The sequence below is a fragment of the Pseudomonas sp. CF161 genome (assembly GCF_000416215.1).
Classification (GTDB): Bacteria; Pseudomonadota; Gammaproteobacteria; order Pseudomonadales; family Pseudomonadaceae; genus Aquipseudomonas.
Window position 1 is genome coordinate 1 of the sequence record NZ_ATLP01000096.1, and the last position, 54,433, is coordinate 54,433.

Sequence of the window (54,433 nt, forward strand, 5' to 3'; positions counted from 1 at the left end):
GCGGCGTGCAGGGCGGCGGTCGCGGCCACGAAGCCTGCGGCATAGGCCCAGGGGCTGGACATGTCCGGCAGTTCCAGACCGTGGGCCACGCCGTGGAACAAGGCAAACAGCGCGGTGGCGGCCAGGGCCAGGCTCAGCGGTGGGCGTACCGCCAGGGCCACGGCCAGGCCGAGGGCCAGCACCGAGGCGGCGATCCCGCTTTCCAGGGCCGGCAGGTTCAGGCCTTCAAACCCCAGCAGGCCGCCGATCAGCATGGTGCCGACGAAGGTGCAGGGCAGGGCCCAGCGAGCGGCGCCTTGTTGTTGGGCCGCCCACAAACCGACCGCCAGCATCGCCAGCAAGTGGTCGAGGCCGCCGATGGGGTGGCTGATGCCGGCCATCAGGCCGTTGTCGCCATGCCCCGGGTGGGCGAAGGCCAGGGCCGGGGTCAGCAGCAGGGCCAGGGCCCCGAAAATACGCTTGAGTGTCATAGGGTGGCTTCCTTGTTGAGTCGTTTATCAAGGGGAATCAGGCAGCGCCAAGCAGACCCTGGCGTTCGATGAATTCGATGATCTGGTCCAGACCGAGGCCGGTTTTCTGGTTGCTGAAGACGAACGGTTTGCCCGCGCGCATGCGCTGGGTGTCGCTGTTCATCAGTTCCAGGGAGGCGCCCACCAGCGGCGCCAGGTCGACCTTGTTGATCACCAGCAGGTCGGACTTGCAGATCCCCGGGCCGCCCTTGCGCGGCAGCTTGTCGCCGGCCGACACATCGATCACGTAGATGGTCAGGTCCGACAGCTCCGGGCTGAAGGTCGCCGACAGGTTGTCGCCGCCGGACTCCACCAGGATCAGGTCCAGCCCGGGAAAACGCCGGTTCAGTTGATCCACCGCTTCGAGGTTGATCGACGCATCTTCGCGAATGGCGGTGTGCGGGCAGCCGCCGGTTTCCACGCCGATGATCCGCTCCGGCGCCAGGGCCTGATTGCGCACCAGGAAGTCGGCGTCTTCGCGGGTGTAGATGTCGTTGGTGACCACGGCCAGGTTGTAGCGCTCGCGCAGGGCCAGGCACAGGGCGAGGGTCAGGGCGGTCTTGCCGGAGCCGACCGGGCCACCGATGCCGACGCGCAGGGGTTGTGAGTTCATGTGCTTCTCCACAATAAAAGGCGCCATGTCAGAGGCCCTAGGAACGGAATAGACGGCTGTACTGGCGTTCATGGGCCATGCACGCCAGGGACAGGCCAAACGCGGCGCTGCCGTAATGAATGGGGTCGATGTGGGTGGCGTCATGCTGCGCCTGTTGCAGCAGCGGCAGCAGTTCGCTGGTCAGGCGCTGGGCGGCCTGCTGGCCCAGGGGCAGGGTTTTCATCAGCACCGCCAGTTGGTTTTCCAGCCAGCTCCAGAGCCAGGCGGCCAGGGCGTCCTGGGGGCTGATCTGCCAGGCGCGCGCCGCCAGGGCCCAGCCCAGGGCCAGGTGCGGCTCGCCGCGTTGCTGGAGAAACCCCCGGGCGGTCTGATCCAGTTCAGGCAGGCCGTTGAGCAATTGCTGCAGGGAATAGCCCATCTGCCGGCTTTCCTGATACAGCTCGCGGGTTTCCCGGCTGGCGCGATGCTCGTCGCACAGTTGCAGCAACTGCGCCCAGTCTTCATCCGCTGCGGCCTGGCAATGGGCGAGCAACAGCGGCGCTTCGAACCGCGCCAGGTTCAACAGCAATTGATCGCTGATCCAGCGTCGGGCGCTGGCCGAGTCCATCACGCGTTGCTGCTCCACGGCCATTTCCAGGCCCTGGGAATAGCTGTAGCCGCCAATCGGCAGCTGCGGGCTGGCCAGGCGCAGCAGGGCCCAGGCCGGGTTCATGGGCGCACGCCGAACTGGTGCAGGCGCGGCGGGTAGTTGAAGTCCTCGTCACCGTGCCGCGAGTGATGGTGGCCGCCGCCGTAGGCCCCGTGTTCCGGTTGAAATGGCGCTTCAATGGCTTCGGCCGTGGCTCCCAGTTGTTCGAGCATGGCCTTGAGCACGTAGTCATCGAGCAGGCGCAGCCAGCCGTCACCGACTTGCAGCGCGACGTGGCGGTTGCCCAAGTGATAGGCGGCGCGGGTCAACTCGAAAGCGTTGCGGCAGGTGACGTGCAGCAGCGCTTCGGGGCGAGCGCAAACGCGCACGATGCGCCCGTCTTCGGCCGCCAGGCATTCGCCATCGTGCAGCGGCGGCTGGCCGCGCTCCAGAAACAGACCGACGTCTTCGCCTTCGGCACTAAAACAGCGCAGACGGCTTTTGCTGCGGGCCTCGAAGTTCAGGTGCAGCTCGGCGGACCATTGGGCTTGAGGTTCGATTCGGCGATGAATCACCAGCATGTGAGGGCTTCCGGCTAAGAGCGATGCAGGTGCTAGAGCAAGGGCCTTGCCAATCACCGGGTACGCTCGAAAAACCCGGCGACCTCCCTGGATGCACGCCTGAAAATGGGGCACGCTCGTGTTTTATTTTGTTACAAGTTGGCGAGGTGCACTGATTTATAGCACCGGCTTGGTGCATCGTCGGATTTTTTGCTGCAAGGCGGGGCGCCGCGTCGGGCGCTGAACGTTCGGCTTGATCGGGCCGGAAGGGGGGGCGGTGCTCGGTGGGGCGGGTGCGGGGTTACTCGGTGCTGCCCAGGCCTTGCCAGTGCTTGAGGCCAATGAAGATAAAGCGCAGTTGCTGGGTGATCTTGGCCTGAGGCGTCAGGTGTTCGGGCAGGGCCGCAGCGGGCGGATCGATGATGTCCGGCAGGGTGGCGAACACACTTTTCACGATCAGGTCGGCGATCACGCCGAGGTCCGCTGTCGCCAGGTGCTGCAATTTGGGCATCAGGCTGAGGTCGGTGGCGAGGTCGGTGCTGATGTTTTCCCGCAGGTTGGCGATCGCCTGGCGCACCGGCAGCGAGCCACCGTATTGCTCACGAGCGAGAAACAGGAATTGCGAACGATTGGCCGCCACCACATCCAGAAAGATCCGTACCGATGCGTCGATGATCCCGCCCATGACGAACTCGTTATGGCGGACCAGGCGAATGGTTTCGCGGAAGGTCTGGCCGACTTCGCTGACCAGTACCAGGCCCAGTTGATCCATATCGGCAAAATGCCGGTAGAAACCGGTGGGGACGATACCGGCGGTCTTCGCCACTTCGCGCAGGCTCAGGCTGCCAAACCCTCGGCCACACTCCATCAAGTGACGGGCTGCGTCCATCAGGGCATTGCGGGTTTGTTGCTTCTGTTCGGCACGGGGCAGCATTGGCGGGCTGATTTTCTACTCGGGAAGAGCGGGGCACTCTAGCAAATCAACTTTGTCGGCGTCGAACCCGGGCTGGATTGACGGGGAGGCGTGTTGGAGCGAGGTGGCGGCTTTACAAAGTCAAAGCCCGATCCATGGACCGGGCTTTTTTCTGGGCCAGCATGGGCTCAGCTCACAGCTTGATGACGTTGTTCCAGGCGATCAGCACCGTCTGCGGCGACAGTCTGACCTTGTGGGGTGCGATCGAAGCCATCTTCGGCAACGGTCTGACCTTGTGGAGTGCGATCGAAGCCATCTTCGGCAACGGTCTGACCTTGTGGAGTGCGATCGAAGCCATCTTCGGCAACGGTCTGACCTTGTGGAGTGCGATCGAAGCCATCTTCGGCAACGGTCTGACCTTGTGGAGTGCGATCGAAGCCATCTTCGGCAACGGTCTGACCTTGTGGAGTGCGATCGAAGCCATCTTCGGCAACGGTCTGACCTTGTGGAGTGCGATCGAAGCCATCTTCGGCAACGGTCTGACCTTGTGGAGTGCGATCGAAGCCATCTTCGGCAACGGTCTGACCTTGTGGAGTGCGATCGAAGCCATCTTCGGCAACGGTCTGACCTTGTGGAGTGCGATCGAAGCCATCTTCGGCAACGGTCTGACCTTGTGGAGTGCGATCGAAGCCATCTTCGGCAACGGTCTGACCTTGTGGAGTGCGATCGAAGCCATCTTCGGCAACGGTCTGACCTTGTGGGGTGCGGTCGTAGCCATCTTCGGCAACAGTCTGGCCTTGTGGGGTGCGATCATAGCCGTCTTCGGCAACGCTCTGGCCTTGTGGGGTACGGTCCGAGCCATCGGCAGCGACTTTGTTGCGTTCGATCAGACGGTCCGAACCACCTTCAGCGAGGGTCTGGCTGAACACGGTGTGGCTGGCTTTGACTTGTGGCGTGGCCTGTTCGGCGGCTGGCAGGGCATAAGCGTTGGCGGCCAGGATCGAGAGGGTCAGGCTGAGCAGTAATTGGCGTTTCATGATGGGGGTGCTCCTCGGGAGGGCGATAAAGTGGGTACGGAGCCAATGTTACGCGCGCTAAATCGATAGAAAAGTTCATAAAGACAATGGTAATAATCAACGGAATTGATTGTTCGGCCCCAAGGCTCTATCTCGGGCGTTTGCGGCGAGGTGTTTTGCACCGGAGTGGGTATTTCCGACCCACTTGCGCTTCACATCCGGGCGGGCGCGGTAACGCGAAGTTGGCGGCCTGGTCAGAAAACCCCGGGTTATTTCGTCTAAATCGGCATTCGGGTTAAACCTGCGAGCGCTTTTTCAGTCGTAGTTTTCATGGCCGATCATTTTTGTCCGGCATTTCATCCAAGGCGCCGTCCTACGCGCGCCTCGTCGTATTCAGGAGCCCTGTGCAATGACGCGCACTCGTAAAATTCTCGCCTGGACCATCGCCAGCCTGGTGCTTCTATTGGCCGTGTTGGTGCTGTTGATTGCCTTCTTCGATTGGAACCGGATCAAGCCGCAGATCAACGCCAAGGTGTCCGAGGAGTTGCATCGGCCATTCGCAATCAATGGCGACCTGGCGGTGATCTGGCAGCGCGAGCCCGACGAAGGTGGCTGGCGGGCCTGGGTGCCGTGGCCGCATGTGGTGGCGCAGGACCTGACCCTGGGCAACCCCGACTGGTCCAAGGCCCCGCAGATGGTCACTCTCAAGCGCGTCGAGTTGCGTATTTCGCCCCTGGCACTGCTGGCGCAGCGCGTGCACATCCCGCGGATCGACCTCACCGAACCCAACGCCGCACTGCAACGCCTGGGCGATGGGCGCGCCAACTGGACCTTCAAGTTCGACCCCAAGGACCCCAACGCCGAACCCTCCAATTGGGTGGTGGACATCGGCGCCATCGGCTTCGACAAGGGCCATGTGACCCTCGACGACCAGAGCCTGAAAACCCAGCTCGACCTGCTGATCGACCCGCTGGGCCAGCCGATTCCATTCAGCGATATCGTCGGCGACAAGGCCGCGAAAAAGGTCCAGGAAAAAGGCGCCGAGCCCCAGGCCTACGCCTTCGCGTTGAAGGTCAAGGGTCAATACCATCAGCAGAAACTGACCGGCACCGGCAAGATCGGCGGGCTGCTGGCCCTGCAGGACGCGGCCAAGCCGTTCCCGTTGCAGGCCAATGTCAAGATCGCCGACACCAGCGTCGAGCTGCAGGGCACCCTGACCGACCCGCTGAACCTGGGGGCGCTCGATCTGCGCTTGAAACTGGCCGGCAGCAGCCTGGGTAACCTGTACCCGCTGACCGGCGTCACGCTGCCAGATTCGCCGCCCTATGCCACCGACGGTCACCTGATTGCCAAGCTGCATGACCCGGCCGGCGCGAGCTTCCAGTACCAAGACTTCAACGGCAAGATCGGCGACAGCGACATCCACGGCAACCTGGCCTATGTCGCCAGCCAGCCACGGCCCAAGCTCACCGGGGCGCTGGTGTCCAACCAGCTGCTGTTCGCCGACCTGGCGCCGCTGATCGGTGCCGACTCCAATGCCAAGCAGAAGGCCCGGGGCGGCGAAAGCAAACAGCCGGCGAACAAAGTGCTGCCGGTGGAGGAGTTCCGCACCGAACGCTGGCGCGATATGGACGCCGATGTCGAATTCACCGGCAAGCGCATCGTCCACAGCGCCGACCTGCCGTTCACCGACCTCTATACCCACCTGGTGCTCAATGACGGGCACCTGAGCCTCGAGCCGCTGCGTTTTGGCGTGGCCGGCGGCAAGCTCGATGCGCAGATCCGCCTCAATGGCCAGGCCACGCCCTTGCAGGGCCAGGCCAAGCTGACCGCGCGCAACTTCAAGCTCAAGCAGTTGTTCCCGACCTTTGAACCGATGAAAACCAGTTTCGGCGAGCTCAATGGCGATGCCGATATCTCCGGCACCGGCAATTCGGTGGCCGCCTTGCTGGGGACCGCCAACGGTGACCTGAAGATGCTGATCAACGATGGCGCCATCAGCCGCAGCCTGATGGAAATCGCCGGGCTCAACGTCGGCAACTATGTGGTGGGGAAAATGTTCGGCGACAAGGAAGTGAAGATCAATTGCGCCGCCGCCGACTTCGGGATCAAGAGCGGGCTGGCCACCTCGCGGCTGTTCGTCTTCGACACCGAGAACGCCATCATTTACATCGATGGCACGGCAAACATGACCCGCGAGCAGCTCGACCTGACCATCACCCCGGAATCCAAGGGCCTGCGTCTGTTCTCCCTGCGCTCGCCGCTGTATGTGCAGGGCCCGTTCATCAAGCCGAGCGCCGGGGTCAAGGCCGTGCCGCTGATGCTGCGCGGTGCCGGCATGGTCGCCCTGGGGGTGATTGCCGGGCCGGCGGCGGGCCTGTTGGCGCTGGTGGCGCCGAGCGGGGGTGAGCCGAACCAGTGCGCGCCGCTGCTGGAGCAGATGCGCTCGGGCAAGGCGCCGGTCACGGTCAAACCAACCCGATAACCCGCCCAAACGAAAACAGCCAGCTCCGGGCGGGAGCTGGCTGCGTTATGACGGGGAAAGGGCTTACAGGTCGGCCAGGATATCCGCCATGTCGTCGGCGTGTTCTTCTTCCTGGGCCAGGATGTCTTCAAAGATACGACGCGTGGTCGGGTCCTTGTCACCGATGTACTGGATGATCTCGCGGTAGCTGTCGACGGCGATCCGCTCTGCCACCAGGTCTTCGTAGACCATCTCTTTCAAGGTGTTGCCCGCTACGTACTGGGCATGGGAATTCTTGGACAGCAGGTCGGGGTTGAACTCCGGTTCGCCACCCAGTTGCACGATGCGTTCGGCTAGCTTGTCGGCGTGCTCGGCTTCCTGGTTCGCGTGCTCGAGAAATTCGTCGGCGGCGACACTGGCCTTGATCCCGTTGGCCATGAAGTAGTGCCGTTTGTAGCGCAGGACACAGACCAGTTCAGTGGCCAGCGACTCGTTGAGCAGGCGCAGGATTTCTTCCCGGTCGGCGCTGTAGCCTTCGGTCACGGCGCCGTTTTCCACATGCTGGCGTGCGCGTTCGCGAAGGGTGTTTACATCAGATAAATGCATGTCGCTCATCTCGATCTCCTGGAGGCTAATCCGATTGACGCCAGGCTCTGTCGGCCTGATCGCTACCTTGGGTGTGAGTCGCGGGAGCTGCAAAAAGTTTTATCGGATGTGTCCGGCGGTCAACTGCGCGCCAGTGGAGGATGCCCGGCCAGCAGCGATTCCTGCTGCAGCCATTGGAGAAAGGCGCGCACCGGCGGATGGCGCTCGCGCCCCGGCACACAGAGCGCGCTGTAGCCGGCACCGTCCACCTGGACCTCGGGCCGGTACGGTTGCAGCAGGCCGCCGGCCACGCTCTGCGACACCAGGATGTTGCTGGCCAGGACCAGGCCCTGACCGGCAATCGCCGCTTGCAGGGCGTACTGTTCCTCGTCGTAGGAGCGGATCAGCGGCTGGTGCTCGAACCAGCGTTCCCCGGCCAGGGCGCACCAGGCCTGCCAGCCGTCGGCATAGAGCCGGGAGTTGCGCCAGTGCACGCTGATCAGGGTCGGTTGCTGCTGGTGGGCCTGGGCCACTTGCTGCGGCGCGCCATAGACCGCGAAACGCTCGTCGAACAGGCACAGGCCGTGCAGGTTCAGGTAGCCCTCCTGGCTGTAGCGGATCGCCACATCGATGCTCGCATCCTGTTGCAGGTCGACCACCTCGGATTGGCTATCCAGGCGCACGCTGATGTTGGGATACCGGGCATAGAAACGCCCCAGCCGTGGCACCAGCCACAAGGCGGCAAAGGCCGCAGTGGTGGAGACCGTCAGTTGGCTGTTGCTGGGTTTTGGGCGCAGGGTGTCGACGCTCTGGGTCACCTCCAGCAGGGCGCTATGCAGGCTGTGGAACAAGCGCTGGCCGGGCTCGGTCAGGCGCACCTGGCGCGGCAGCCGTTCGAACAGCGCCACCCCCAGCCAGTGTTCCAGGCTACGGATCTGGTGTGACACCGCAGTGGGCGTCACCGACAGGTCTTCGGCGGCGGCCTTGAAACTCAGCAGGCGCGCGGCGGACTCGAAAGTGCGCAGGGCGGTGAGAGGCAGGTGAGCAAACATCCGAGGCTCCATGGTTGAATAAAATTCATCTGAAGGGATTTCTGCTCATTTGTTGAAGCAGGTTTTGGCTAATAGATTTAGCGCGGAAAGGCCCTGGTTTCAAGGCCGCAATCAGCAACCTGCATAAGGCACATGAGATGAATACAGTTCTTGCGGTTCACGGAAGCCCACGGGGCGAGCGCTCCCATACCCGGCGCTTGGCCGAGGTGTTCCTCCAGGCCTGGCAAGCGGCCAACCCCCAGGGGCATCTCACCCGGCGCGAGGTCGGACGCGGGTATTTGCCCCACGTCAGCGAGGCCTTTATCGCCGCGGCGTTTTATCCACAGCCCGAGGCGCGGCCGCTGTCGATGCAGGCTGACCTGGCGTTGAGCGATGAGCTGGTGGCGGAGCTACTCGGCCACCAGCGCCTGGTGATCGCGGCGCCGATGTACAACTTCAGCGTGCCCAGCGGGATCAAGACCTGGGTCGATCACATCGTGCGCCTGGGGCTGACGTTCAACACCCTGCATGACAACGGCGTGGCTCAGTACCAGCCGTTGGTACAGGGCAAGAAGGTGTTGATCGTCACCAGTCGTGGCGGGGGCGGCTTTGGTCCGGGAGGCGAGCATGAAGCGATGAACCATGCGGATCGCTGGTTGCGTACGGCCCTGGGTTTTATCGGTATCGAGAACGTCACGGTGGTGGCCGCGGAGGGTGAGGAGTCGCAGGGCGAGGGTTTCCAGCGTTCCTGCGCAGAGGCGCAGCAGCGCTTGCTGGCCCTGGCGCAAACCTTCTGAGAGGGCAGTGTTGGCCTGGACGTTGCTGCGGCTGGTGGGGCTGATGGTGGCGGGGGGCAGGCTTACGCGGCCGGGCGGGCGACAGGGCTGTCATCAGCGTGTCGCCAAAGCGTCATGGGGGCTGACGATGTCCCTGGTTATGGTTTAGCTTTCAGCCAGCCCCGCAGCCTTCGCACAAGGAAGTCGCCGCATGTCCCAAGAGCTCGCCACGCGTTACCCCCTGGTCCTGGTGCCCGGCATGCTGGGGTTTGTCCGCCTGCTGTTGTACCCCTATTGGTACGGAATCGTTGCCACCTTGCGCCGGGGGGGCGCGACCGTGATTGCGGTGCAGGTTTCGCCGCTCAACTCCAGCGAGGTGCGCGGCGAGCAGTTGCTGGCGCAGATCGAAGCCATCCGTCAGGAAACCGGAGCGGCCCGGGTCAACCTGATCGGCCACAGCCAAGGCTCGTTGACCGCGCGTTATGCCGCGGCCAAGCGCCCCGACTGGGTGGCGTCGGTGACCTCGGTGGCCGGGCCCAACCACGGTTCGGAGCTGGCTGATTACCTGGAGCAACACTACCCGGCGACCACCACCAAGGGGCGTCTGCTGAGTGTGGCCCTGCGCCTGATTTCAGCGCTGATGAGCCTGCTGGAGACCGGCTATCGCGGGCCACGGCTGCCGGTGGATGTGTCGGCTGCGCACCAATCGTTGACCCGCGAGGGCGTGGCCCTGTTCAACCGCCAGTACCCCCAGGGCTTGCCTGATACCTGGGGCGGCCAGGGGGCGGAAGAGGTCGGCGGCGTGCGTTATTACTCCTGGTCCGGGACCTTGCAGCCCGGCAAGACCGACCGCGGGCGCAACCTGCTGGACGGCACCAACCGCAGTTGCCGGCTGTTCGCCAGGACCTTCGTGCGTGAAGCCGGGCACTGCGATGGCATGGTCGGGCGCTACAGCTCGCACCTGGGCACGGTGATCGGCGACGAATACCCGCTGGATCATTTCGACATCGTCAACCAGTCCCTGGGGCTGGTGGGCAAGGGCGCCGAGCCGGTGCGCCTGTTTGTCGAACATGCCCGGCGTCTCAAGGCCGCGGGCGTCTAGTCTGTGCCTGGGGGGCTGCAGCCGCTCAGGCCGGTTGTGGTGAACGGCCGATGACCGTGGTCCAGCGCTCGCAGACAATCACCCCACCCAGGGTCAGTACCCCGCCCACCAGGTGGTACAGGGCCAATTGTTCGTGCAGCACCACGGCCGCGATCAGCGCGGTGACCAGCGGCAGCAGGTTGAAAAACTGCGTGGTGCGGCTCGGCCCCAGACGCAATACGGCCTGCATCCAGGCCAGGGGCGCCAGCATCGAGGCCAGCAGGCAGGCATAAAGCACCAGGGGAATGTTGCGCAGGGTCGGGCCGACTTTCTCGGACAGCAGAAACAACGGCAGCAGCACCAGCACCGCCACCAGCACCTGCAGGTACAGCAGCACCAGGGGCGGGATGCGCAGCTGCCATTTTTTCAGCAGGGTGCTGTAGATCGCGTAGGCCAGGGTGGCGATCAGCATCATCGCGTCACCCAGGTTCACCCCGTGTTGCAGCAGGGTCTCCAGGCTGCCGGCGGACACCACCACCAGCACCCCGGCAAATGACAGCAAGGCACCGACCAGCGCGCCGGCGGTCAGGCGCTGGCCGAGGCTGATAATGGCCATGGCCAGCGACATCAGCGGCATCAGCGACAGAATGATCCCCATATTGGTGGCCGACGTGCGGCTCGCGGCGAAGTAAGCCAGGCTCTGGTAAACCGCCATGCCCAGCACGCCGAGGATGAAAATCCGCCCCAGGTTCGGGCGGATCAGCGACCAGTGCTGCTTCACCGGCTTGAGCATGAAGGGCGTGAACAGCAGCCCGGCCAGCAGCCAGCGGTAAAAACCGATCTCCGCCGGGAAGATGGCGTCGGCCGCCAGTTTGGTGACCACGGTGTTGCCGGCCCAGATCAGGATCGCCAGCAAGGGATAAGCGTATTGCATGAGAACAGCCATAACGTTGATGAGGAGGGATTATCCGTCTGTCTGGATAAATGCTTATACTTCGAAACAGACAACCCGCCCTTGAATCCGGACAGCATGAGCAAAAAACACATCGAGCTGCTGCCTTTCAGCGGCCTGCCGGCCCCGCTGTACTTTCGCCATGCCCACTTTCATGCCCACAGCCATGCCCTGGAGCACCGGCATCCCTGGGGGTGCCTGGAGTACTCGGCCCATGGCGTGCTGCACATGGAGATCGCCGGCAGCCGCTTCATGTCGCCGCCGCAGTTCGCCATCTGGGTGCCGCCCCACACCGAGCACAGCTTCTACAGCCCGCAGCCGATCACCTACCGTGCCGTGTGCCTGGTGCCCGAGTTGTGCGAGGCGCTGCCGCAGCAGGGCTGTACCCTGGCCATCAGCGATATTCTCAAGGCCATCCTCAAGGACTTCGCCGTGCGCGACGTGCAGATACCCGACGGGGCGGCGGATCAGCGCCTGGCCGAGGTGGTGCTGGATCAACTGCAGCAGGCGCCGGTGCATGACTGCTACCTGCCCTACGCCAGCAGCCCGGCCTTGCTGGGGGTGCTGGAAGCCTTGCAGGCCGCGCCGGGGGACAATCGCCCGCTGGCCGACTGGGCCGGGCAGATCCATGTCAGCGAACGCACCCTGGCCCGGCAGTGTGTCCGGGAGCTGGGGATGAGTTTTGGCGAGTGGCGCCAGCGCCTGCGCTTTTTGGCGTCGATCGAGGCCCTGGACAGTGCCCGCAGCGTCCAGGAAGTGGCATTCGACATGGGCTACAGCAGCGCTTCGGCCTTTATCGCGATGTTCCAGCGCCAGGCCGGCTGCACCCCGGAGCAATACCGCCGGACCAGTTTGCAGAACAGGTGAAGGTGTAACCGGGTTTGTCTACACTGCGCTGGAGGCCGTGCCGATCGGCGCGGTAACCAGGAGAAAACTCCATGAAGATGCTGCGTATTCCGTTGTTGATGGTGGGCCTGTTGCTGTGTTCCCAGGGGTTTGCCGCGACGGCTGCCCAACAGGCCCAGCAGGACAAGATGAAGTCCTGCAATGCCGACGCCACCACCAAGGCCCTCAAGGGTGATGAGCGCAAGGCCTTCATGAGCACCTGCCTGAAAGCCGCCAAGCCCACTCAGCAAGACAAGATGAAAACCTGCAACGCCGACGCCACCACCAAGGCCCTCAAGGGTGATGAGCGCAAAACCTTCATGAGCACCTGCCTCAAGAACAAGTAAATCCCCGCGGATCAGGCCTCTGCTGTTGCCGCAGTCGGAGGCCTTGGTCGAGGTTCAAATCCCTTCGCGAAATCCCTGCATCCCCACCTATCCCTTTGGTTATGATTCGGCGCCGTAGTGGCGCTTTGTCATTGTCTGCGATGAGGCTTGCGGGTCCTGCTCGCTCATTGCTCTACCCAGGAATACGCGGTGAAGAAAATCGTATGGATGATGGTGCCCCTGTCACTGCTGGGGTGTGATTTTCACGCCCGCAGTTCCGCCCCGACCCTCTGGAGCGACGGCGTCATGCTGGAGCAGAAAAAGGTGGCGGTGGATGAGCAGCACGCAAAAGTGATCATGCAGTCGGCCAGCGTCAGCACGGTGGAGTTTTCGGTCCGGCGTGAAAACGATCCGGACCCGCGTCCCGAAAAACTCGGCACCGCGTCCAAGCCCCTGGGCGGCAAGGTGGGGGCCTGGTTCGCCACCTTCGAAAGCGCCGTGCGCAAGAACTTCCCCCAGTTGGAAATACAGGCGCAGCCCGGCCAGAAGTTGCAGGTGCTGGGCTATTGGGAAACGTCGGGCAGCCAGCCGGCGCCGGGTTATGAGTATCAGAGCACGGTGCAGAAGGTGTACGACCCGCAGAAGAACACCTGGGAAGACAAGCCGGTGTTCATTCCCACCGTGCCGACTTCAAGCCATTGCGGGCCGTTGGGCAGCACCTTTGTGCCGGAGAAGCACAAGGTCTACCTGGTGGAGTTCGCCAGGGTCGATAACGACAGGGCCTGCCAGCAACATGTTTATGACATCACCCAGCCCAATCAGCGCATTCCGGTGGTGCTGATCGATGACATGCCCGGCTCGAGCATGCAGGCGTTTCATTCGCCTTAGAACGGGCGCCGAAGCAGGAGATTTTTCAATAGATCCGGCGATGAGAACGCAATGGTGAGGGGAAAATACGCTGTGTCTATCTGGATACAAAGCAGCTCATTTGGCGTGCGCCCAGCGGCCTTTTCCGCCGGCGGAGTAGTGGCAATAAGCCTTGTAGCCGCTCGTCGTATTTCTGTCATGTAACGGATTTAACGCCTTAATATCTTTTCCCTTCAAAAAGCAGGTGCTGGATTGCACCTGACAGGCGCTGCTGTTTTCTGCGTCGGTTTTTCAAGGGAATTGAATGAATGTCACGTTTTGGCATCACGCCTGTAGTAGCGTTTTGTACCCTGTTCACTTCCATGCTCCAGGCTGCCCCGGTGCAGACCCCGGGCGATCGCGACCTGATTCGTGATCGCCAGCAGCAGTTGCTGCAAGAGCAGCAAAAGCGCCTCGAAGAACTCCAGCAGCTGCCGGGCAAAACCCTGCCGCCTGCACCCACCGAAAAAGCCGATGAACAGCGCTGCTTCACCATCAAGACCGTGGTGCTGGACGGTGCCGAACACCTGAGCTCCGGCGACCGTGACCGCTTGTTGGCGCCCTATCGCAACCAGTGCCTGTCGGTCGGCCAGATCAACACCCTGCTCAAAGCCATTACCCACCACTACCTGGAGCGCGGGTATGTCACCACCCGTGCCTATCTGCCGGCCCAGGACCTGTCGACCGGCGAACTGAAGATCGTCGTGGTCGAAGGCCGCCTCGAGTCCCTGGACAGCTCTGCGCTGGCCAGTTCCCGGGAGCTGGCGATGACCTTTCCGGGGCAGGTGGGGGACGTGTTGAACCTGCGGGAACTGGAGCAACTGGTCGACCAGTTGACGCGCCTGCCTTCGCGCCAGACCGAGCTTGAGCTGGCGCCCGGCGACGCGGTCGGTGGCAGCCGGGTCGGGCTCAAGGGCGAGCGACTCAAGCCCTGGCGCGTCTCGGCGACCCGTAACAACGATGGCGATAAAACCACCGGCGAGCAGCAGATGGGGGTCGGTCTCGATTGGGACAGCCCGCTGGGCCTGGCCGACCAGCTGAGTTTGCGCGCCAATCAGGATGCGGTCAGTGATCGCTGGCGCCACTCCGACAACCAGAGCCTTTACTACAGCCTGCCCTGGGGCTGGTGGACCCTCAGTTATTCCTACAGCCAGAGCTACTACCGGACCCGCAACGACGACGCCGGGTTTGCCTTCGAATTCGATGGCGTGAGCAAGAGCCAGCAACTGCGCGCCGAGCGTGTGCTGCACCGCGACAACCTGAGCAAGACCGGCATGAGCCTTGGCCTGAGCCAGTTGCACACGCGCAATTACATCGATGACAACTTTATCGATGTGTCCAGCAACCGCATCACCGAAACCCAGCTGGGCTTCAACCACGGCCGGCGCATCGGCAGCGCCTTCGTCAACGCCGATATCGGCTGGCAGCAGGGCATCGGCGCCCTGGATGCCCAGGGCAGTGGCCACCCGCGCGGCAGCGAGCCCGTGGCCCGCTACAACAAATACACCCTGACCCTGAGCTACCTGCAGCCGTTTCGCCTGTGGGACGAGAACTTCAGCTTCGACAGCCTGGCCACTGGTCAGCGCAGCGAAGACGTGTTGTTCAGCCCGCAACGAATCAGCCTGGGCGGGGTCAGTTCGGTACGGGGCTTTCAAGACCAGAGCCTGTCCGGCGACAGCGGTGGCTACTGGCGCAACCAGTTGCGCTGGCGGCGCGCCGTGACCTGGCAGCCGCTGCTGCCTTTCGTGCATGAGTACGGGGCGGCCCTGGCCTATGACGTTGGCGTGATAAAGGGCGGTCGCTACAACCCGGACGCCAAGGGGCGCATGACCGGCAATGCCCTGGAATTCAACGCCCGCGGCCAGTACCTGGCTGCTTCGGTCAGTTTTGCTCGATCCCTGGAGCGCCCCGGGCTGATCGAGAAACGAGAACATCCGGTGTATTTCCGCCTCGACATGTTCTTTTGATTTGACTCACTTTCAGTGAATGGATGATTGCCACATGGACGTTCGCAAGCCCTTTGCTCAATGCATTGCCCTATCACTGTCGGGCATCATTTTCCTGAACCCGATTGTCAGCGTCGCCGCCGGGCTGACGCTCGATCCCCAGGCGGGTGGCAATGCCACCATCGGCCAGGCAGGCAATGGCGTGCCGGTGGTCAATATCAATGGGACCAACGGTAGCGGGCTGTCTCACAACAAATTCAGCGACTACAACGTCGGCAGCAACGGCCTGATCCTCAACAACAGCGTCAATTCGGTGCAGAACACCCAGCTTGGCGGCTACATCCCGGGCAACGCGAACCTCAAGGGCCAGGCCGCGCAAGTCATCCTCAACGAAGTCACCGGCAGTAACCGCAGTACCCTCAAGGGTTACACCGAAGTCGCGGGCCAGGCGGCTCGGGTCATAGTCGCCAACCCCCATGGCATCACCTGCAACGGTTGCGGTTTCATCAATACGCCGCGGGCCACCCTGACCACCGGCAAACCGGTGCTCAATGGCCAGAAACTCGATCACTTCCAGGTCGATGGCGGGGATATTTCCATCGAGGGCGCGGGGCTCAACGCGAGCAATATCGACCAGTTCGACCTCATCACCCGCAGTACCAAACTCAATGCCGACCTGTACGCGAAGAAGCTCAACGTCATCACCGGTCGCAACGATGTCGGCGCCGATGACCTGAGCGTCACCGCACGTGCAGACGACGGTAGCGCCAAACCGGAAATGGCCATCGACAGCTCGGCCCTGGGCGGCATGTACGCCGGGGCGATCCGTCTGGTGGGCACGGAAAAGGGCGTGGGGGTGAACATCTCCGGCGAAATGGCCGCCAGCACCGGCGACATCCAGATCGATGCCAGCGGCAAGGTGACCGTCGCCAGCATGGGCGCCAACCAGGCCATCGCCATCAAGGCCCAGAGCGTCGAGCTTAAGGGCCCGGCCTACGCGGGCAGCGAGGCGCGAATCGACAGCAGCGGCGCCGTGACCGTCAGCAAGAGCCTCGCCGCGCGGGACAACGTGCAGGTCACCAGCGGCAGCCAGATACGCAACAACGGCATCATCGAGGCGGGGGTCAACCCGGATAACACGCGCAATGCCACGGGCGATGTGACCCTCGTCAGCCAGACCCTGAGCAACCAGGGCAATGTGCTGGCCAGCCGCACGCTGAACGTAAAGGCGCAGCAGGCCGTTGAAAACAACAATGGCGTGATACAGGGCGCCAAGGTGCAAGTGAGCACCGCGCGCCTGGTCAGCCAGGGCGAGCAGGCGCGGCTGCTTGCGCAGCACACCCTCACCCTCGACACCCCGGCCATCGTCAATCTCGGCGGGCTGATCCGCTTTGGTGACGGCCAGGCGGTCGACCTCAACCTGGCCAGCCTGGACAACACTGGCGGGCGGATCGAGGTCGCCGGTGCCGGCCTGAACCTGCGCACCGGCGATTTCATCAACCAGAAGGGCAAAGTGATTGCCGACCAGGTACTGGTCACGGTTGATCGCCTCAACAACCAGCAAGGCCTGATCGGCGCGAGCCAGGGCAGTGCGATTTTCAAGATCAGCGGCCAGCTCGATAACGACGGCGGCCACCTCCAGGCCAAAAGCCTGCTGGAAGTGCAAGCCGGCGAAGCCCTGAACCGTGGCGGCAGCTTGCTGGGCGACCAGATCACCCTGACCGCGCAACGCCTGGACAACAGCCACAAAGGCGTGGTCAGCGCAGAGAACGGGGCGACCGCCATCACCCTCGACCAGGACCTGATCAATGCCGGTGGGCAGATCCAGGCCACTACCGCGCTCGACCTCAAGATGGCGAGCCTGGATAACCGTGGCGGCACTTTGCTGGCGCCGCAACTGACTGTGGACAGTCGCGGCAACCTGGCCAACCAGGGCGGCACCATCAACAGTGATGTGCTCAAGCTCGAGGCCGGGGATGTGGATAACAGCGGCGGCCTGCTGCAAGGCCGGCACACACTGAATCTGCAAGCCGGTGACCTGGCGAACAATCAGGGGCGTGTCCTCGGCAACGAACTGACGGCCCACCTCGATGGGCTCAGCGACAACGCCAATGGCGTGCTCAGCGCCGAAAACGGCCCGCTGACGCTGATCGTCAAGCAGCACCTGAATAACGCCCTGGGCCATCTGCAAGCCAAACAGGGCAATGTGCGGGTCGAAGCCGGCAGCGTCGGCAACCAGCAAGGGGTCGTGGTTGGCAATCAACTGTTGCTGACCAGCAGCGGGATGCTCGACAACCGTGGCGGGCGCCTGGTGGGTGACCGCCTGACGGTCACCGCCAGTGGCCTGGACAACCAGGCCAAGGGGCTGCTCGCGGCCGGAACCGATGGCTTGAAGTTGACCCTCACCCCCAACGGCACTGCACCGGGTCAGGTGAATAACAGCCAGGGGCGGATCCAGAGCGATGGCGCCTTGCAAATCGACGGCGGCCAGTTGGGCAACAGCGCGGGCGTGATGCTCGGCAATAGCCTGGTGATCAATGCCGACAGCCTGGACAACAGCAACCAGGGCGCACTGGTCGCCCAGGCCGGCGACGTTGCCCTGAGCCTCAATGGTGCCTTGAACAACAACGCCGGACTGATCGATGCCGGCGAGCAGAAGTTGCGGCTCAGCCAGTTCAGTCAGCTCGACAACCTGGGTGGCACCTTGAAGGGCAAGCGCCTGGAAATCCAGGGCGGGGCTGTGGATAACCGTCAGGGCCAACTGCTCGCGGGCAGCGCGGGCCTGGAGTTGATCACGGGCAGCCTGGATAACCGCGGGGGCATGATCCTGGCCAAGGACAGCCACGCCGAAGTAGCCCTGGCCCAGGGCGCCATGGATAACCGGGGTGGGACCTTGCAAGGCGCCAGCGTCGCGCTGACCGCAGGCTCTGTGGATAACAGTGCCGTGGATGGCAAGGCCGGCCTGATCAGCAGCCAATCCGGCGCGCTGAAATTGACCGTCGACCGCCTGACCAACCAGGCCGGCAAGCTGTATGCGAACGGCTTGCTCAGTTCGTCCGGCCAACTGCTGGACAATCGGGGCGGCGAAATCAGCGCCCGGCAACTGGAACTGGCGGCCCGTGGCGACCTGTTGAACCAGGGCGGCCTGATCGAATCGGCTGACGGCCTGCTGCTTACCGGCGGCAACCTGGACAACAGCAGCGGCGGTCGCGTGCGAGCGCTGGCGGGGCAGCAGGCCACGGTTGCGCTGACCGGCAACCTGAATAACCAGGGCGGATCGCTGGCCATCGGCACGGCCGCATTTGCCCTCAACGCCGGGCTGTTGAGCAACTCCCTGGGGGGCATCGAGCATGCCGGGGGCGGCCTGTTCAAGCTGGACCTGGCCGGGCTCGCAGGCAGCCAGGGCCGTGTCACCGGTCTCGGCCACGGCGATTGGGATATCGGCGCGGTCAATGGCGCCGGGCTGTTGCAGCTCAATGGCGCACTGGACTTGAGCACCTCGGGTGATCTGAGCCTCAATGCCGGCGACCGCATTGCCAGCGCCAGCGGCCTGCGCCTGGGCGCGGTGAACCTGAACAACGGGGGCGAGCTGGTCAGCGATGGCGACCTGGCCCTGGAGCTGGGCGGCAACCTGAACAACAGCGGCCTGCTCTCGGCGCAGAAAAAACTCACGGTCGGCGCCACCGATTTGAACCAGCTCGGCGGACGTATCGCCAGTGGCGGCGATACCCAGTTGAACCTGCGCGGCACCCTGGACAACCTGGGGCGCCTGATCGCCAGCCAGAACCTGTCGGTGTCCGCAGGGCAAATCAACAACCGCGGCACCCTGGGCGCCCTGGGCCAATTGGAGCTGCGCTCGGCCAATGGCATCACCACCTCGGCCGACACCCTGATCTACAGCGGCGCCGACATGCTCCTGCGCGGCAACGGCCTGGCCAACAGCTACGGCGATATCTACAGCGCCGGCAACCTCAGCTTCACTGCCCTGGATGGCGGGCGGGCGGCGTTGCTCAGCAACCGTTCCGGCACCATCGAAAGCGAAGGCGACATGTACATCGACGTGGGGTTGCTGGAAAACACCATGGACAAGTTCAAGATCGGCGAAAGCATCGTCAGTCGCCGTATCGACATCAATTGCACCGACTGCTCGGGCGATCACCACACCGCCACTTACATCGTCAACACCACCTACCAGGACAAGGTCCTGGAGCAATCGCCAGCGGCGCGTCTGGTCTCCAATCGTGACCTGATCCTTCATGCCGACACTGTGGAAAACAGCCAAAGCCTGATCGCCGCCAACCGCGATGCCTTTGTCACCGCCAATAACTTCTACAACCGTGGCTCGACCCTGAACCAGCGGCTCGAGAGCATGACCTACTGGCTGCATGGTGTTCCCAAAAGCGCGTACCGCTATGCCAAGCAAGAAACCCTGGCCTGGAACGCCCGCAACGCGAATGTCGCCCCTGATCAGCAAGAGGCGGTGCCGGGGGTGATTCTGCTGTACCCGCTCTTGTCCTCCAACAGCACCCTCCTGCCGGGCACACAGACGGGCTACGCCTCGACCTTGCAAGCCGGCCAGCGCTTGAACCTGCAAGTCAGCGGCAATCTGGAAAACGGCACCCTGACCGAGCAGACCCGCGCCCAGCTGACGGGCCAGCAGTTGCAGAACAACCTGTCCCAGGCCGGTGGCCAGGTGATCACGGTCAATGCGCAAAGCTCCGCCGCCAGCAATCAGGAAGCCCGGGATGTGCAGCGCGTCGAGCGCGTGGCCGCCGATGGCAGCACCCAGGTCGGCTTCGTGCCGGTGGACTTCAGCGGCACGCCGTTCGTTGCCGTCGACCCGACTTCGCTTGCGAGCTACCACGTGCCCCAGGGCGAGTACGGCATGTTCGTCAAGAGCCAGAACCCCAGCGGTCGTTATCTGATCGAGACCAACCCGGCCTTTACCGATCTGTCGCGCTTCATGAGCTCGGACTACATGCTCGGCCATCTCAACTACAACACCGACCAGACCTGGCGCCGCCTGGGCGACGGGCTGTATGAGACCCGGCTGATTCGCGAGGCCGTGCTGGCGCAAACCGGGCAACGGTTCCTGGCGGCCAGCCTGACCAGCGATTACGACCAGTATCGCTACCTGATGGACAACGCCATTGCGTCCAAGGACCAGCTGCAACTGAGCGTCGGGGTCTCCCTCAACGCGCAGCAAGTGGCCGCCTTGACCCATGACATCGTGTGGATGGAAACCCGTCAGGTGCAGGGCGAACAGGTGCTGGTGCCGGTGCTGTACCTGGCCCAGGCCGACTCGCGCAACCTGCGCGGCGGCAGCCTGGTGCAAGGGCGGGATATGACCGTGCTGGCAGGCAATGACCTGACCAACGTCGGCACCCTGCGCGCCAGCAATGACCTGAGCGTCAATGCCGGCGGCAACCTGTATCAGGGTGGCCTGGTGGAGGCCAACCAGCGGGTCAGCCTGATGGCCCAGGACAGCGTGCGTAATGCCCTGGGCGGTGAAATCCGCGGCAACCAGGTGAGCGTCACCGCGATCAAGGGCGACCTGATCAACGACCGCACCGCCGTTGCCGTGGGTTATGGCTCGGGTTCGCGCACGGTGCTGGATCAGGGCAGCCAGATCAGTGCACGGCAGCAACTGGACCTCAGCGCCGGACGCGACCTGACCAACGCCGGCCAGATCAGCAGCGCCGGCGATGCCAAACTCACGGCCGGCCGGGATATCGATCTGCTTGCGGTGCAGGACCATACCTTTACCCAGAGCGCCATCAGCCGTGGCCTGGTCACCAAGGACACGCTGCAGAACCTGGGTTCCAGCGTGACCACCCAGGGCAATCTCGAACTCAATGCCGGGCGTGATCTGGCCGTGGTGGCGAGCAAGGTCGCGGCGGGCAAGGACCTGACGCTCAATGCCGAGCGCGATATGGTCATCGCTTCGGCCCAGGACGCCGAGGCGTCGACCTTCTCGCAGAAGAAAAAAGGCTCCTGGGGCAGCAGCAAGACCACCCGCAGCGCAGATTCAGCCACCACCAACGTCGCTTCTGAAATCAGCGCCGGGCATGACCTGATGGTCAACGTCAGCCAGGACAAGGACGGCCGCATCAGCCTCAATGGCGGGCGCGATGTCACCGTGGTCGGCAGCCAGTTGAAAGCCGCCAATGACCTGTTGCTCGGCGCCGCTGGCGACGTCAGCCTGGTCTCGGCGCAAGAGCAGCAGGACAGCGCCTACAGCCAGAAGAAAAAAGGCAGCTTCGGCCTCAATAAAAGTGGCAACAGCCGCAGCTCCAGCACCACCACCCAGGTGGGCAGCGAGCTGAGCGCCGGCAATGATGCCGTGATCATCGCCGGCACCAACGTCAACCTGTCGGCCAGCACCGTCGAGGCCAAGCGTGATGCAGAGTTGCGTGCGGGGCTGATCGACAAGAACGGCGACATCAACCTGATCGATGCGGCGAACGAGTCCACCCGCCAAAGCGAGAAGTACCGGAGCAAGGTCGGTTTCTCCAGTTCCGGCAGTTTTATCTCCATCGCCTCGTCCAAGAAGTCGGGGCAGGAAAACCTGCAGACCCAGAGCGTCGGCAGTGTGGTCAGTGCCGGGCGTGATACCACGCTGCAAGCGGCCCGCGATGTGAACATGATCGGCAGTACCGCCACGGCGGTGCGCGACCTCAACGTCGGTGCCGGGCGCGACGTCAATGTGCTGGCCGGCAGCAACAGCCAGGACCAGAGCAATTGGAAAAGCGAGAAGCACACAGGCTTGTCCCTGGAGAGCGACCGTAACGGCGTCACCGCCTTCCTGGGACGCGAGGCCCTCAAGGAGAAATCGCGCAATGCCCAGCAGACGGTCGCCGAGAGCCAGTTGCTGGCCGGGCAGGACGTCAACATCAAGACCGGTCGCGACCTGACCGTGGAAGGTTCGCGGATCGACGCCAATCGCGACGTCAACCTGCAGGCCGGGCGCGACATCAACATTGATGCCGGCAAGGAAACCTCGATTCAGGAAAACAGCAAAAGCCGCGACCGCAATGGCCTGACAGTCAATGTCAGCCACAACTACGGCAACACCAAGGATGCTATCGCAGGCACCGGCAAGGGTGAGGACAATGTCAGCAAGGCCTCGAGCGTGCTGAGCACCGTGGACTCGATCAACCAGTTCACCTCCGGGCCGACCAACGCCACCCACTTCGGCTCGGCCAGCCAGGCCACCAGTTCGCGCCAGGAAGTCCGGAGCAACAGCCCGTCGAACGTGGGCGCGGGTCGAGACATCAGTGCCGTGGCCGGCAATGACATCACTGTCCGTGGCAGCCAGTTCGACGCCGGGCGCGATATCACCCTGGCCGGGCGCAACATCACCGTGGATGTGGCGCGTGGCATGGTTTCCGAAGAGAGCAAGACCACCCGCAGCCAGGGCGGCATCAACGGCCAGAGCGGCGGCGGCAGTGCCCGGGCCGGGATCGGTGGCAGTGTCGGCTCGGCCACTGAGCAACTCAGCGATGGCACCAGCACGCCTTCGGTGTTCCTGGCCGGGCGTGACGTCAGCCTTGAAGCCCGTGACAACCTGACGCTGATCGGGACCCAGGTTCATGCCGGGCGCGATATCGACCTCAGTGCCGGCAAGGACCTGACCATTCGCGCGGCGCAGAATGACTCCAGCAGCGAGTCCGATCGCAGCAGCGGCGGCGGTGAAGTCGGCCTGGCAGTGGGCGGCAAGGACTTCATTTCGGTCTATGCCAGTGTCGACATGGGCAAGGGCAAGCTGGATCGCGAGAACGAACGGCAGCAGAACGCCAACCTCGTTGCCGGCGACCAGTTGCGCTTCACCAGTGGCAAGGACAGCACTATTTCCGGTGCGACCTTGCGTGGCAACGAAGTCATCGGCCGGGTCGGCGGCGACCTGACCGTGTCCTCGGTGCCCGACACCGGCAAGGTCAGCGGCAAGCAACTGGATGCCAGTGTGACGGTGAGCATCGGCCTGGGCGGCGGTGGCAGTGTCAGCGGTTCGCTGGGGGTGGGCAAGACCACCGGCAAGACCGATTGGGTGCAGGAGCAGACCAGCATTACCGGCAAGAACGGCGTGGATATCCGCACCGAAAACCATACCCAGATCGACGGTGCAGTGATCGCCGCCGACAACGGCCAACTGAAGCTTGACACCAACACCCTGGGCTTCCGCGATATCTCCGGCCAGGACAAGGAGCACAGCTACTACGTCAACGTGGGTGGCACCTTCGGCTGGGGAGGCGGTGGTGAAGGCGCCGATCAGATGACCGGAAAGGAAGTGGCCTTTACCACTGACAAGAGCCTGGCCGGCAAAGGCAAGACTGGCGCCTCCGGCTGGAGCGTCAGCGGTTACGACTACCGCAAGGAGAAGGAGCAGGAAGTTCGCGCCACCGTGGGCGCCGGCAGCATCATCGTGCGCAACGACGCCAAGACCGGCGTGGACTCCACGACAGGCCTGAACCGCGACCTGACCAAGGCCTTCGAGATCACCAAGGACAAGGAAAAACGCACCGACCTGTATGTCAGCCAGTCCTCCCTGGAGGGCGTGGCGCATCCGGTGGATACCGTGAACAACTGGCGCCAGGGGATGAAGGACTATGGCAAGAATGCGGGGGCGATTTTCAGTCAATACGCAGCCCTGAGCGGTGCGGCGGGAGCGGCCCTGGAGGAGAGTCCGTCGCTGTGGCCACTGGCCTGGATTCCGGGGTTGCTGGAAACCGTGATGGACAAGGCGTCCACCTATACCCTCGGGGCCATGCCGGGTGTTGAAAGCAAAGGCGGCCTGATCGCCCAGGTGCCGACCTTGCTGACCGGTGACGTGAGTTTTTATCGCGCCAAGCCCGGCTTCGAATACGAGGCGGACGGCAAGACCATCAAAGTGGATGAAGGTGGCAAGCCGGTGCTCTCGAAAGTGCAGAACCTGCTGGAAATCACTCGGCCCGATGGCGACGGTGCGATTTTTACCAACGGCATCCAGAACTCGCTGTCCGCGGCGCTGGTCAATGGCTCCATGCAGACCGGGGCCGACAGCTTCATGCTGGCCTACAACCCTGAGCACGGCTTATTGGGCGACCTGCTCGAGTCGTTGTGGGATGTGGCGTTGGGGGGCGTAATACGCTCCGGCAACGCGCGACAACTCAATGACTTCTATCAGGCCGGCGTCGATGACAATTACAAACTGGACATCGCCGGCCACAGCCAGGGCGGGCTCCTGACCTACCGCGGGATTTCGGGTGTGGACTTCAACCTCAATGGCAAGGCGGGCAGCATTCAATTGTCCGGTGCGCCCGTGGGCTCGACGAGTTTCTTCCAGGCGGCCAAGGAGGCCGGGTTCAACATCGAGGACGGCGCGTACTTCCAGGTGAACCGTCCCGGGTCGAAAAACTTCTTCGGCATGTTGCCCGTCACCGATACCGTGTCTGACTTGTTGGGCGCCAACTTCCTCCACTCATCCGACCCGGTGGCGCGCTTCTTTGGCTCCCTGACCACCAGCACGTCGTTGCTGGGGGCGGCCAGCCCTCACTCCAACTACTTGTGCGTGTCCAAAGCCATGTGCGGTGACCAACCCAACGCCCTGCAAGAGCAGTTCAAAGGTAACTCGCGCTACATCACGCCGACGGTGATCGACGCCAACGGCACCCACACGCGCCTGCCCGACCCGGCCAACAAGACCAACAAGCTATGAAGATTCTCAGAACAGTCGTGGCGGGCGGGTTGCTGGTCCTGGGCAGCGGGTGCGGCAGCCCGCCCCTGGTCTACGAGAATGCTCGCTTCGACAACCGCATGCTGTGCACCGAAGGCGCCAAGCGGGTCACGCTGATGCAGCGTTATTCCTTCGACTTGCCGGGGCCTTTTCGCCATGCGCCCTGCGGGACGATCACCAGTGGGTTTTATTATGAAAAGGGCCTCGATGCTCTTTCCGTAGGGACGTCCGGCACCTTTTCCTATGGCGATGTCCAGGTGACGGCGTCCGGGCTCTATATGCGGGTCAACAGCTTTCTCAGTGGCAGGGCGGACGGGCTGCTCTATCCGAAGCAGGCGTTCAAGGACGATTTGATCGCCAGGCAGGCGTTGCCTTCCTATCACGGGGTCAAGCCCAGCAGTTTCGACTGGGTGACACACCAGGGGTTTCAATGCCTGCGGACCTACGAGCGCTGGGAAGGGAAGGCGGTTGGCATTTTCGAGGATGAGGTCAAGTATTGGTGCTGGGAGCAGGAGAGCGGCTTGAAGCAGCCTTTCTACGTGCATGCGGGCCAGCGCCTGCCCTTGGGAACCCAGGGCTACGACCTGGATCAGGTTTTTATCGAACCGTTCTTCAAGAGCCTGAAAATCAATCGATTGCCTGCACCGGTGCTGGCCAAGGCGCAGGCGGATCTTCAAGCCTTCTGTAGCCACGTCAAGTCTCGTCTGGACCAGAACCTGCGCTGGGGCGATGACTACCCCGACAAGCGCCTGAACCTGACCTTTCTGCACTACTGCGGTTACGACGTGCCGCTCCCTGACTCGGTCGCGCCAGTGCCCTGATGGCACCCTAGGGTCGAACCAACGACCGCCGCGACACGCTTGTAAATAATTGAGCCGCTTTCCTTACGGCGCCTGCCCCTATTCGTGCCCGGAGAACGCTGGCAGACTGCCAATCTTTTCAAGCCGTTCGTTTTGAGGCTATATGCCAACGTTTTCTCAGCGTCATCTGTTGTTGTTCAGTTGGGTCATCATTTTCGGCGGGTTGCTCCTGGTTCTGCCGCTGCGACTATTGCCAAGCCTGCTTGCCGGGCTGCTGGTTTTCGAACTGGTCAATATGCTCACCCCGCAGCTACAACGGCTGATCGAAGGACGACGCGCGCGTTGGCTGGCAGTGGCGTTGCTTGGCACCCTGGTGGTCAGCCTGCTGACGCTGCTGTTTGCCGGGGCCATCAGTTTTCTGCTGCACGAGGCGGAAAACCCCGGCGCTTCCCTGGATAAATTCATGACCGTGGTCGACAAGGCGCGTGGCCAGCTGCCGCCGTTTCTCGACTCCTACCTGCCGGCCAGCGCCGCAGAATTCCAGGCCGCCATTGGCGCCTGGGCCAGCAAGCATTTGAGTGAGTTGCAACTGGTGGGCAAGGACGCGGCCCATATGTTCGTGACCTTGCTGATCGGGATGGTGCTGGGGGCGATCATCGCCTTGCAGCGGGTGCCCGACCTGACCAAGCGCAAGCCATTGGCTGCTGCCCTGTTCGATCGTCTGCACCTGCTGGTCCAGGCGTTTCGCAACATCGTGTTTGCCCAGATCAAGATTTCCCTGCTCAACACCTTCTTCACCGGGATCTTCCTCGCGGTGGTGCTGCCGATGTTCGGGGTCAAGCTGCCGCTGACCAAGACCCTGATCGTGCTGACCTTCCTCCTGGGCCTGCTGCCGGTAATCGGCAACCTGATCTCCAACACCCTGATCACCATCGTCGGGCTGTCACTGTCGATCTGGGTGGCGGTGGCGGCGCTGGGCTACCTGATCTTTATCCACAAGCTGGAATACTTCCTCAACGCGCGGATCGTCGGCGGGCAGATCAGTGCCAAGTCCTGGGAGTTGCTCCTGGCGATGCTGGTGTTCGAGGCCGCGTTCGGCCTGCCGGGGGTGGTGGCAGGGCCGATTTACTACGCCTACCTGAAAAGCGAGTTGAAGCTGGCGGGGCTGGTCTAGGCCGCCGTTGGCTTCACTTGCGCTGGTCGCCCTCATAGGTGACCGACTGGAGACGATCAAGACCTGAGCCGATGTGGAACGAGAACGGCCGGCCCAGTTGCTTGATCTTCTCGGCGCATTGAGCGTTCCAATCGTCGTTACGGTTATCGGGGCTGAAGTCGGCGGTTAGCAGCTGCTCACCCAGGTTGGCGACTTCAATCGACAGCTGCAGCTTGGTCCGCAGCAGATCGTCCTGAACCATGTCTTCGCCCCACAGGCGAATCTCGCCTTTGCGCATGCTTTCGCGCAGTTGGGCGTCCTTGACGATCATTTGGCCTGTCACGGTCTTTTTTCTATAACCCTGGCTGCGGTAGTTGATGCGCACATGCTCCGGCGATTGCCCGGGAACTTGTTGCACGCTCACCGCGTTGAAGGGCAGGTCGCCGTCCAGTTGGCCCTGGATGTTGCAGACGATTTCGACCGGAACCCCACTCTTGTTGTAATAACCCAGCGCCCGGTCGAGCAGCAGGTAGCGCGCCGAAAGCCTGACCTCGGAGTTGATGGACAGGGTCAGGGTGGTCGGCTGCGGAGGCGCGACCCCCGGCTGCGGTTCGAGTGTCATGTCGATGGCCATGCTGCTGGCCGTTCGCGCGCTAAGAATGTCATCGAACAATGCGCGCAATGCCTCGCGCTGCTCGAGGCTCAGCGTGTCCTTGAGGGACAGATGCACCACCCGGCTGTCTTGCTCATCCAGCGCCAGCTCGACCTTCTCAGGATCGATGCCGCGGGCGCGAATCGCTTCCACCAGCAAGGCGCTGACAGTGCCATTGACCTGCTGGCCCTGATACCCCACCGGCTGCTCGAAGTGCAGGGACATGAAGTCTTCCTTGCAGCCGGTCAGCAGCAGGGCGGCCAGCAGGGGCAACAGTTTGTACAGGTTCATCGTTTCGGTTCCTTGCGAAAATTTTCCCCAGCCCTGGGGCGCGACGATCGAGCAGCGGGCTTCTAGCCGTAGCGTTTCCTGGCTTCAATCGCCAGACCGCTGCCGATGCTGCCGAAAATGTTGCCTTCGACGTGGCGGGCATTGGGCAGCATGGCCGAGATGCTCTGGCGCAGGGCCGGGATGCCGCTGGAACCGCCGGTGAAGAACACCGTATCGACCTGGGCCACATCGACGCTGGCATCGTCCAGCAACTGGGTCACGCTGTTGCGGATGCGCTCCAGCAGGTTGTCGATGGCCGACTCGAACAGCACCCGGCTCAGCTCCACGCTCAACCCCGGTTCGATACGGTCCAGGGGCACGTGGCGGCTGTCGGTGTGGGTCAGCTGGATCTTGGTTTCCTCGACTTCCATTGCCAGCCAGTGGCCGGCACGCTGCTCGATCAGCTTGAACAGGCGGTCGATGCCGCCGGTGTCTTCGATGTCGTAGCGCATGCTGCCCAGGGCCAGCTGGGATTTTTGCGAGTACACCGAGTTGATGGTGTGCCAGGTCGCCAGGTTCATGTGGTGACTGGTGGGCATGTAGGCGCCGCTTTTCATCCGGCTGCCGTAGCCGAACAGCGGCATCAGGCCTTGCAGGCTCAATTGCTTGTCGAAATCGGTACCGCCGATGTGCACGCCACCGGTGGCCAGGATGTCGTCGTGGCGGTTGTCCAGGTCGCGGCGCTCGGGGGCCAGGCGGACCAGGGAGAAGTCGGACGTACCACCGCCGATGTCGACGATCAGCACCAGTTCTTCGCGTTCGATGGTCGACTCGTAGTCGAAGGCTGCGGCGATGGGCTCGTACTGGAAGGACACTTCCTTGAAGCCCAGCTTGCGCGCCACTTCCACCAGGGTGTTTTCGGCTTCCTGGTCGGCGGCGGCATCGTCGTCGACGAAGAACACCGGGCGGCCCAGGACCACTTCCTCGAACTCCCGACCGGCGGCGGTTTCCGCGCGGGCCTTGAGTTGGCCGATAAACAGGCCCAGCAGGTCCTTGAAGGGCATCGCCGTGCCCAGCACGCTGGTGTCGTGCTTGATCAGCTTGGAGCCCAGCAGGCTTTTCAGCGAGCGCATCAGGCGGCCTTCATAGCCTTCCAGGTACTCGTGCAACGCCAGGCGACCGTACACCGGGCGACGTTCTTCGATATTGAAGAACACCACCGAGGGCAGGGTGATCTTGTCATCCTCCAGCGCGATCAGCGTTTCCATGCCGGGGCGCAGCCAGCCGACAGTGGAGTTGGACGTGCCAAAGTCGATACCGCAGGCACGGGCCGGAGATGCGTTTTTCATGTCTTTCAAGTTCCGGTTAAAAAACGGCCGCGCAGTGTATGCCAGTCGCTGGCAGATTCGAAGGCCGACTATCCGCTAAATCGAAACCTTTTCCTGCCTTGAAAGACTATTCTTCACCCCAAACTTGCAGGCATGAGCCGGGCAATCACCGGGCGCTCGCAAGAACCGCCGGCGATTGCCGATAAACTTTTGATGCGCCGCACCAGTCAACGGGTTGAGATTGATCAATCCTTATGCTGCCAATGAGAGCATGCTGCACTGTGTGCCGCGCGATATTGATAACGGATGGTGATTCCCTCGATGGACTTCAAAGACTATTACAAGATTCTCGGTGTGGAACCGACGGCGGACGATAAGGCGATCAAGGCGGCCTATCGCAAGCTGGCGCGCAAGTACCACCCTGACGTCAGCAAGGAAAAGGACGCCGAGGCAAAGTTCAAGGACGCTTCGGAAGCCTATGAGGCGCTGAAAAGTGCCGACAAACGCGCCGAATACGACGAAATGCGCAAATACGGCCAGCACGGCCAACCGTTCCAGGGGCCGCCGGGCTGGCAGGGCCGTGGCGGTTTTGGCGGTGGCCAGGATAGCGGCGACTTTTCGGACTTCTTCAGTTCGATCTTCGGCAACCGTGGCCCGGGTTTTGGTGGTGGTGAACAATCGCGGCGCAGCGCCGGACGTCGTGGACAGGATGTGGAAATGGAACTGCCGATCTTTCTTGAAGAAACCCTCTCTGCCGAGTCAAAGAAGATCAGCTTCCAGGTGCCGCAGTACAACGCCGCCGGCCAGCATGTGAGCAACACCAGCAAGAGCCTGAACGTGAAGATCCCGGCCGGGGTCAGCGATGGCGAGCGTATCCGCCTCAAGGGCCAGGGCGCACCGGGCGTGGGCGGTGGCGCCAATGGCGACCTGTACCTGACCATTCGCTTCGCCCCGCACCCGAAATTCGACGTCGAAGGCGAGAATCTGATCATCACCTTGCCCCTGGCTCCGTGGGAGCTGGCGCTGGGTGCCGAGGTCGCGGTGCCGACCCTGACCGGCAAGATCAACCTCAAGGTTCCGGCCGGCAGCCAGAACGGCCAGCGCATGCGCGCCAAGGGCCATGGCTTGCTGAACAAGGCCGGCGAGCGTGGTTCGCTGTTTGTCCAGCTCAAGGCGGTCATGCCGAAACAGGCTGACGATGACGTCAAGGCGTTGTGGCAGGAGCTGGCGAAAAAGGCGGCGTTCGACCCACGGGAACATTTTTGATTCGAGAATGGAGTAGCTGAGTATGAGTACCCTGATCGTTCAGCTGGACATGGAAGAATTCTGTGAGGTGACCGACCTGTCGGCCGCTTACGTGATCGAAATCGTCGAACACGGGATCCTCGAACCTCAGGGCCAGGCGCCCAAGGATTGGCGTTTCAACGATTACCAGCTGGCCCTGGCCAAGCGCGCCGCCATCCTGCACCGCGACCTGGAACTGGAGTGGCAAGGAGTGGCTCTGGCCCTGGACCTGCTGGATGAAGTGCGCGAACTGCGCGCGGAAAATCGCATGCTCAAACAACGCCTGGGGCGCCTGGTCCTCGATTGACCCCGCTGGTCGGGCCGGGCGCTGTAGCCGCTGCCGCGAGGCTCGGGCCGCGTTCGGACGCTGGCCCTGATAGGAGCCGCGGATATTTCAGGAATACGTCAACGCCTTCGGCCCGTCGCGTTTCAGGGCTGTGCACGGGAAACCCGGGGCAGGGTGACGGTGAAGGTGGTGCCGTCGCTTTCGTTGGAGCTGACTTCGATGCTGCCCTGGTGCGCGCTGACCACTTCCTTGACGATAAACAACCCCAGGCCAAGGCTGGTGGAGGGGCCGCCGAGTTCTTCGCTGGCGCTGCGCACCAGGGGGTCGAACAGGGTGCTCAGGGCGTCCTTGGGGATGGGCGCGCCGTAGTTGTGCACCGTCAGCAACACCTGTTCGGCGCCGCCGGTGATGGTCACGGTCACGGTGCGGCTGTTGTTGCCATGCTGCAACGCATTGCCGATCAGGTTCTGCAGCATCTGCTCGATGCGCCCGCGGTCCCAGATGCCGTGGCCGTCACCGTGGAAATTCAGCGAAGGGGAGCAATCGGGCTGCCCGGCGCAGGCTTCATCCATGGCCGCCTTGGCGGCGCTGGCCAGGTCCATCGGTGCCGGCTCGATCGGCAAGCCGCTGCCCAGCCGGCTGCGCACAAACTCCAGCAAGTCGCTGACCATCGCCCCCATGTGCCGCGCGCCGCTCTTGATCCGCGCCACGTAGGCCAGGCCCTCGGCGTCCAGCGCGACACGGCGCGCCAGCATCTCGGTGGACATGCTCACGGCCTGCAACGGCGCGCGCAGGTCATGGCCGAGAATCGCCAGGAAGATATCCCGCGAGCGGTTGACCTGTTCGGCATAGGCTGCGGTGGACTCGGCCAGGGCTTCGTCGATGGCCTCGTTGAAGCGGATCATGTCCTGGAAGTACATCAGGTCCGCAGATTCCAGGCTGCCCACCCACAGGCGGATCACGCAGGCGCGCAGGTGGCGGAATTCGGAGGTCATCTGCACCAGGTCAAAACCCACGGTGTGCCGCAGCTCGCCATGGCTGGCGGCGGCCTTATCCAGGCTGGGGGTTTTTTCCGGCCCTTCGCCTTTGGCCTTGGCCAGTTGTTCATGGGCGGTCTGGGCGGTGCGCATGTCGCGCGCGGCAGCCAGCAGGATCGATTTTGCGTGATCGCGCAGTTGCAGGCGGGTCATGGAGTCGGCGGCGGGGGCAATGGATTTCGCGAACTGCTCCCATTCATCAACGATTCGATCAACGTGTTGCACGATGAAATCGGACAGGCGCATAGCCGGGAACCCTGCAGGCAGATTGTGAGAAATCGAGTGGCATCTTAGCGCCAAACCGGGGTTTTCAAAACTCACGCTGCCAAACAGGGCTCCGGGCTGCTCAGTGCAGGGTTCTAGAAGAGAAAGTAGCGTTGTGCCATCGGTAGCACCTCCGCCGGTTCACACCACAGCAGCACGCCATCGGCCTTGACCTGATAAGTCTGCGGGTCGACGTCGATCTGTGGCAGGTAGTCGTTGTGGATCAGGTCGGTCTTTTGCACCTGGCGACAGCCCTTGACCACCGCGATGCGTTTTTTCAGGCCCAGGGTCTCGGGCACGCCGGCGTCCAGGGCCGCCTGGCTGATAAAGGTCAGGCTGGTGGCATGCCGGCTGCCGCCAAAGCTGGCGAACATCGGGCGGTAATGCACCGGCTGCGGGGTCGGAATCGAAGCGTTGGCATCGCCCATCAGGCTGGCGGCAATCGCCCCGCCCTTGAGGATCAGGGTCGGCTTGACCCCGAAAAACGCCGGGCGCCACAGCACCAGGTCCGCCCACTTGCCGACTTCGATCGAGCCCACCTCGTGGCTGATGCCGTGGGTGATCGCCGGGTTGATGGTGTATTTGGCGATGTAGCGCTTGACCCGGAAGTTGCTGTTGCCCTCGCCATCGCCCGGCAGCGGGCCGCGCTGCTTGTGCATCTTGTCGGCGGTCTGCCAGGTGCGGGTGATGACTTCGCCGACCCGGCCCATGGCCTGGCTGTCGGAGCTGATCATGGAGAACGCGCCCAGGTCGTGGAGGATGTCTTCGGCGGCGATGGTCTCGCGGCGAATGCGGCTTTCGGCAAAGGCCACGTCTTCGGCGATGCTCGGGTCCAGGTGATGGCAGACCATCAGCATGTCCAGGTGCTCGTCGATGGTGTTGCGGGTGAAGGGCCGGGTCGGGTTGGTCGAACTCGGCAACACGTTGGCAAACCCGCAGGCCTTGATGATGTCCGGCGCATGGCCGCCGCCGGCGCCCTCGGTGTGGTAGGTGTGAATGGTGCGGCCCTTGAAGGCGGCCAGGGTGGTTTCGACGAAGCCCGACTCGTTGAGGGTGTCGGTGTGGATCGCCACCTGGACGTCGTACTGGTCGGCGACGCTCAGGCAGTTGTCGATGGCCGCGGGGGTGGTGCCCCAGTCTTCATGCAGCTTGAGGCCGATGGCCCCGGCCTTGACCTGCTCGATCAAGGGCTCCGGCAGGCTGGCGTTGCCCTTGCCGGTAAAGCCGATGTTCATCGCGAAGGCGTCGGCGGCCTGGAGCATGCGCGCCATGTGCCAGGGCCCTGAGGTGCAGGTGGTGGCGTTGGTCCCGGTGGCTGGCCCGGTGCCGCCGCCGATCATGGTGGTGACGCCGCTCATCAGCGCTTCTTCGATCTGCTGCGGGCAGATGAAGTGGATATGGGTGTCGATGCCGCCGGCGGTGAGGATCATGCCTTCGCCGGCGATGACTTCGGTGCTGGCGCCAATGGCAATGGTCACATCGGGCTGGATGTCCGGGTTGCCGGCCTTGCCGATGGCGGCGATGCGCCCGTCCTTGAGGCCGACGTCGGCCTTGACGATGCCCCAGTGGTCGATGATCAGGGCGTTGGTGATCAGGGTGTCGACCACCTCGGCCGCCAGCAACTGGCCCTGGCCCATGCCGTCACGGATCACCTTGCCACCGCCGAATTTCACTTCTTCGCCGTAGGTGGTGAAGTCCTTTTCCACTTCAATCCACAGCTCGGTATCGGCCAGCCGCACCTTGTCGCCGACGGTGGGGCCAAACATGTCGGCGTAGGCCTCGCGGGAAATGCGCATTCCTCGGTCCTCGGAAATAAGCGGCAAGCTTTAAGCTGCCAGCTGCAAGAAAAATCAAAAGCCCTGGGCGCGGGATCAAGCGGCTGTTACTTGCCGCTTGAAGCTGCGCTCAAAGATCGCCCATCACTCGCCCGGCAAAGCCGAACACCCGGCGATGTCCGGCCAGGTCCACCAGTTCCACTTCCCGGGTCTGCCCCGGTTCGAAGCGCACGGCGGTGCCGGCCGGGATGTTCAGGCGCATGCCGCGGCTGGCGGCGCGGTCGAAGGTCAGGGCGTCGTTGGTCTCGAAGAAGTGGTAGTGCGAGCCGACCTGGATCGGCCGGTCGCCGCTGTTGGCCACTTTCAGGCTCAAGGTGCGGCGGCCGACATTGAGTTCGATGTCGCCGGGCTGGATCTGGTATTGGCCTGGAATCATGCGGGCAGTCCCAATGTCTTGAAGTAAATGGCGGTCGGGGTGTAGCTGCCGTCCGGGCTCTGGCAGTAGTTGGGCAGTTCACCGACCCGGGTGTAGCCCAGGGAACGGTAGAAGTCCTCGGCGGGCGAACCGGCTTCGGTGTCCAGATACAGCAGGCCGCGCTTGTTCTGGCGGGCTGTCTGCTCCAGGGCCGTCATCAGTTGCTGGCCCAGGCCACGGCGCCGGGCCTCGTGGAGCACCTGGAGTTTCTGGACCTCGGCGCGATTGCGTCCGTTGGGTTTCTGGCACAGCGCCAGTTGCACGCTGGCCAGCACCTTTTCGTTATCCACCACCACCCACAGCAGCAGGCTGGCGTCTTCCACCCCGGCCTGCAGGTTGCGCAAGTAGGCATCGGCCTGGGCCTGGTCGAGGTCGGCCATGAAGCCGATCGAGGCCCCGTGCTGCACCGCGTCGAACAGCAGATCACTCAGTCCCTGGCGGTAATGGGCAAAACTTTCCCCATGCACTCGACGCAGTTGGGCAGCGTTCATCGGGTATCACTCCTTGTCGATGGCGGGCGGCAGCGCCCCGGGGTTGAGGATCAGTTGCATGAAGGTCAGGTCCAGCCAGCGTCCGAACTTGGTGCCGACTTGGGGCATCTGCCCGGTGGTGATGAAACCCAGGCGCTGGTGCAGGCGGATCGACGCCTGATTGCCGCTTTCGATGGCGGCGACCATCACGTGCTTGTCACAGCCCCGGGCGCGTTCGATCAGCGCTTCCATCAGGCGTGGGCCAAGGCCGTTGCCGCGCTGGTCGTTGCGCACGTACACCGAGTGTTCGACGCTGTGGCGAAAGCCGTCGAACGGTCGCCAGTCGCCGAACGAAGCGTAGCCGAGCACCACCTCGTCGGCGTTGATGATCACCAGGATCGGGTAACCCTGGGCCTGGCGGGCGCTGAACCAGGCCTGGCGGTTGCCCAGGTCCACGGGCTGCTCGTTCCAGATCGCCGTGGTAGTGCGCACGGCGTCGTTGTAGATGTCACGGATCGCTGGCAGGTCGGCATGCAGTGCATCGCGGATGTGGTACGTCATGGCGCGGCCTCAGGCGATGGGTTGGTGGACGGTGACCAGCTTGGTGCCGTCGGGAAAGGTCGCCTCGACCTGGATCTCCGGGATCATTTCCGGGATGCCCTCCATCACTTGTTCACGGCTGAGCAGGGTGGTGCCGTAGTGCATCAGTTGGGCCACGGTCTGGCCGTCACGGGCGCCTTCGAGCAGCGCCGCGGAGATATAGGCCATGGCCTCCGGGTAATTGAGTTTCACGCCACGGGCCAGTCGTCGCTCGGCCACCAGGCCGGCGGTGAAGATCAGCATCTTGTCTTTTTCGCGTGGGGTCAGGTCCATCGTGTTCAATCCGTTTGGGCAGTTAAAAGGTTCAGCGCGTCAGGGCGGCGGGCCCGCGTGACAGGCGCTTCATGTGTTCCAGATCCTTGGCGGCACAGCCTCGCGCCCGAGCAGGGCGGGGCGCAGCAGGCGCCACAGGTCGATCAGCCAGGCCCGGGCCAGCAGCGCTTCGCTGGCCAGGCAGCGGGCCACCAGCAGCCCGGGCAGTTGCGTCAGGTCGCCGCGTACCTCGTGGGGCAGCGAGCGGCAGCTTTCCAGCAGCTGGGTGTCGATGTCGCCGGTGACCAGCAGGGTCGCGAACACCGGCTGGCCGTCCAGGCCGATGGGCGAGTCCAGCAGGCCGTCGCCCCCGACAATGCGCTGGCGTTCGTGCCAGAGCAACTGGCCGTCACGGCGAATGTCCAGATGCGATTGAAAATGCCCGAGGTCAAAGCGCTCGGCGCTGGCCGGGCGACCCAGGGCCACGATGTCCCAGTAGAACAGCCGAGCGTCGCCCTCGAGCTCGATCACCGTCGCCAGTTCCGCCTGGGCGGCGCTGAAGACGATGCTCTCCTGGGGCAGCCATTCCAGGGTGGCACCGGCGGCGACGTGCAGCTCGAGGTTTTGGTACGCCGGCCCAGCGGCGCGGTACCACTTGGCGGCGCCAGGGCTGGTCAGTTGCGCCCAGGCATCGCTGCCGACGCAGGCGCGGATGTCCAGGCGGTCGCCACCGGCAATCCCGCCAGGGGGGTGGACGATGATGTGCTGGCAGACCTCGGGGCCCTCGGCATACAGGTGCTTCTGCACCCGCAGCGGGCCCAGATGGCGGCGTTGCACGGGACGCGTGGTGTCGCCGAAACGGGCGTAGCCCAGCTCCAGCTCGGCATGCCAGCTGGGGGTGAACAACGCGGTGTGGGCAGGAAGATTCATGGTTCGCGCTTATCGTCAGGAGGCTACAGGTTAGATCGTAACCAGGCCGCGTACACCGTCGGTTTCCATATTTTCGCCCCGCCCCTGCTGGACGATTTCACCCCGGGACATCACCAGGTACTGGTCGGCCAGCTCAGCGGCAAAGTCGTAGAACTGCTCCACCAGCAGGATCGCCATATCGCCTCGCGCCGCGAGTTTTTTGATCACCGCGCCAATCTCCTTGATCACCGAAGGCTGGATGCCCTCGGTGGGCTCGTCGAGGATCAGCAAACGCGGGCGACTGGCCAGGGCCCGGCCAATGGCCAGTTGCTGCTGCTGACCGCCCGACAGATCGCCGCCGCGGCGTTGCTTCATTTGCAGCAGCACCGGGAACAGTTCGTAGATAAAGGCCGGCACCTCCCGGGCTTCCTTCGCGCCGAAACGTGACAGCCCCATCAGCAGGTTCTCCTCCACCGTCAGGCGCGGAAAAATCTCCCGACCCTGGGGCACATAGGCAATACCGGCGTGCACCCGCTGGTGCGGCTTATAGCCGGTGATGGCCTGGCCTTCCCAGCTGACCGTGCCTTCCTTGGTCGGCAGCAGGCCCATCAGGCATTTGAGCAGGGTGGTCTTGCCCACGCCGTTGCGCCCGAGCAGGCAGGTGACTTCACCCACCGTCACGTCAAAGCTCAGACCGCGCAAAATGTGGCTGCCGCCGTAGTACTGATGTAGATGTTGGACCTTTAGCATCGGAACTCCGTTAGTAGGGCTGCAAGCTGCAAGCCTCAAGCTGCAAGAAACAGCGGGTGTACGGCGTTGCTTTCAACTTGCCGCTTGCAGCTCGCAACTTGCCGCTGGCCGATTCATCGGCCCAAATAAACCTCGATCACGCGTTCATCGGCCTGCACCTGTTCCAGGGAGCCCTCGGCCAGTACGCTGCCTTGGTGCAGCACGGTGACGTGGTCGGCGATGGCGCCGACGAAGCCCATGTCGTGCTCCACCACCATCAGCGAATGCTTGCCGGCCAGGCTCTTGAACAGTTCGGCGGTGAACTCGGTTTCGGCGTCGGTCATGCCGGCCACCGGTTCATCGAGCAGCAGCAACTGCGGGTCCTGCACCAGCAGCATGCCGATTTCCAGGAACTGCTTCTGGCCATGGGACAGCAGGCCCGCCGGACGCTGGACCGAGGCGGTCAGGCGAATGGTCTGCAGCACCTCGTCGATACGGTCGCGCTGTTCGCCGCTGAGTCGGGCCCGCAGGCTGGCCCACACCGATTTGTCGGTCTTTTGCGCGAGCTCCAGGTTCTCGAACACGCTCAGGGCTTCGAACACCGTGGGTTTCTGGAACTTGCGGCCGATCCCGGCCTGGGCGATCTGCACTTCGCTCATCGCCGCCAGGTCCAGGGTTTCGCCGAACCAGGCCTTGCCGTGGCTGGGCCGGGTCTTGCCGGTGATCACGTCCATCAGGGTGGTCTTGCCTGCGCCGTTGGGGCCGATGATGCAGCGCAGTTCGCCGACGCCGATGTACAGGTTCAGGTCGTTGAGGGCCTTGAAGCCATCGAAGCTGACGCTGATGTCTTCCAGGGTCAGGATCGTCCCGTGGCGTGTGTTCAGGCCCTTGCCAGCGGCCTGCCCGAGGCCGATGGCATCGCGGCTGGCGCCGGCGTCTTTATTCGGTTCCAGGATAGGTTCGAGCATGAATTCAGCCGTCGCCGTGACTCTCATTGTTCGCCCCTTTTCTTCAGCAAACCGATCACGCCCTTGGGCAGGTACAGGGTCACCACGATAAACAGCGCCCCGAGGAAGAACAGCCAGTACTCCGGGAAGGCCACGGTGAACCAGCTCTTCATGCCGTTGACCACGCCGGCCCCCAGCAGCGGACCGATCAGCGTGCCGCGCCCGCCCAGGGCCACCCACACGGCCGCCTCGATGGAGTTGGTCGGCGACATTTCGCTGGGGTTGATGATGCCCACCTGAGGCACATACAAGGCCCCGGCCAGGCCGCACAGCACCGCGCTCAGCACCCACACGAAGAGCTTGAAGCCGCGCGGGTCGTAGCCGCAGAACATCAGGCGGTTCTCGGCGTCGCGCAGGGCGGTCAGGACCCGGCCGAACTTGCTCCGCGCCAGGCGCCAGCCAATCCACAGGCTGGCCACCAGCAACAGCACGGTGGCGCAAAACAGCACCGCGCGGGTCCCGGGTTCGGTGATGCCGAAACCGAGAATGGTGCGGAAATTGGTGAAGCCGTTATTGCCGCCAAACCCGGTCTCGTTGCGAAAGAACAGCAGCATCCCGGCGAAGGTCAGGGCCTGGGTCATGATCGAGAAATACACGCCCTTGATCCGCGAGCGGAAGGCGAAGAAACCGAACACCAGGGCCAGCAATCCCGGGGCCAGCACCACCAGGCACAGGGCCCAGAGGAAATGGCTGGTGCCGACCCAGTACCACGGCAGCTCGGTCCATGAGAGGAAGGTCATGAACGCCGGCAAGCCATCGCCCGAGGCCTGGCGCATCAGGTACATGCCCATGGCATAGCCGCCCAGGGCAAAGAACAGCCCGTGGCCCAGGGACAGCAGCCCGGCATAGCCCCAGACCAGGTCCAGGGCCAGGGCGACGATGGCGTAACAGAGGATCTTGCCCACCAGGGTCAGGGTGTAGGCTGAGACGTGCAGCGGGTTGTCCGCGGCCAGCAGCGACAACAGCGGCAGGGCCAGCAGCACCAGGAGCAGCAGCGCACCGACGGTGAGCGTGACCCTGGGTCCGGCTTTCTGGCTGGCGGTTACGAGCAGTGGTTGATTCATCAGTCGATCACCCGTCCTTTCAGAGCAAAGAGGCCTTGCGGACGTTTCTGAATAAACAGAATGATCAGCGCGAGGATCAGGATCTTGCCGAGCACGGCGCCGATCTGCGGTTCGAGAATCTTGTTCGCGACCCCCAGGCCAAAGGCCGCCAGCACGCTACCGGCCAACTGGCCGACCCCGCCCAGCACCACCACCAGGAACGAGTCGATGATGTAGCTCTGGCCCAGGTCCGGGCCGACGTTGCCGATCTGGCTCAGGGCCACGCCGCCCAGCCCGGCGATGCCCGAGCCGAGGCCGAAGGCGAGCATGTCGACGCGCCCGGTGGGCACGCCGCAGCAGGCGGCCATGTTGCGGTTCTGGGTCACGGCGCGCACGTTCAGGCCCAGGCGGGTCCTGTTCAGCAGCAGCCAGGTGAGCACCACGACAAACAGCGCGAAGCCGATGATCACGATGCGGTTGTACGGCAGCACCAGGTTGGGCAGCACCTGGATCCCGCCCGAGAGCCAGGCCGGGTTGGCCACCTCGACGTTCTGCGCGCCGAACACCAGGCGCACCAGTTGGATCAGCATCAGGCTGATGCCCCAGGTTGCCAGCAGGGTTTCCAGCGGGCGGCCGTAGAGGTGACGAATCACCGTGCGCTCCAGGGCCATGCCGATCGCCGCCGTGACGAAAAACGCCACCGGCAGCGCAATCAACGGGTAGAACTCGATGGCCTGCGGGGCGAAGCGCTGGAACAGCAACTGCACCACGTAGGTGGAGTAGGCGCCGAGCATCAGCATCTCGCCGTGGGCCATGTTGATCACCCCCAGCAAACCGAAGGTGATCGCCAGCCCCAGGGCCGCCAGCAGCAGGATCGAGCCCAGGGACAGGCCGCTGAAGGCCTGGCCCAGCACCTCGCCCACCAGCAGCTTGCGCTTGACCTGGGCCAGGCTGGTTTCGGCCGCGGTGCGCACCGCGGCGTCGGCTTCGACCCCGGGTTCGAGCAGGCCTTCGAGGCGGGTACGGGCCAGCGGGTCGCCGGTTTCACCGAGCAGGCGCACGGCGGCCAGGCGTACCGCCGGGTCGCTGTCCACCAGTTGCAGGTTGGCCAGGGCCAGGCTCAGGGCGGCGTGTACGCGTTGGTCCGGTTCCGCGGCCAATTGCCGATCAAGGAATGCGAGTTGCGCCGGCTTGGCGCTCTTTTGCAGTTGCTGGGCTGCGGCGAGGCGGAGCTTGCTGTCGGCGGCGAGCAATTGGTGGCTGGCCAGGGCGGTGTCGATCAGCCCCCGCAAGCGGTTGTTCAGGCGCAGGGTCTTGGCTTGGCCGTCGACCGTCAGCTGGCCTTGCTGCAAGGCGTTGATCAGTTCGACGCGCGCCGGGTCGGGCTGCGCAGCCCAGGCTTCCAGCAGTTGGGCCTGCCGGGACGGGTTGGCCGCGACGAAGTCTTCGGCGTCACCGGCCCTGGCTGCCAGCGGCAACAGCAGCAGGCAGGCGAGGATAAAACGGTAAAGGGCAGTGGGCATATCGTTGGCCTTGCGCGGACAGGCCGGGGCCTGTGCGTGATCCTGTCGCCGCTGCCGGAGGCTGCGCTGGCCCGGTTGGCCCGGGCGGGTCGCAGCCTTCGGCAGCGGCGACAGAGGTTGTGCCGGACCGCAGACGGCGTCCGGCTTCCATCCCTCGCTTAGTTGCTCTTGACCGCGTAGTCCGGCTTCTTGTCGTTACCCGGAATGAACGGGCTCCACGGCTGGGCGCGGATCGGGCCTTCGGTCTGCCACACCACGTTGAACTGACCGTCGGGCTGGATCTCGCCGATCATCACCGGCTTGTGCAGGTGGTGGTTGGTCTTGTCCATGGTCAGGGTGTAGCCGGACGGCGCGGCAAAGGTCTGGCCGGCCAGGGCCTCGCGGACCTTGTCGACGTCGGTGGACTTGGCTTTCTCCACCGCCTGGGCCCACATGTGGATGCCGACATAGGTGGCTTCCATCGGGTCGTTGGTCACGGCCTTGTCCGCCCCCGGCAGGTTCTTGGCCTTGGCGTAGGCCTTCCAGTCGGCGACGAATTTCTTGTTGGTGGGGTTATCCACCGACTCGAAGTAGTTCCACGCCGCGAGGTTGCCCACCAGGGGTTTGGTGTCGATCCCGCGCAGTTCTTCCTCGCCCACGGAGAAGGCCACCACCGGCACGTCGGTGGCTTTCAGGCCCTGGTTGGCCAGCTCTTTGTAGAACGGCACATTGGAGTCGCCGTTGACGGTGGAGATAACGGCGGTCTTGCCCCCGGCGGAGAATTTCTTGATGTTGGACACGATGGTCTGGTAGTCGGCATGGCCGAACGGGGTGTAGACCTCTTCGATGTCCTTGTCGGCCACGCCCTTGGAATGGAGGAACGAACGCAGGATTTTATTGGTGGTGCGCGGGTACACGTAGTCGGTGCCCAGCAGGAAGAAGCGCTTGGCGCCGCCGCCGTCTTCGCTCATCAGGTATTCCACGGCCGGGATTGCCTGCTGGTTGGGCGCGGCACCGGTGTAGAAGACGTTGGGCGACATCTCTTCGCCTTCGTACTGCACCGGGTAGAACAGCAGGCCATTGAGCTCTTCGAACACCGGCAACACCGATTTGCGCGACACCGAGGTCCAGCAACCGAACACCACCGCGACCTTGTCCTGGGTCAGCAACTGACGGCCCTTCTCGGCGAACAGCGGCCAGTTGGAGGCAGGGTCGACCACCACCGGCTCCAGCATCTTGCCGTTGACCCCGCCCTTGGCGTTGATCTCGTCAATGGTCATCAGCGCCATGTCTTTGAGCGAGGTTTCGGAGATCGCCATGGTCCCCGACAGCGAATGCAGGATACCGACCTTGATGGTCTCGGCGGCCTGGACGGTCCAGGTCAAGCCCATCGCGGCAATGCTTGCCGTGAGTGTGAAAGCCTTGATCAAGCTGCGACGCTTCATTGTGCGATCCCCATGACTATTTGAGTTTTTCAGGTGGCAGATGCGAGCTACTGAAAAGCTGTTTTGCAAGGGGTGTGCCGAGTCGCTGCAAGGCATGAAAACGTCGCCTTGCGCGCAGAGTCAGGGCGGGCGATGCCCCAAGACGAGGCCTTGGGCAGGGGGTGGTGCGTCGGGGTGCTTCATTGTGGTGCTGCCGCAGGGCGGCAGCCGAGGTTGCGAGCTGGCTTCAATTCGCGCCGGGAAAGGAGTCCACATACTGGATGGTGAAATCGGGGAAGGAGTCGACAATCTGGATCTTGTAATCCGGGAAACTGTTGACGATTTTCCACTCGCCTGGCGAGTCGGCGAAGGAGCTGACCTGCTTCACCTTCAGGTCGGGAAAGGAGCGCACCATCTTGACTTTGTAGTCCGGGAAGCTGTTGACGAATTGGATGTTGCCGTAGATTTCCGAGACATCGACCGTGCTGCCGGCCATGGCGCTACTGGAGCCAAATACCAGCAGCGACAGCCAGAGATTTTTCAACATGAGACTCATCCTGAGCAGTGTGAGGTGCGCATTCTAGGGCGTGCCGAGCGGTTGTGGAAATCGCCCAGGCGCGGCCTTGTCTGGATGCCGAGGGCCTTCAGCGCCGGCGCATCAGCCCGATAAAGAACAACCCGCCAATCGCCGCCGTGGCCACGCCGATCGGCAGGTCTTCGGGGGCGATCAGGGTGCGGGCCGCGACGTCGACCCAGACCAGGAACAGGCTGCCCAGCAGCACGCACACCGGCAGCAGGCGCCGGTGTTCGGCGCCCACCAGGCGGCGGGCAATGTGCGGCACCATCAGCCCGACAAAACCGATGGAGCCGCTGATGGACACCAGCACGCCGGTCATCAGGGAGGCGATCAAAAACACCCGCAGGCGCACGTTGCGGGCGTTCAGGCCCAGGGTCACGGCGGTCTGCTCGCCGGCCATCAGCGCGTTCAGCGGGCGCGCCATGCCCAGCAGCAACGCCAGGCCGAGCAACACGCTGATGGCGGGAATCGTCAGCAATTCCCAGCGCGCCAGGCCGAGGCCGCCGAGCATCCAGAACATCACCGCCGAGCTGGCGCGGTGGTCGCCCACAAACAACAGCAGATTGGCGATCGCCATCATCACAAAGGACACCGCGACCCCACACAGCAGCAGGCGATCGCTGTCGAGACGGCCGTGGCGCGCGGCGATGCCGAGCACCAGCAGCATGCTGAGCAAGGCGCCGACAAAGGCCGCTAGGGGCAGGGTCAGGAGACCGATCACTTGCCCCATATGCAGCACTACAATCACTGCGCCCAGGGTCGCGCCGGACGTCACCCCCAGCAGGTGCGGGTCGGCCAGCGGGTTGCGCGTCACCGCTTGCAGCACCGCGCCGATCAGCGCCAACCCGGCGCCCACCAAGGCCCCGAGCACCATGCGCGGCACGCGGATCAGCCAGACGATATGTTCCTGCCCGGCATTCCAGCTCACCTCACCGATACCCAGGGCCTTGTGCAGCAGGATGCGCCACACCACGTCCAGTGGCACCGGCGCCGGGCCGAAACCGAGGGAGACCACGCAAGACACCAGCAACAGCGCGCCCAGGAGCATCAGCAGCCCGGCATAACGACGGTTGATCATGGGCCGTGGAAACCCTTGGCCAGGGTCTGCACCGCCAGCACGTTATCGATGCCCGGGGTGGCCTGGACGTAGGGGATCACGATAAAGCGCCGGTTCCTGATGGCGTCCACCGACTGCAACGCCGGGTTGTCCAGCAGGAACTGCTGCTTCTGCTCGGCGCTGATTTCGCTGTAGTCGACGATCACAATCACCTGCGGGTTGCGCTCGACCACGGTCTCCCAGTTGACCCGGGTCCAACTGGTGTCCAGGTCGGCGAGAATGTTGCGCCCGCCGGCAGCATCGATCAGGGCCTGGGGCATGCCCAGGCGGCCCGAGGTCATGGCGCGGTCTTCACCGCTGTCGTAGAGGAATACCCGTGGCCGGTCGGCGGGCAGCTGTTGTTTGACCTCGGCCACCTGCTGCTGCATCTGGCTGATCAATTGGTTGGCGCGGTCCTGCACATCGAAAATGCGCCCCAGGTTGCGCAGGTCGTTGTAGGTGTCGTCGAGGCTGGCGGCCGGGCGTTTCATGACAAAGGCGCAGGACTCGGTCAGCTCATAGACGTTGATGCCCAGTGGCGCCAGGGTCTGGGGCGTGAGGTCGCCACCGACGCGCATGCCGTAGTCCCAGCCGGCAAAAAAGAAGTCGACGTTGGCGTTGAGCAGGGTTTCCACCGACGGGTATTTGGCCGCGAGTTCCGGCAGCCCGGCGAGGCTGGCCTGCATCTCGGGAGTCATGGCCTTCCAGCCGCTGATGCCGCTGTAGCCGACCATGCGCGGCTTGAGGCCGAGGGCGAGCATCATCTGGGTCATGTTGATGTCGTGGCTCAGGGCATGCCGGGGGGCCTGGTTGAAGGTCACTTCGCGGTTGCAACTGTGGACGGTCAGCGGGTAGCGGGTGGCCTCGGCCAGGGCTTGGCCGGCTGCCAGGGACAGGGCGAGGCACAGCAGGACGCGCAGGGTCATGGTTGGGTTATCCAGGTAATGCGTGGGTGGTCGGCCAGCGGATGGCGATCGATCAGGGCCTCGACCCCGAACACCTCGCGCAGCAGTTCGGCGGTCAGGACCTCGGTCGGCGTGCCGCTGGCGACGATGCGCCCGTGATCGAGCACATACAGCCGGTCGCAGAAAGCCGCGGCCAGGTTCAAGTCGTGGATGCTGGCCAGGGTGCCTACCCCCAGGCGTTTCACCCATTGCAGCAGTTGCAATTGGTAGCGGGGGTCGAGGTGGTTGGTCGGCTCGTCGAGGATCAGCAATTGCGGCTGCTGGGCCAGGGCGCGGGCCAGAATCACCCGCTGTTTTTCACCTCCGGAGAGGGTGGCGAAGGCATGCGTTTCAAAGCCCAGCAGGCCTACCGACTGCAAGGCCTGGCGGGCCAGCTCGCGGTCATGGGGGGTGTCGCCATCGAACAAGCCCTTATGCGGGGTCCGGCCCATGGCGACCACTTCTGCAACGGTCAGACCGAAGGCATCGGGGAACTCCTGCAGCACCACGGCGATGCGTTGCGCGCACCAGCGTGGCGATTGCCGCCACAGGTCGTAATGCTCCAGGCGCACCTCGCCCTGCTGCGGTTTGCTGAAGCGATAGGCGCAGCGCAGCAGGCTGGTCTTGCCGCTGCCATTGGGCCCGATCAGGCCGACGAACTCCCCCGGTGCCACATGCAGGCTGGCCTCACGCAGCTGGAACTGGTGATGACAATGGCCCTGGCCCAGGGGTGTCCAGGCCAGGTTGGTGAGGTTCAGCGAGGTCATGCGCGATCCGTATTGATTGCCCGGCGCCGCGATGGGGCGGCGGGCAGCAAGCTTACACTTGTAGGTTACAAAGTAACATTGGCCCGGGGCGAGCCGGGCCGCGCACAGTCTACAGAAGCGCAAACGCCGCGCATCTCGCCGGGCTCATGTTGAAGATGAGGCCGACTCAGATGCACGGTTCCAGCGTGACAACAGCAGGCGATCGAGCAGCCACACCACAATCAGCGACGCGCCCACCAGGGGAAACGCCAAGGCCAGGGCCAGCATCACCCACATCGCAGTTTTCCACTTCGGCAGGTCATGGCGCAGCGGCGGCACGCCGAGTCGGCCAGTGGGGCGGCGCTTCCACCAGATCACCAGGCCGCTGACGGCGCTGAGCAGAATCATCAGGCAGATCAACAGCACCGCCAGCTGGTTCAGCGGCCCGAACATCTTGCCTTCGTGGAGCATGACCCCGACCTCGGTGGCGCGGGCCACGGGGCTGTAGTCCTGCCAGCGCACATCGGCCAAAACCTGGCCGGTGTACTGGTCGATGTGCAGGGTGGCGTCGTTGCGCGGGTCGTCGGCGAACACCGCGAGGGTGAACACGCCGCTGGCGGTGGTGGGCAGGGTAATGCTGTAGCCGGGCTCGACCTGGCGCTGGCGAGCGATGTCCTGCACCTGCTGCAAGCTGATGGCGGGCGCTGCCGGCGCGTGGTCGGCGGCGCCGTGGGCCATGTGTTCGGCATGGTCGCCGGACATCGGCATCGGCGTGTTCTCCAGGGCCCAGGGCACGGTCTGGCGCGTGGCGTTATTCAGGGCGCCGGCCTGCTGGTCGGACTGCGGCACGTTGTTCCACATGGCCGCCGGGAAGCGGTTCCAGAGGTCGGCGTATTGCTTGCCCCAGAAGCCGGTCCAGGTCATGCCGCTCAACAGCATCACCAGCAGGAACGCGGCGCCCCAGAAACCCGCCACGCTGTGCAGGTCGCGCCAGAACAGGCGGCCGCGACTGCTCAGGCGTGGCCACAGGACCCCGGCCGTGGACGTGCCGCGCGGCCACCACAGGTACAGGCCCGACACCACCAGCATCACGCCCCAGCCGGCGGCCAGTTCCACCAGGCGGTCGCCCAGGGTGCCGATCATCAGCTCGCCGTGAATGGCCCGGGCCACGGCCTGCAGCGTGCGCTTGGCGTGCTGCTCGCCGAGGATGTCGCCGTGGTAGGGATCGACGAACACGTTCAACTCGACGCCGGCGTTTTGCACCACGAATTGTGCGCTGCGCTCGGCATTGATCGGCGGCAGGTACTGTTTGACCTGGGCCTGTGGATAAACCGCCTGCACCCGCTTGAGCAGCTCGTCGGCACTGAGGCTGTGGTGCCCGGCGGGGACGTTGAGCAGCTCGCCGTACATCAGTGGGTCGAGCTGGGGCTTGAACAGGTAAATGATGCCGGTCAGGGCCAGCATCACCATAAAGGGCGCAACCAGCAGCCCGGCGTAGAAATGCCAGCGCCAGGCCAGGTTGTAGAAAGACACCTTGGGTTGAGTCATCGAATAAGGCTCCGCACGGCAGTGGATCTGTTGTTGTAGGGGCAGCTGTTGCTGCCAGTCATGCTCGGTAGCCGCTGCCGAGGCACGAGGCTGCGCTGGCCTGAGCGGGATTCACTCGCTCATCCCCAGCGCAGCCTGGCGGCAGCGGCTATGGGGTCAGAAGCTCAGGTCGACCTTGGTCCAGAGCGTGCGTCCCGGTTCGTTGATGGCTTGCGGGTCATTGGCCGGATAGCCGAACCCGGCGTTGCCGGCCAGGTTCAGGTGCTCGGCGTAGGCCTTGCCGAACAGGTTGTCGACGCCGCTGCTGAGTTTCAGGTTCTTGTTGATGCGGTAGGCGCCATTGAGCGAGAACACGCCGAAGCCGCCGCTCTTGTCGAAGTCCTTGCCGACCACGTTGCCCTTGTTCTGGTCGATGCGGTTCTGCGCCGCGACCACCCGCCACAAGGCGCCGGCGCTCCACTGATCCTGGCTGTAGGTCAGGCCCATGCGCGCGTCCAGCGGTGGCATTTGCGGCAGCGCCTTGCCATCGCTGCTGTTCTTGCCCCAGGCGTAGGCCAGGGTGGCGTCGGCCTTCCAGTTGGAGGTCAGCTTGTAGGCGGCCCCCAGTTCGCCGCCCATGATCCGGGCGTCGATGTTCTCGGCCTGGGAGGTGGTGCCCATCATCCCCGGGCGGTAGTTGAACAGGATGTAGTCGCGGATTTGACCGACATAGCCCGAGGCCCAGGCTTCCAGGTCTTCGCTTTTGTATTGCAGGCCGAAATCGAGCTGGGTGGTTTTCTCCGGCTTGATCGAATCGAAGGCGTTGACCGAGCCGGCGGGGCCGGTATTGGGCGAAAACAGCTCCCAGTAATCCGGGAACCGCTGGGTATGGCCCAGGCCGGCGTACAGGGTGGTCGGGCTGTCGGCCAGATCATGCTCGTAGCGCACAAAGCCGCTGGGCAGGGTGTCGGCGCGGGTGTTGTCGGCGGTGGGGTTGGGGCGGCTCATCATGTTGCTGGTGAGGCGCTGGCGATAGTCCTTGGCCGAGGCGCGGTCCAGGCGCGCGCCGCTGATCAGGCGATCGCGGTCGGCGGCGTACCAGGTCAGCTCGCCGAAGACCCCATAGTTGTGGAAGTCGGCGTCCTTCTCGCGGGGCAGCTGCTTGTAGGTGTCGACGCCGCTGCTGGCGCGTTGGCGGTGTTCGTTGGTCTGTGCGTCCAGGCCGCTGATCAGTTGCACATCGGCCCAGCGCCAGGTGGCTTTGATCCGCGCGCCGAGGGTCCGGCGGTCGACGTTGGACGCCATGGGCCCGGCCATCATCCCGGTGCCCGAGGGCGTGCGCAGGCTGTAGTTGTCCATCACGTGGTCGGCGTAGTTGTAGTAGACCTGGGCCTCGACCTTGTCCAGCACCTCGCCCAGGTTGGACCTCTCAAAGCGCAGCCCCAGGCTTTCGCGCTTGAACTGTGAACCGTCCATGCCGCGTCCGGCATAGCGTGCCTCGCCGTCGCCCTTGCCGGCGGTCAGCTCCAGCAGGGTGTCGGCGTCCGGGGTCCAGCCCAGGGCTACATCGCCGTTCCACTTGTCGTAGCGCGAGGCCACGGTGTCGTTGTTGCCGTCCTTGTAATCGTCGGCGTGGGCGGTGTTGCCGATTACCCGGACATAACCCAGCGGGCCACCGGCGGCGGCATCCAGCACCTTGTCGAAGCGACCGTTGGAGCCGGCCAGCAGGCTGGCATTGACCCGGGTCCCGAGTTCGCCGAAATGCTCGGGCTCACGCTCGAACAACACGGTCCCGGCCGACGCGCCCGGGCCCCAGAGCACGGTTTGCGGGCCTTTGATCACGGTCAGCTTGTCGTAGGTCTCGGGGGAAATGTAGGAGGTCGGGGCGTCCATGCGCCCGGGGCAGGCGCCGAGCATCATGCCGCCATTGGTCAGGATGTTCAGCCGCGAACCAAACATCCCGCGCAGCACCGGGTCGCCATTGGTGCCGCCGTTGCGCACCAGGGCAAAGCCGGGAATGGTCTTCAGGTAGTCGCCGCCATCGCTGGCCGGCACTGGCTGACGCGGGTCCTTGGGGTTGGTGACCACGGTCAGCGGCGAGCTGGGGGCAATGGCGGTAATCACCGTGGGCGTGAGTTCTTGCGGATGAGGGTGCTGGTGCAGGTCCTCGGCAGGCTCGGCGGCCATGGCCAGGGGGGCGAGCAGGGCCCCGCACATGACGCCGATGGCGCGGTTGAAACGCACATGGGACGGTTTCAGGGCAAAGGTGTTGCAAGCCTGGGCAGCGCCCAGGCGAGTGTTGGCAGAAAACATAAATGTTCCATCAATAGGCACAAACGACACGGCCGGGCGCCTGCGACTGTGGGGGCGACAGTCGGCCGTGGGAGAGAAGCAAGGGGCCTAGCGGATGGCGGGCGGGGCGCGGGTCAGGGCGCCGGGGAACACGGTCTGCCGGGCGTGACCCAGGCGCGGGGAGGGGCTGACAAAGGGGGTGTTGGGGGGCGTCGCCGCGATGCTGAATGACAAACCGCCGGGCAGCGCCGGGCAGTTGAACAACAGGCTGCAATAGCCGCATTTTTCCCAGAGCCCGTGGTGTTCGCTCTGGGCCTTGCCTTGTTGTGCGCCGGGTTGGGTTTCGCCGTGGCAGCCGGGTTCGCCGCTGTCCATGTCCATCGACATGGACATGTTCATCGGCATGGCCTGATCCATCGGCATCGCTTGGGAAATCAGCGGACCGATAAAGATCATCAGCATGGCGAACAGACTGATCCAGCTACCGCGACGCACTTTTATCGAGTGGCGAGGCGGCACGGATCGCCTGGCGCCGGGCGGGCGCAGGGCGTTCACGAACAGCGCGGGTCAGTGATTACTGGGCGTGCTTGTGCTCGGCCATGTTGTCGGGCGCCTGCTTCTGCACCGCGACCTCGACCGTTACGTCACCGGCCTTCTCGAAGTGCAGGGTCAGCGGGAAGCGCTTGCCGTCGCTCAGCAGGCTGCGGTCTTTGAGCTCCAGCAGCATCACGTGGTAAGCCATGGGCGCGAAGCTGACCTCGGCACCCGGGGCAATGGCCACCTTGGGCACTTGCTGCATTTTCATCAGGTCGCCCTGCATCACGTGCTCATGCAGCTCGGCCTTGCCGGCAATCGGGGTGTCGACGCTGAGCAGGGTGTCGGCCGTGCTACCGGTGTTGTGCAGCACGAAGTACGCAGCAACGGTCGGCGCGTTCGGCGGCAGCTCCTGGGACCAGGGGTGGGCAATCTGAATCTCGCCGGCCTTGTATTCATGGGCATTGGCGAAACAGGCAGGTAGCAGTACAGCGGCCAGCAGCAGGGCTTGCTTGACCAGGGATGGTTTGAACATGGCAATTCTCCAGGGTGATTCAAAAACGCAGGTCACGTGCGAAAGGAATCACGCCAGGGGCGGTGCACCGGGGTTCAGGCTCGGCCATTGCTGGCGCGGCGTGGGGGTGTCGATCTGAGTGGGCGGCAGGCTGCCGTGGGTGGCGTAGCGTGCGAAATATGGCTGCGGCACATGCCCGGGCAAGGCCACCAGGGGCGCTGAGCCGGAGCAGCACCAGCAATGCTGCATGGTGGAGTGATCGTCGTTCTGCGGGGTTTTTTGCTCGAGCTTGCCCAGGGAGATCGCCACCAGCTTGGTGCCGGTCGAAGAACAGAAGCTGCCCCACAGCAGTTGCTCGGTGGCGCCTTGGTCGTCCCGCGGCAGGGCCCCGGAAAGCGGCATGGCAAGCATGTTGAACAGCACTGCGAAGCAGGCGATCCAGGCAAATGCGAGCCGTTGTCGGGACATGATGGACGATCCGTCGGGTTGGGCGATCAGGCGGGTATTTAGCCTGATCGCCGGGCATAAGTAAAAAAGCCGTGTGCGGTGTGGTGTCGCAGCGCGGCTCAGGCAGTGCTGGCGTGCAGCTTGAGGCCCAGGGCCTTCATCACTTTGATGATAGTCGCGAACTCGGGATTGCCCTGGCTGCCCAGCGCCTTGTACAGGCTTTCGCGGCCCAGGCCGGTGTCGCGGGCGATCTGGGTCATGCCCCGGGCGCGGGCGACGTGGCCCAGGGCGCGCAGCAGTTCATCGGTGTCGCCGTCGGCCAGGACCTGGGACAGGTACTCGCTGATGGCCTCGTCGCTGTCGAGCAGGGTTGCCATGTCGAAGGGAACAAGTGTGCCAGCCATATCAAAACTCCTTTGCCAGGGCTCGGGCCTTGTGGATGTCGGCTGCCTGGGTCGCCTTGTCGCCACCCTGCAGCAGAATGATCAGCCAGGTGCCGCGCCGAATGAAATAAATGCGGTAGCCGGCGCCGATATCGACGCGCATTTCACCGAGTTCGCCGCCCAGCGCCTTGACGTCGCCGAGGTTGCCCGCCGCCGCGCGCTCGAGGCGCCGTGCGATGGCGACCCTGGCTCGCAGATCGCGAAGTGACGCATGCCAGCGCGCAAAACCGGGCGTCTGCTGGAGGGTGTAATCCATGGCTGAGTGTATCCATATAGAGACAAAAAACAATGCCGTCATGAGGCCATCCGACTGACGGCTCACAACGAATGCCTGGCTATAAGGTAAGCAGCGAAGGGCGCGGGGAGGGCGGCATTTTTCGTATCGGAATGTTCGGCGCAAGCCCCTAGCCAGAGCCAGGGGTACGAGCTTCAGCCTTGCTCGGCGTCCAGTGTGGCGACAGCCAGGCGCGCCAGTTCCGCGTCCTGCTCGGGCCTGACGCCGGACACGCCAATCGCGCCGATGCATTGCCCCAGGTGCAGGATCGGCACCCCGCCTTCGAGCATGCCTTGCAGCAGCGGTGCGCTGAGAAATGCCTGGCGCCCGCCGTTGATCATCTGTTCATAGGCCCCGCTGTCGCGCCGGCCGAGGGCGGCGGTGCGGGCTTTTTCCGTGGCGATGTAGGCGCTGATGGGCGCCGCGTCGTCGAGCCGCAGCAGGCCCAGGGGATGGCCGCCGTCATCGACCACGGCAATGCTCACGGCCCAGCCGCGTTCGCGGGCGGCGTGCTCGGCCGCAAGCAGCATCTGGGTGACATCGGGCTGGGACAGGACCGGTTTGTTGCGCATGGTGTTGCCTCTTTCGAACGCCACTGGCCAGGCGCGTGTCACGCGCCCGGCCAGCTTCGGGGGGTAGGTCTGGCATGGGCACCGTCGCCGGCAATCGGGCCGCAACGGCGTCCGCCAGGGGGAGGATTTACTCGCCGTAGATGTCGAAGTTGAAGTACTTCTTGCGGATCTGCTCATAGCTGCCGTCGGCCCGTATCGCCGCCAGGGCCTGGTTCAGCTCGGCGCTCAGCGGGTCGTTCTTGCGCACCGCGATGCCGATGCCGGTGCCAAAGTACTGCGGGTCGGTGAAGCTGGGCCCGACAAAGTGATAGTCACCGCCTTCGGGCCGTTTGAGCAGGCCTTCCTCGACGGCCACCGAACTGGCCAGGGTGGCGTCGACGCGGCCGGCCAGCAGGTCGAGGTAGATTTCATTCTGCGAGCCATAACGCACGATCTGCGCCCCGGCCGGCTCGAAGGTGGCCGAGGCGTAGCGGTCGAAGTTGGTGGCGCGCTGCACGCCGATGCGCTTACCGGCCAGGGACGCTGGAATGGCCTCGATGCCGTTGCCCTTGCGGGTCACCAGCTTGGCCGGGATGCGGTAGTAGCGGTCGCTGAAGTCCACCGATTTGAGGCGCTCGGGGGTGATCGACACCGAAGAAATCGCCGCGTCGATCTTGCGCACCTTGAGGGCCGGGATCAGGCCGTCAAATTCCAGTTCCTGCCACTGGCAGGTGACCTGCATCTTGGCGCACAGGGCCTGGCCGATGTCGTAGTCGAACCCTTGCAGACGGTTGTCGCTGGTCTTGTAGGCAAACGGCGGGTAGGCCGCCTCGATGCCCACGCGCAGGGTTTTCTCGGCGGCCTGGGTGCTGGCGCCGAAACTGGCGAGGCTGGCCAGGCCAAGGGCGGTGAGGGTTTTTTTCAGGTTCATACAAAGCTCCGGATGCGTGTTGTTGTACATCGGGCACTCGCCAATGCAAGGCGCCCGTTATCGGCAGTCGCAATGAGAACGCAGGGTCGGGCGGCTCGCAGGTGGCTGCCCTGACCGGTTGCCCGCGTGTGCGGGCGGCTTGCCCGCGCCTCAGACGGCGGCGGTAACAATCAGCTCGAGGCGGATTTCGGCGTCGTCGAAAGCCACCTGGGCCGTGGCTCGGGCCGGGGTTTGCGTGGGGTCGACCCAGGCGCTCCACAGCGCGTTCATGGCGTCGAAATCGGCGGCCATGTCTTTCATCCAGATCTGCACGCTGAGCAGGCGGCTCTTGTCGCTGCCGGCTTCGGCCAGCAACTGGTCGACGCGCTCCAGCACCTGGCGGGTCTGGCCCTGGATGTCCTGGCTGCAATCGGCGGCGACGATGCCGCTGAGCCAGGCCACCTGGTTGTGCACCACCACGCGGCTTAGTCGTGGGTTGCTGTGGATACGCTGGATAGAGGTCATGGGTGCTCCCGGGAAAGGTCGAGGCAGGCTTCACCTGCGAGTTGGCTGAGGGTGATGGGTTTGAGTGGTGGGCGGATGCGGTAGTAGCCGACGGCGGCCGGGGAAACCTGGCGCCGCTCGGCGATCACTTCGCTGACGCTGAGCCCGCACAGGCGGCCCTGGCAGGGGCCCATGCCGCAGCGGCCGAACGCCTTGGCCTGGTTCGGCCCGAGGCAGCCCAGGTCGACGTAGTGGCGCAGGTCGCCGGCGCTGACTTCTTCACAGCGGCAGACGATGACGTCGTCGGCGGGGATGCGGTTCTGCTGCTGCGGGCGGTACAGGGTGTCGATCAGCGGACGCGCCGCCAGGTGCCGGACCAGGGCGCGGCGCAGCGCTGGCAGTGGAGCATCGATCTGCGCGGCAGCCTGGGGCTGCAACTGACGGGCGATTCCCCGGGCCGCTATCCGCCCTTGTTCCCGCGCGGCCAGGGCGCCGCCGATGGCCGCGGCATCACCGGCGATAAACACGCCGGGCTGGCTGGTTTCTCCAAACGGGTCGCGGTGCACGGTCCAGCACAGTTGCTGTTCGTCCCACTGGTGCTCCAGGCGCAGCGACCAACTGATCTGGGTGTTGGGCACCACGCCCTGATGCAACAGGATCAATTGCGCCGGGAGCCGGTGTTCATCCCCGCCGCAGCGAAAGCTCAGGGCCCGGGCCTGGTCGTGGCCCTCGATCTGCAAGTCGCGCGCGCCCCGGTAATGCTGGACTCCGGCACGCCGCAATTGCCTCAGCAGGCCCAGGCCCTTGCGCAGTTCGCGCCAGCCGCCGAGGGCCGCCGGGATCTGGCGCCAGGCACGCAGCAGGTCGGCGTGACTGCTGGTGTCAACCAGGGCCGCGACCTGGACCCCGGC

General features: G+C 64.0%; 49 protein-coding genes and 1 pseudogene. 12 read left to right on the forward strand and 38 right to left on the reverse strand.

Features of this window, described 5'->3' with window-relative positions; all coding sequences use genetic code 11:
* The 6 genes and pseudogenes from CF161_RS21470 to CF161_RS33470 form a co-directional block, all read right to left on the reverse strand.
* Nucleotides 1-470 (reverse strand): HupE/UreJ family protein (locus tag CF161_RS21470; RefSeq protein WP_020298711.1); only part of this gene is annotated, 470 nt, incomplete at its 3' end.
* Between the two features lie 37 nt (nucleotides 471-507).
* Nucleotides 508-1,122, reverse strand: a complete 615-nt coding sequence (gene ureG, locus CF161_RS21475; protein WP_020298712.1) for an urease accessory protein UreG — start codon at nucleotides 1,120-1,122, stop codon at nucleotides 508-510.
* 37 nt (nucleotides 1,123-1,159) lie between these two features.
* On the reverse strand, nucleotides 1,160-1,834 hold the full coding sequence (locus CF161_RS21480; protein WP_020298713.1) for an urease accessory protein UreF: 675 nt from the start codon (nucleotides 1,832-1,834) through the stop codon (nucleotides 1,160-1,162).
* The gene (gene ureE / locus CF161_RS21485; RefSeq protein ID WP_020298714.1) at nucleotides 1,831-2,331 is read right to left on the reverse strand and encodes an urease accessory protein UreE; all 501 of its coding nucleotides are present in this window, start codon (nucleotides 2,329-2,331) and stop codon (nucleotides 1,831-1,833) included. Before ureE ends, CF161_RS21480 begins: the two co-directional genes overlap by 4 nt.
* A gap of 280 nt (nucleotides 2,332-2,611) precedes the next feature.
* Nucleotides 2,612-3,244 carry a TetR family transcriptional regulator gene (locus CF161_RS21490; RefSeq protein WP_020298715.1) on the reverse strand — a complete coding sequence of 211 codons (633 nt, stop codon included), beginning with the start codon at nucleotides 3,242-3,244 and terminating at the stop codon, nucleotides 2,612-2,614.
* Between the two features lie 491 nt (nucleotides 3,245-3,735).
* Nucleotides 3,736-4,260: pseudogene (locus tag CF161_RS33470) on the reverse strand (hypothetical protein); the annotation flags it as partial.
* A 388-nt stretch (nucleotides 4,261-4,648) separates the two neighbouring features.
* Here CF161_RS33470 and CF161_RS21500 point away from each other — a divergent pair.
* A complete protein-coding gene (locus tag CF161_RS21500) occupies nucleotides 4,649-6,724 on the forward strand; it encodes an AsmA family protein (protein WP_020298717.1) in 2,076 nt (691 codons plus the stop codon).
* 63 nt (nucleotides 6,725-6,787) lie between these two features.
* Here the strand turns inward: CF161_RS21500 and CF161_RS21505 are convergent, their stop codons facing one another.
* Both CF161_RS21505 and CF161_RS21510 read right to left on the reverse strand, forming a co-directional pair.
* The gene (locus tag CF161_RS21505; protein WP_020298718.1) at nucleotides 6,788-7,318 is read right to left on the reverse strand and encodes a bacterioferritin; all 531 of its coding nucleotides are present in this window, start codon (nucleotides 7,316-7,318) and stop codon (nucleotides 6,788-6,790) included.
* Nucleotides 7,319-7,428: 110 nt separating this feature from the next.
* Nucleotides 7,429-8,340 (reverse strand): LysR substrate-binding domain-containing protein, encoded by a 912-nt coding sequence (locus CF161_RS21510; protein ID WP_020298719.1) that lies wholly within the window; start codon nucleotides 8,338-8,340, stop codon nucleotides 7,429-7,431.
* Between the two features lie 137 nt (nucleotides 8,341-8,477).
* On the opposite strand from CF161_RS21510, the gene CF161_RS21515 reads away from it, so the two are divergent.
* Complete coding sequence (locus CF161_RS21515; RefSeq protein ID WP_043230068.1) at nucleotides 8,478-9,116, forward strand: FMN-dependent NADH-azoreductase; 639 nt, start codon at nucleotides 8,478-8,480, stop codon at nucleotides 9,114-9,116.
* 190 nt (nucleotides 9,117-9,306) lie between these two features.
* Complete coding sequence (locus CF161_RS21520) at nucleotides 9,307-10,197, forward strand: triacylglycerol lipase (protein WP_020298721.1); 891 nt, start codon at nucleotides 9,307-9,309, stop codon at nucleotides 10,195-10,197.
* Nucleotides 10,198-10,222: 25 nt separating this feature from the next.
* On the opposite strand, the gene CF161_RS21525 is transcribed toward CF161_RS21520, so the two are convergent.
* Nucleotides 10,223-11,110, reverse strand: a complete 888-nt coding sequence (locus tag CF161_RS21525; RefSeq protein ID WP_020298722.1) for a DMT family transporter — start codon at nucleotides 11,108-11,110, stop codon at nucleotides 10,223-10,225.
* 96 nt (nucleotides 11,111-11,206) lie between these two features.
* Here CF161_RS21525 and CF161_RS21530 point away from each other — a divergent pair, with 96 nt between their 5' ends.
* From CF161_RS21530 to CF161_RS21560, 7 genes are all read left to right on the forward strand, one after another.
* Nucleotides 11,207-11,995, forward strand: a complete 789-nt coding sequence (locus CF161_RS21530; RefSeq protein WP_020298723.1) for a helix-turn-helix transcriptional regulator — start codon at nucleotides 11,207-11,209, stop codon at nucleotides 11,993-11,995.
* A 71-nt stretch (nucleotides 11,996-12,066) separates the two neighbouring features.
* On the forward strand, nucleotides 12,067-12,360 hold the full coding sequence (locus CF161_RS21535) for a PsiF family protein (protein WP_020298724.1): 294 nt from the start codon (nucleotides 12,067-12,069) through the stop codon (nucleotides 12,358-12,360).
* Between the two features lie 189 nt (nucleotides 12,361-12,549).
* Nucleotides 12,550-13,227 carry a hypothetical protein gene (locus CF161_RS21540; protein ID WP_020298725.1) on the forward strand — a complete coding sequence of 226 codons (678 nt, stop codon included), beginning with the start codon at nucleotides 12,550-12,552 and terminating at the stop codon, nucleotides 13,225-13,227.
* Between the two features lie 287 nt (nucleotides 13,228-13,514).
* Nucleotides 13,515-15,212 carry a ShlB/FhaC/HecB family hemolysin secretion/activation protein gene (locus CF161_RS21545; RefSeq protein ID WP_020298726.1) on the forward strand — a complete coding sequence of 566 codons (1,698 nt, stop codon included), beginning with the start codon at nucleotides 13,515-13,517 and terminating at the stop codon, nucleotides 15,210-15,212.
* Between the two features lie 34 nt (nucleotides 15,213-15,246).
* Nucleotides 15,247-24,885 (forward strand): hemagglutinin repeat-containing protein, encoded by a 9,639-nt coding sequence (locus CF161_RS31830; RefSeq protein ID WP_020298727.1) that lies wholly within the window; start codon nucleotides 15,247-15,249, stop codon nucleotides 24,883-24,885.
* Nucleotides 24,886-24,914: 29 nt separating this feature from the next.
* Nucleotides 24,915-25,724 carry a hypothetical protein gene (locus CF161_RS21555; protein ID WP_256206468.1) on the forward strand — a complete coding sequence of 270 codons (810 nt, stop codon included), beginning with the start codon at nucleotides 24,915-24,917 and terminating at the stop codon, nucleotides 25,722-25,724.
* 142 nt (nucleotides 25,725-25,866) lie between these two features.
* Nucleotides 25,867-26,877, forward strand: a complete 1,011-nt coding sequence (locus CF161_RS21560) for an AI-2E family transporter (protein WP_020298729.1) — start codon at nucleotides 25,867-25,869, stop codon at nucleotides 26,875-26,877.
* A gap of 13 nt (nucleotides 26,878-26,890) precedes the next feature.
* On the opposite strand, the gene CF161_RS21565 is transcribed toward CF161_RS21560, so the two are convergent.
* Nucleotides 26,891-27,799: a hypothetical protein gene (locus CF161_RS21565; protein WP_020298730.1), complete on the reverse strand. Its 909-nt coding sequence runs from the start codon at nucleotides 27,797-27,799 to the stop codon at nucleotides 26,891-26,893.
* Between the two features lie 62 nt (nucleotides 27,800-27,861).
* Nucleotides 27,862-29,127 (reverse strand): Hsp70 family protein, encoded by a 1,266-nt coding sequence (locus CF161_RS21570; protein ID WP_020298731.1) that lies wholly within the window; start codon nucleotides 29,125-29,127, stop codon nucleotides 27,862-27,864.
* A 300-nt stretch (nucleotides 29,128-29,427) separates the two neighbouring features.
* On the opposite strand from CF161_RS21570, the gene CF161_RS21575 reads away from it, so the two are divergent.
* Both CF161_RS21575 and CF161_RS21580 read left to right on the forward strand, forming a co-directional pair.
* Nucleotides 29,428-30,372, forward strand: a complete 945-nt coding sequence (locus tag CF161_RS21575; protein WP_043230078.1) for a DnaJ C-terminal domain-containing protein — start codon at nucleotides 29,428-29,430, stop codon at nucleotides 30,370-30,372.
* 22 nt (nucleotides 30,373-30,394) lie between these two features.
* Nucleotides 30,395-30,697, forward strand: a complete 303-nt coding sequence (locus CF161_RS21580) for a chaperone modulator CbpM (protein WP_020298733.1) — start codon at nucleotides 30,395-30,397, stop codon at nucleotides 30,695-30,697.
* Nucleotides 30,698-30,819: 122 nt separating this feature from the next.
* Here CF161_RS21580 and CF161_RS21585 read toward each other — a convergent pair whose 3' ends face one another.
* The 27 genes from CF161_RS21585 to CF161_RS21715 form a co-directional block, all read right to left on the reverse strand.
* Nucleotides 30,820-31,959 (reverse strand): sensor histidine kinase KdpD, encoded by a 1,140-nt coding sequence (locus tag CF161_RS21585; RefSeq protein WP_020298734.1) that lies wholly within the window; start codon nucleotides 31,957-31,959, stop codon nucleotides 30,820-30,822.
* Nucleotides 31,960-32,072: 113 nt separating this feature from the next.
* The gene (gene ureC, locus CF161_RS21590; protein ID WP_020298735.1) at nucleotides 32,073-33,773 is read right to left on the reverse strand and encodes an urease subunit alpha; all 1,701 of its coding nucleotides are present in this window, start codon (nucleotides 33,771-33,773) and stop codon (nucleotides 32,073-32,075) included.
* Between the two features lie 109 nt (nucleotides 33,774-33,882).
* A complete protein-coding gene (locus tag CF161_RS21595; protein ID WP_020298736.1) occupies nucleotides 33,883-34,188 on the reverse strand; it encodes an urease subunit beta in 306 nt (101 codons plus the stop codon).
* A complete protein-coding gene (locus CF161_RS21600; protein WP_020298737.1) occupies nucleotides 34,185-34,718 on the reverse strand; it encodes an N-acetyltransferase in 534 nt (177 codons plus the stop codon). The genes CF161_RS21595 and CF161_RS21600 overlap by 4 nt, the downstream gene beginning before the upstream one ends.
* Nucleotides 34,719-34,724: 6 nt before the next feature.
* The gene (locus CF161_RS21605) at nucleotides 34,725-35,258 is read right to left on the reverse strand and encodes a GNAT family N-acetyltransferase (RefSeq protein WP_020298738.1); all 534 of its coding nucleotides are present in this window, start codon (nucleotides 35,256-35,258) and stop codon (nucleotides 34,725-34,727) included.
* A gap of 9 nt (nucleotides 35,259-35,267) precedes the next feature.
* A complete protein-coding gene (locus CF161_RS21610) occupies nucleotides 35,268-35,570 on the reverse strand; it encodes an urease subunit gamma (RefSeq protein ID WP_020298739.1) in 303 nt (100 codons plus the stop codon).
* A 69-nt stretch (nucleotides 35,571-35,639) separates the two neighbouring features.
* Nucleotides 35,640-36,479, reverse strand: a complete 840-nt coding sequence (locus tag CF161_RS21615; RefSeq protein ID WP_020298740.1) for an urease accessory protein UreD — start codon at nucleotides 36,477-36,479, stop codon at nucleotides 35,640-35,642.
* Between the two features lie 30 nt (nucleotides 36,480-36,509).
* A complete protein-coding gene (urtE, locus tag CF161_RS21620; RefSeq protein WP_020298741.1) occupies nucleotides 36,510-37,208 on the reverse strand; it encodes an urea ABC transporter ATP-binding subunit UrtE in 699 nt (232 codons plus the stop codon).
* Between the two features lie 113 nt (nucleotides 37,209-37,321).
* Nucleotides 37,322-38,182, reverse strand: coding sequence for an urea ABC transporter ATP-binding protein UrtD (gene urtD / locus CF161_RS21625; RefSeq protein ID WP_020298742.1), 861 nt, complete (start codon nucleotides 38,180-38,182; stop codon nucleotides 37,322-37,324).
* Nucleotides 38,179-39,258 carry an urea ABC transporter permease subunit UrtC gene (gene urtC / locus CF161_RS21630; RefSeq protein ID WP_020298743.1) on the reverse strand — a complete coding sequence of 360 codons (1,080 nt, stop codon included), beginning with the start codon at nucleotides 39,256-39,258 and terminating at the stop codon, nucleotides 38,179-38,181. The genes urtD and urtC overlap by 4 nt, the downstream gene beginning before the upstream one ends.
* Entirely contained in the window at nucleotides 39,258-40,760 is a 1,503-nt protein-coding gene (gene urtB, locus CF161_RS21635; RefSeq protein WP_020298744.1) for an urea ABC transporter permease subunit UrtB, read from the reverse strand. Before urtB ends, urtC begins: the two co-directional genes overlap by 1 nt.
* Before the next feature lie 158 nt (nucleotides 40,761-40,918).
* Nucleotides 40,919-42,184, reverse strand: a complete 1,266-nt coding sequence (gene urtA, locus CF161_RS21640; protein ID WP_020298745.1) for an urea ABC transporter substrate-binding protein — start codon at nucleotides 42,182-42,184, stop codon at nucleotides 40,919-40,921.
* A 226-nt stretch (nucleotides 42,185-42,410) separates the two neighbouring features.
* Complete coding sequence (locus CF161_RS21645; RefSeq protein WP_020298746.1) at nucleotides 42,411-42,710, reverse strand: hypothetical protein; 300 nt, start codon at nucleotides 42,708-42,710, stop codon at nucleotides 42,411-42,413.
* Between the two features lie 97 nt (nucleotides 42,711-42,807).
* Nucleotides 42,808-43,818 carry an iron ABC transporter permease gene (locus tag CF161_RS21650; protein ID WP_020298747.1) on the reverse strand — a complete coding sequence of 337 codons (1,011 nt, stop codon included), beginning with the start codon at nucleotides 43,816-43,818 and terminating at the stop codon, nucleotides 42,808-42,810.
* Nucleotides 43,815-44,762 carry an ABC transporter substrate-binding protein gene (locus tag CF161_RS21655; RefSeq protein ID WP_020298748.1) on the reverse strand — a complete coding sequence of 316 codons (948 nt, stop codon included), beginning with the start codon at nucleotides 44,760-44,762 and terminating at the stop codon, nucleotides 43,815-43,817. Before CF161_RS21655 ends, CF161_RS21650 begins: the two co-directional genes overlap by 4 nt.
* The gene (locus CF161_RS21660) at nucleotides 44,759-45,547 is read right to left on the reverse strand and encodes an ABC transporter ATP-binding protein (protein WP_020298749.1); all 789 of its coding nucleotides are present in this window, start codon (nucleotides 45,545-45,547) and stop codon (nucleotides 44,759-44,761) included. The genes CF161_RS21655 and CF161_RS21660 overlap by 4 nt, the downstream gene beginning before the upstream one ends.
* Before the next feature lie 144 nt (nucleotides 45,548-45,691).
* Nucleotides 45,692-47,074 (reverse strand): PepSY domain-containing protein, encoded by a 1,383-nt coding sequence (locus CF161_RS21665; protein WP_020298750.1) that lies wholly within the window; start codon nucleotides 47,072-47,074, stop codon nucleotides 45,692-45,694.
* Nucleotides 47,075-47,230: 156 nt separating this feature from the next.
* Nucleotides 47,231-49,270 (reverse strand): TonB-dependent copper receptor, encoded by a 2,040-nt coding sequence (locus CF161_RS21670; RefSeq protein ID WP_371106537.1) that lies wholly within the window; start codon nucleotides 49,268-49,270, stop codon nucleotides 47,231-47,233.
* A 183-nt stretch (nucleotides 49,271-49,453) separates the two neighbouring features.
* Entirely contained in the window at nucleotides 49,454-49,864 is a 411-nt protein-coding gene (locus tag CF161_RS21675) for a DUF2946 domain-containing protein (protein ID WP_043230071.1), read from the reverse strand.
* 55 nt (nucleotides 49,865-49,919) lie between these two features.
* Nucleotides 49,920-50,414 carry a copper chaperone PCu(A)C gene (locus CF161_RS21680; protein ID WP_020298754.1) on the reverse strand — a complete coding sequence of 165 codons (495 nt, stop codon included), beginning with the start codon at nucleotides 50,412-50,414 and terminating at the stop codon, nucleotides 49,920-49,922.
* A 48-nt stretch (nucleotides 50,415-50,462) separates the two neighbouring features.
* The gene (locus CF161_RS21685) at nucleotides 50,463-50,861 is read right to left on the reverse strand and encodes a DUF2946 domain-containing protein (protein WP_020298755.1); all 399 of its coding nucleotides are present in this window, start codon (nucleotides 50,859-50,861) and stop codon (nucleotides 50,463-50,465) included.
* A gap of 98 nt (nucleotides 50,862-50,959) precedes the next feature.
* Complete coding sequence (locus tag CF161_RS21690; protein WP_020298756.1) at nucleotides 50,960-51,244, reverse strand: addiction module antidote protein; 285 nt, start codon at nucleotides 51,242-51,244, stop codon at nucleotides 50,960-50,962.
* A 1-nt stretch (nucleotide 51,245) separates the two neighbouring features.
* Nucleotides 51,246-51,539: a type II toxin-antitoxin system RelE/ParE family toxin gene (locus CF161_RS21695; RefSeq protein WP_020298757.1), complete on the reverse strand. Its 294-nt coding sequence runs from the start codon at nucleotides 51,537-51,539 to the stop codon at nucleotides 51,246-51,248.
* Between the two features lie 173 nt (nucleotides 51,540-51,712).
* Nucleotides 51,713-52,129, reverse strand: coding sequence for a heme-binding protein (locus CF161_RS21700; RefSeq protein ID WP_020298758.1), 417 nt, complete (start codon nucleotides 52,127-52,129; stop codon nucleotides 51,713-51,715).
* Nucleotides 52,130-52,256: 127 nt separating this feature from the next.
* On the reverse strand, nucleotides 52,257-53,039 hold the full coding sequence (locus CF161_RS21705) for an ABC transporter substrate-binding protein (RefSeq protein ID WP_020298759.1): 783 nt from the start codon (nucleotides 53,037-53,039) through the stop codon (nucleotides 52,257-52,259).
* A 150-nt stretch (nucleotides 53,040-53,189) separates the two neighbouring features.
* Nucleotides 53,190-53,543, reverse strand: a complete 354-nt coding sequence (locus tag CF161_RS21710; RefSeq protein ID WP_020298760.1) for a RidA family protein — start codon at nucleotides 53,541-53,543, stop codon at nucleotides 53,190-53,192.
* A partial coding sequence (locus CF161_RS21715) for a (2Fe-2S)-binding protein (RefSeq protein WP_020298761.1) occupies nucleotides 53,540-54,433 on the reverse strand: 894 nt, incomplete at its 5' end. The genes CF161_RS21715 and CF161_RS21710, both read right to left, overlap by 4 nt.

What these genes read in the sequence shown, in the direction of transcription:
- ureG (WP_020298712.1), bottom strand. Translation starts at nt 1,122, where the DNA reads ATGAACTCACAACCCCTGCGCGTCGGCATCGGTGGCCCGGTCGGCTCC.
- CF161_RS21480 (WP_020298713.1), bottom strand. Translation starts at nt 1,834, where the DNA reads ATGAACCCGGCCTGGGCCCTGCTGCGCCTGGCCAGCCCGCAGCTGCCG.
- ureE (WP_020298714.1), bottom strand. Translation starts at nt 2,331, where the DNA reads ATGCTGGTGATTCATCGCCGAATCGAACCTCAAGCCCAATGGTCCGCC.
- CF161_RS21490 (WP_020298715.1), bottom strand. Translation starts at nt 3,244, where the DNA reads ATGCTGCCCCGTGCCGAACAGAAGCAACAAACCCGCAATGCCCTGATG.
- CF161_RS21500 (WP_020298717.1), top strand. Translation starts at nt 4,649, where the DNA reads ATGACGCGCACTCGTAAAATTCTCGCCTGGACCATCGCCAGCCTGGTG.
- CF161_RS21505 (WP_020298718.1), bottom strand. Translation starts at nt 7,318, where the DNA reads ATGAGCGACATGCATTTATCTGATGTAAACACCCTTCGCGAACGCGCA.
- CF161_RS21510 (WP_020298719.1), bottom strand. Translation starts at nt 8,340, where the DNA reads ATGTTTGCTCACCTGCCTCTCACCGCCCTGCGCACTTTCGAGTCCGCC.
- CF161_RS21515 (WP_043230068.1), top strand. Translation starts at nt 8,478, where the DNA reads ATGAATACAGTTCTTGCGGTTCACGGAAGCCCACGGGGCGAGCGCTCC.
- CF161_RS21520 (WP_020298721.1), top strand. Translation starts at nt 9,307, where the DNA reads ATGTCCCAAGAGCTCGCCACGCGTTACCCCCTGGTCCTGGTGCCCGGC.
- CF161_RS21525 (WP_020298722.1), bottom strand. Translation starts at nt 11,110, where the DNA reads ATGCAATACGCTTATCCCTTGCTGGCGATCCTGATCTGGGCCGGCAAC.
- CF161_RS21530 (WP_020298723.1), top strand. Translation starts at nt 11,207, where the DNA reads ATGAGCAAAAAACACATCGAGCTGCTGCCTTTCAGCGGCCTGCCGGCC.
- CF161_RS21535 (WP_020298724.1), top strand. Translation starts at nt 12,067, where the DNA reads ATGAAGATGCTGCGTATTCCGTTGTTGATGGTGGGCCTGTTGCTGTGT.
- CF161_RS21545 (WP_020298726.1), top strand. Translation starts at nt 13,515, where the DNA reads ATGTCACGTTTTGGCATCACGCCTGTAGTAGCGTTTTGTACCCTGTTC.
- CF161_RS31830 (WP_020298727.1), top strand. Translation starts at nt 15,247, where the DNA reads ATGGACGTTCGCAAGCCCTTTGCTCAATGCATTGCCCTATCACTGTCG.
- CF161_RS21560 (WP_020298729.1), top strand. Translation starts at nt 25,867, where the DNA reads ATGCCAACGTTTTCTCAGCGTCATCTGTTGTTGTTCAGTTGGGTCATC.
- CF161_RS21565 (WP_020298730.1), bottom strand. Translation starts at nt 27,799, where the DNA reads ATGAACCTGTACAAACTGTTGCCCCTGCTGGCCGCCCTGCTGCTGACC.
- CF161_RS21570 (WP_020298731.1), bottom strand. Translation starts at nt 29,127, where the DNA reads ATGAAAAACGCATCTCCGGCCCGTGCCTGCGGTATCGACTTTGGCACG.
- CF161_RS21575 (WP_043230078.1), top strand. Translation starts at nt 29,428, where the DNA reads ATGGACTTCAAAGACTATTACAAGATTCTCGGTGTGGAACCGACGGCG.
- CF161_RS21580 (WP_020298733.1), top strand. Translation starts at nt 30,395, where the DNA reads ATGAGTACCCTGATCGTTCAGCTGGACATGGAAGAATTCTGTGAGGTG.
- CF161_RS21585 (WP_020298734.1), bottom strand. Translation starts at nt 31,959, where the DNA reads ATGCGCCTGTCCGATTTCATCGTGCAACACGTTGATCGAATCGTTGAT.
- ureC (WP_020298735.1), bottom strand. Translation starts at nt 33,773, where the DNA reads ATGCGCATTTCCCGCGAGGCCTACGCCGACATGTTTGGCCCCACCGTC.
- CF161_RS21595 (WP_020298736.1), bottom strand. Translation starts at nt 34,188, where the DNA reads ATGATTCCAGGCCAATACCAGATCCAGCCCGGCGACATCGAACTCAAT.
- CF161_RS21600 (WP_020298737.1), bottom strand. Translation starts at nt 34,718, where the DNA reads ATGAACGCTGCCCAACTGCGTCGAGTGCATGGGGAAAGTTTTGCCCAT.
- CF161_RS21605 (WP_020298738.1), bottom strand. Translation starts at nt 35,258, where the DNA reads ATGACGTACCACATCCGCGATGCACTGCATGCCGACCTGCCAGCGATC.
- CF161_RS21610 (WP_020298739.1), bottom strand. Translation starts at nt 35,570, where the DNA reads ATGGACCTGACCCCACGCGAAAAAGACAAGATGCTGATCTTCACCGCC.
- CF161_RS21615 (WP_020298740.1), bottom strand. Translation starts at nt 36,479, where the DNA reads ATGAATCTTCCTGCCCACACCGCGTTGTTCACCCCCAGCTGGCATGCC.
- urtE (WP_020298741.1), bottom strand. Translation starts at nt 37,208, where the DNA reads ATGCTAAAGGTCCAACATCTACATCAGTACTACGGCGGCAGCCACATT.
- urtD (WP_020298742.1), bottom strand. Translation starts at nt 38,182, where the DNA reads ATGAGAGTCACGGCGACGGCTGAATTCATGCTCGAACCTATCCTGGAA.
- urtC (WP_020298743.1), bottom strand. Translation starts at nt 39,258, where the DNA reads ATGAATCAACCACTGCTCGTAACCGCCAGCCAGAAAGCCGGACCCAGG.
- urtB (WP_020298744.1), bottom strand. Translation starts at nt 40,760, where the DNA reads ATGCCCACTGCCCTTTACCGTTTTATCCTCGCCTGCCTGCTGCTGTTG.
- urtA (WP_020298745.1), bottom strand. Translation starts at nt 42,184, where the DNA reads ATGAAGCGTCGCAGCTTGATCAAGGCTTTCACACTCACGGCAAGCATT.
- CF161_RS21645 (WP_020298746.1), bottom strand. Translation starts at nt 42,710, where the DNA reads ATGTTGAAAAATCTCTGGCTGTCGCTGCTGGTATTTGGCTCCAGTAGC.
- CF161_RS21650 (WP_020298747.1), bottom strand. Translation starts at nt 43,818, where the DNA reads ATGATCAACCGTCGTTATGCCGGGCTGCTGATGCTCCTGGGCGCGCTG.
- CF161_RS21655 (WP_020298748.1), bottom strand. Translation starts at nt 44,762, where the DNA reads ATGACCCTGCGCGTCCTGCTGTGCCTCGCCCTGTCCCTGGCAGCCGGC.
- CF161_RS21660 (WP_020298749.1), bottom strand. Translation starts at nt 45,547, where the DNA reads ATGACCTCGCTGAACCTCACCAACCTGGCCTGGACACCCCTGGGCCAG.
- CF161_RS21665 (WP_020298750.1), bottom strand. Translation starts at nt 47,074, where the DNA reads ATGACTCAACCCAAGGTGTCTTTCTACAACCTGGCCTGGCGCTGGCAT.
- CF161_RS21670 (WP_371106537.1), bottom strand. Translation starts at nt 49,270, where the DNA reads ATGTGCGGGGCCCTGCTCGCCCCCCTGGCCATGGCCGCCGAGCCTGCC.
- CF161_RS21680 (WP_020298754.1), bottom strand. Translation starts at nt 50,414, where the DNA reads ATGTTCAAACCATCCCTGGTCAAGCAAGCCCTGCTGCTGGCCGCTGTA.
- CF161_RS21685 (WP_020298755.1), bottom strand. Translation starts at nt 50,861, where the DNA reads ATGTCCCGACAACGGCTCGCATTTGCCTGGATCGCCTGCTTCGCAGTG.
- CF161_RS21690 (WP_020298756.1), bottom strand. Translation starts at nt 51,244, where the DNA reads ATGGCTGGCACACTTGTTCCCTTCGACATGGCAACCCTGCTCGACAGC.
- CF161_RS21695 (WP_020298757.1), bottom strand. Translation starts at nt 51,539, where the DNA reads ATGGATTACACCCTCCAGCAGACGCCCGGTTTTGCGCGCTGGCATGCG.
- CF161_RS21700 (WP_020298758.1), bottom strand. Translation starts at nt 52,129, where the DNA reads ATGCGCAACAAACCGGTCCTGTCCCAGCCCGATGTCACCCAGATGCTG.
- CF161_RS21705 (WP_020298759.1), bottom strand. Translation starts at nt 53,039, where the DNA reads ATGAACCTGAAAAAAACCCTCACCGCCCTTGGCCTGGCCAGCCTCGCC.
- CF161_RS21710 (WP_020298760.1), bottom strand. Translation starts at nt 53,543, where the DNA reads ATGACCTCTATCCAGCGTATCCACAGCAACCCACGACTAAGCCGCGTG.